Here is a 57,530-nt window from a genome sequence, read left to right on the forward strand (position 1 = left end):
GATCGAACCCCGTTTCGTGTACCGGTAGAGATCAGATGTTGACGCCGTAGTCGCGGGCGATGCCGGCGAGTCCGGATGCGTATCCCTGTCCGACTGCACGGAACTTCCACTCACCGTTGTGACGGTAGAGCTCGCCGAAAAGCATTGCGGTCTCAGTGGAAGCGTCCTCCGAGAGGTCGTAGCGTGCCAGCTCGGAGCCATTCGACAGATCTACGACGCGGATGTAGGCGTTGGTGACCTGTCCGAAGGACTGGAGTCGGGCATCGGCGTCGTGAATCGAGACCGGGAAGAAGATGTTGGTGACGTTGGGCGGTACGGCAGGAAGATCGACGTTGATGACCTCGTCGTCGCCGTCACCTTCACCGGTGAGGTTGTCGCCAGTGTGCTCGATGGATCCGTCGGGCGAGCGAAGGTTGTTGTAGAAGACGAAGTGCAGGTCGGAAAGGACCTTGCGTTCCGGGCCGGTGACCAACGCGCTGGCGTCGAGGTCGAAGTCGGCGCCGCTGGTACTGCGTGCATCCCAGCCGAGACCGACTGCGACCTTGGTCAGGTTGGGTGCGGCCTTCGACAGAGATACGTTGCCGCCCTTGGCAAGTGTGACGCCCATTCAGGTTCCTCTCGTTCGAACGAAGTGGATTTCTTCGTTCGGGAGTTCTGTGTTGTCCGTTCTCGACTCACATTACCGTGAGCCGATAGGTGCGGTTCGACCGAATAGGCACCTCACTCGAACAGCGCGCGAAGATCCTCGGCGTCCAGTCCGGTGTCCAGTGCGCCTTCGGCGTCCATGACATTCGAGAACAATGCCGACTTCTTGGCTTTGAGTGCCATGACCTTCTCTTCGATGGTGTCTTTGGCAATGAGGCGGTAGACCATGACGTTTCGTGTCTGCCCGATGCGGTGAGTACGGTCGACCGCTTGTGCCTCGGCGGCCGGGTTCCACCAGGGGTCGAGAATGAAGCAGTAGTCGGCCTCGGTGAGGTTGAGGCCGAAGCCACCAGCTTTGAGGCTGATCAGAAAGACTGGGGCCGAGCCAGACTTGAACTCCTCCAACACTTCACCGCGATTACGCGTCGAACCGTCGAGATAGCTGTACGGGATGTTTTCCGCGTCGAGTCGGGTGCGCACCGAGCTGAGGAACCCGGTGAACTGACTGAAGATCAACGCACGGTGTCCGCCGGCGATGACGTCGTCCAGTTGCTCGACGAGAGCGTCGACTTTGGCCGACGGTATCAATCCGCTGTCCTTGTCGACGAGTGAGACATCGAGACTGAGTTGGCGCAGTATCGTCAGCGATTGCAGGATCGTGAATCGGTTCTTGTCGACGTCGTCGAGCAGACCGAGGATCTTTTGCCGTTCGCGCTGTAGATGAGTGTCGTAGATCGCGCGATGGCTCGGGTGCAACTCGATCTCGAGTACCTGCTCCTGCTTGGGCGGCAAGTCTGCGGCCACCTGTTCCTTGGTCCGCCGCACCATCAACGGTTTGACGCGACGTCGCAGCTGCGCCAATCGTTCTGCATCACAGTCTTTTTCGATGGGAGTGCGGTAGAAATCGGTGAAGGTGGTGGAGCTGGGAAACAGTCCCGGTGCAGTGATCGCGAGCAGCGACCACAACTCCAAAAGATTGTTTTCCATGGGTGTTCCGGTGATCGCGAGTTTGAACGGTGCGTTCACCGCCCTCGCACATTGGTGGACCTTGGACTTGTGGTTCTTGGCGAACTGGGCTTCGTCGAGTACCAGTCCGGACCAGAGGGTGGCGGAATATGCATCGGTGTCGAGGCGAAAGAGGGCGTACGACGTCACGACGATGTCCGCCCCGTCGACTAATGCTGCCAGATCGGTTTTTCTGCGTCGCAGCGTGTCCGTGATGACAGCGGTGCGGAGGGATGGTGCGAACTTCGCCACCTCGGATTTCCAGTTCGATACGACGCTGGTGGGTGCGACGATCAGAAAGGGAGGCGCGGCCGGATTCGATTGCCGTGCAGCGCAGATCATTGCGAGAGTTTGCAGTGTCTTGCCCAGGCCCATGTCGTCGGCGAGTATGCCGCCCAGACTGTGCTGGCGGAGGAAATTCAGCCAACGGAATCCGTCCACCTGATAGGGACGCAGCGTTGCCGTCAACGTGTCCGGGACTTCGACGGGATCGACGCCCGAACTGCCGAGCAATCCGGCGATCTGCTTCTTCCATGCGGCTGCTTGATGTTCGACTCTTCCGAGCGCCGCCAATTCTTCCCACAGCCCGGCTTGAAATTTGCTGATCGCGAGTTTGCCGGTAGGTCGATCGAGTAGCGACCGCGCTTCGGTGATGAGACGGTGTAGGCCGAGTAGTTCGGGTGCGTCGAGCCGGAAGAAGGCGCCGTCCGGTAGCAGTATGTGAGTCTCACCCTTACTCAGAGCGGAAAATAGTGTTGTGAACGGAACGCTTTGTCCCGCAACATCGACGGTGACATCGAGGTCGAACCAGTCGGATCCGCTGTCACCGTCCGGGGCCGATGTGCTGAGGCTGATCACTACAGCGTCGTCTGCGGGCCGGTAGTCGGCAGGGGTTCCTGCAACCGTGAGGTCGATGGCGTCGTGTGATCCGAGTTGGGGGAGGAGGTCGAGTGTGAACTGCATGGAATCGAGGCCGGTCAGCGTACCCGCGAGAGTGGCCTTTGCCGCGGCCGCGCCGAGGCTGTTGGTGATGGCATCTTCGGCAGCGTGGTTGCGGACCTCGGACTCGTCGGTGGTTGCATCGGCGGTAGAAATGATCAGGTCGTCGGCATCGACGGTGTATTTCCATGCCGATTCGATGTCGATGCGGTGGTCGTCTTCGTAAGTGGCCATCAGTTGTAGCCGTGGACCGGACACAGTCGGTGGGCTGTAGGCGCCGTCGGAAGATATGACGGGAGCGAGGCTTCCGAGTTTGAACACGAACCGCGAAGTGAACGCATCCCGTTGCTCGGTGGGTATGTCGACTGACTTTCCGGAGTCGATCATCTGCCTCAATTGGTGGGTGACCGGTGTGTGCAGTGGTGCGAGCGTGATCGCGTTGGCGGCGTCGAGCGTGAAGACACCATGTGCCGGCGTACCGACAAGTCCCCAGTCGGAATGGGTGATGGTGTGCCCATCGGTCTGAATTCGGGGCGTGAGACGGAGATAGTCGTCTTCCGCTCCGTGGACGTCGAGGCAGATGTTGGCGTCGTCGAGTAGGGAGATGTTGCCGAGGCCGGCCTTCGAGTGAACGAGTGAAACGCCGACGCTGATCGCCTCATCAAGAAGCGACCAGAGTTGCGGGCTCGGAAACCCGGCAAGATCGATTTCCGCTGCATTCTGATTTCGGTAATGGTTGCCCGCGCTGTGGAGGAGATGAATGTCGCGTAAAACCCGGATGTGGTCGGCGGGGAACTGAAAGGTGCTTCCGAGTTTGTTCCAGGCAAGTCCGCCGGAGATCCACCCTCTCGCTCCTGGCTGTACGGGTTTGACGAGGAGCCGTGTCGATGTGCCCTTGGTTCGGGTGGTAAATTGAATGCCGAGTCCACGAGTAGTGCGGTCGTGGGGGTCTGGCTGGAGCAACTCCTCGAGCGCGCCGTCCCACCCGAGTTGTCGTGGCGTCGTGTTCGCCTCGGCGACCGCTGCGAGTATCAACGCGGCCACGTGTTTACAGTTCATCCGCACCGGACACGTGCAGAGGCCACGCGCGAATGTGGCAGCACCGGTCGCGCTGTGAATTATGGAGATTGTGCAGGCGTACGGCTCCCTCGCGGTCCCCGCCACAGCGCCGGTCAAGGTATCCGGGGTGTCGTTCCAGTTGATGGATACGACCGCATTCTGCCGAAGGTAGGTAAGTCCGCGGTCGTAGGTTGTCGTGCCGACGACAGCGCGAATTCGGTCGAGGTCGAGGGCCTTGACTGAGTCCGGTTGCACGGGGCCAGCCTAGTGGCGGCGTCCGACAGATCTTGTCGTGGTCGTTTGTCCAAGAAAGTCCGAACTGCACGGTATGTTCACGGAAACATCTTTGACTGGTTTGGGAGTTTCATGAGGACTGAGCGGCGAGTGTGGATCCGATCTGCGCGCACAGGTGCGGTGTGTTTGGCCGTCTGTGCACTTTCTTTGCAGTTGGGCGGACTGTCGACGGCAGCGCCGAATTCCGGAAGCTCGGGTAGTTCGGGAAGCTCGGGAAGTCTGGGCAGTGTCGAGGGAAGCGTGAGCTCGGGGTCGACGATCCCGGGACCACTTCAGGAGGATCCGGGCCCCAAACCGGACCTGCGCGACGACATCGTCGTCCCGGCTATCGTCGGGGAGAAGGTGACCGCACCGCAGGCGGTCAGACTGACGGTGGCGTCGCCTGCACTTCGACGCGAGGTCGGCGTCGAGATTTTGCTACCCGCCGACAATTCGGTTCCGCGCCCAGCGCTGTACATGCTCGAGGGTGTCGACGCCGGTGAGAAGAGCAGCGGATGGATGACGATCGGCGGCGCTCCGGCGTTCTTCGCCGACAAGAACGTCAACGTCGTGATGCTCAATGGCGGAATCGCGAGCCTGTACTCGGACTGGGAGAATCCGGATCCGCGGCTGGGACTGCACAAGTGGGAAACCTTCATCACCGAAGAGCTGCCACCGCTGATCGACGCGCGACTCGAGACCAACGGCATCAACGCGATCGCCGGCAATTCCATGGGCGCGATGGGCGCAATGATGCTCGCCCAACGCTTTCCGGACATGTATCGGGGCGTCGCGGTTTTCAGCGGCTGCTATTCCACGATGGATCCGCTCGGCCGAACTGCCGTCCAGGCCACGATATCTTCCCGAAGTGGAGATCCGGCCAACATCTGGGGTGTGCCAGGAGGCCCGGAGTGGGAGGCGCACGATTCTTTGATCAACGCAGAGAAGTTGCGCGGCAAGGAAATCTACGTGTCGACGGCGAACGGTCTTCCCGGATCCGACGAGACGCTGCAGACTCCTGAACTGCTCGAGCGATTGGTGATCGGCGGCGGCATCGAGGTTGCCGCCCACGCCTGCACCAAGATGTTCGACGCGCGGTTGCAGGAGTTGAAGATTCCGGCACAGGTGGATTACGAGCCGAACGGTACGCATGCGTGGGCGTATTGGCGTGAACGGCTACCGAAGGCGTGGCCGACTCTGTCCCGGGCATTGGGCGTCTGACGGTTCGACAACAGTGCTCGGGTTGTGGATGCACCACAACCCGAGCGTTGGATCACTCGCAGGCGATGCCGTCGTTGTCCCGGTCGAGATGCGGGGCGTACCCGTTCTGGCCCCGGTACAACGGAGCTGCGCCGGCGTTACGAACGGCCGTGCAGTTCTGGTAGTACCGCGCCGGTGCGGGAGTGTTCTGCGGCGCCGGCTGGTTCTGGGGCGCTTGCGGAGCGGGTGGCGCCGGCGGTGCGAAGACCGGGGGAAGGAACGGCTGGACTGCGTCTGCAGAGCCAGTCGGAATCATGCGTGCGATCTCGATGGGTAGGAAATCGAAAACCGTGGATGCCTGAGCGGCGGGCGCGGCAACCAGAGTGATTGCGGCGCAACCTGCGACGCTGAATGCCAGACGGCGGAGCTTCATGTGACCTCGTGTTCAACTGGGCAGCCCTTCCACTTCGGAGGGCTGTGCCGGCTGAGCATACTGGTCATAACGACCAAATGGTTTATTTCGGCAAGGGGGAAAACTGGGGTGAAAAGTAGCGTCCCCGCACCGTATTGCTCAGGTGCGGGGACGCTGCTGTTTTCAGCGAGGGGTTACGCGTCGACTAGTTCCTCGGCGAAGGGATCGCCGTTGCGGGGAGCGTCGAAACGCTCCTTGTCGAGGATGCCCTCACGCTTTGCAACGATGACCGGAACCAGAGCCTGGCCGGTGACGTTGACTGCGGTACGACCCATGTCGACGATCGGTTCGACGGCGAGGAGCAGGCCAACGCCAGCCAGGGGAAGACCCAGGGTGGAGAGCGTGAGTGTGAGCATGACTGTCGCACCGGTTGTTCCGGCCGTTGCTGCCGAGCCGATGACCGAAACGACGACGATCAGCAGGTAGTCGGTGAACGTCAGCGGAACGTCGTAGAAGCCGGCGACGAAGATTGCCGCGATTGCGGGATAGATTGCAGCGCAACCGTCCATCTTCGTGGTGGCACCGAGCGGAACGGCGAACGAGGCGTACTCACGCGGAACACCGAGGTTGCGTTCTGTGACGCGTTCGGTCAGCGGCAGGGTGCCGATCGACGAGCGCGAGACGAAACCGAGCTGAGTCGCAGGCCAGACGCCGGAGAAGAAGCTTCGGACCGAGAGGCCGTGCGCGGCAATCAGGATGGGGTAGACCACGAAGAACACGATCGCCAGACCGATGTAGATGGCAGCGGTGAAGACGCCCAGCGAGCCGATCGCATCCCAGCCGTAGGTGGCGACAGCGTTGGCAATCAGCGCGGCGGTGCCGATCGGGGCGAGGCGGATGATCCACCACAGGACCTTCTGAACGATCGCGAGAAGCGATGCGTTGAACTCGAGGAACGGCGCAGCCTTCGGTCCGATCTTGAGCGCAGCAATGCCGATTGCGCCGGCGATGACGAGCAGCTGCAGGACGTTGAAGCTCAACGACGTGGTCGCTACACCTTCGGTAACGGAAGTCTTTGCGCCCAGCCCCAGGAAGTTGTTCGGAACCAGTCCGGTGATGAACGCCCACCACGAGCCGGAGCTCTTGGGTTCTTTCGCTGCTTCAGCTGCGACGTCGGTCCGTGAACCGGGATCGGTGATCAGGCCGACGATGATGCCGATGATCACAGCGATGAACGCGGTGATGGCGAACCAGAGCAAGGTCTGCACGGCCAGGCGAGCTGCATTGGCGACCTGTCGCAGGTTGGCGATGGAGCTGACGATGGCCGTGAACACCAGCGGGATCACCGCAACGGTGAGCAGCTTGACGTAACTCGAACCGATGGTCTGCACGGTGCCGACCAACCAGTTGACGTTGCCGTCGGCCGCATCAGGCATTGCCCGGGCGACGAGACCGATGATGACACCGAGTACGAGGCCGGCGACGATCTGCGGTCCGAATGCCGTCGCCCAGGACGGAAAACGGGACGTGGACTTTTCCGGCACGCCGGTGGAGGTGGAGCTGGGCATGACTATGCCTTTCGAAAATCAAGGGAGCGAAACGCAGCGCGGCACCAGAGGCCGGGCAGATTCGAAGAAATGTTTCCTGGTACGCGTCAGGTCAGAGCGAGCGCGTACACATTGCGCTCGCCTGCAGGCGAAGGTCGACGTAACGCCGACTGGTCAGGAACAACACTGTCCACACACTACTCGCAGCTTCAACTACTCGATCCCGAGGGTCGCCGCGGGAGTTCGCTTCGTGTTCGTCGGGTGTGCCCCGATCAGTCACTGTTGGTCGGTTGACTAGTGTCGACGATCAGTAGGTGCCGCACCGGCGCCTACGCGTCGGCAAGCGGAAGCGAGAGACCGATGAGCGTTCGGAATGCCGAGTACCCGCGTCCGAAGCATTTTCTGGTGCACCTCAGTGACACACATCTGGTGGCGCAGGGACAGCTGTACGACGCCGTGGATGCGTCGACGAGGTTGCGAGAAGTGCTCCGCGGGATAGTGGCCTCGGGCGCACGCCCAGACGCACTCCTCTTCACCGGCGACCTGACCGACGAGGGGCACCCCGACGCGTACGCGCAATTGAAAGCCATCGTGGAACCCGTGGCGGCCGAGATCGATGCACAGGTCATCTGGGCGATGGGCAACCACGACGACCGCCCCACCTTCAGATCGTTGCTGTTGGGCGAGGACGCAGCAGATCATCCCGTCGACAACGTCTACGATCTCGACGGACTGCGGGTGATCACCTTGGACTCGTCCGTTCCGGGTCATCACTACGGTGAGATCACGGATCGTCAATTGGACTGGCTACGAGCAGAGTTGGCGGTCCCCGCGCCCGACGGAACGATACTGGCGCTGCATCACCCCCCGGTTCCGTGTATTCAGGATCTTGCAGTCTTGGTGGAGTTGCGCGATCAGCCCCGGCTGGCAGACGTCCTGCGAGGCAGTGATGTTCGGGCGATTCTTGCCGGGCACCTTCACTATTCGACGACGGCGACGTTCGCCGGGATTCCCGTGTCCGTGGCGTCGTCGACGTGTTACACGCAGGACCTGAACGTGGAAGTCGGTGGGCAGCGTGGTCGAGACGGGGCTCAGGGGTGCAACCTGGTGCACGTGTACGACGAGACGATTGTTCATTCGGTCGTTCCTCTGGGCGCTCACGTGACGGTCGGTGAGCCCGTCGACGCGGCCGAGGGGGTCCGGAGGCTCGGCGCCGCCGGCATTCGAATCCTCGAGAGCGAAAAGGCGGGGCGCTCGATCGTCTGAGGTGGCAGGCGGTTTCCGGCGGGCCGGCACGGTTCGGGTTGATTGTCGGGCGGTCGCGTACTCACTACCGTCGAGGTAGGTGCAGAGCTCCAGCAACAAGGACCGGCTAGCTGGACGGCAACCCTTCATGCCGATGGGGTGCCCCGGAATCACACCTGGCGACACGCGCGGTGCGTGTCGCAAGCGGCAGTCGCCACGAGAACCGTCAGTCGGGTGCTGACGGTTTCTGCGGTCGGCACTGTGCGCTCCCGAGTAGTTCTCGAACAGGAGTATGCGCCGATGACCTCCACCCCTTCTTCTCATCTTGCTCCGCTTCATCTCGCCGTAGCGCTGGACGGTGCCGGTTGGCACCCTGCAGCCTGGCGAGAGCCACACTCGCGCCCGAGTGAGCTGTTCAGCGCGTCGTACTGGACTGACGTGGTGACGACCGCCGAGCGTGGTCTGCTCGATTTCGTCACCATCGAGGACAGTCTCTCGGTTCCGGCGGACCCACTCGCGCCCGTCGACGACGCCGTTGATCGGGTACGCGCGCGGCTCGACGCACATCTCGTGGCTGCCCGACTGGCACCCGTCACGAGCAACATCGGTTTGATCCCGACCATCACCACCATTCACACCGAGCCGTTCCACGTGTCCAAAGCCGTTGCCACCCTGGACTACACCTCGCGTGGTCGCGCCGGATGGCAGGTGAAGGTGTCGGCCTCGGAATCCGAGGCGGCACAGTTCGGGCGACGCGATATCCCAGCGCTCACCGATGCCGAGCGTCAGTCGATCGTTTCAGGTGTCCTCCCTGACTTCGTACGTGACCTGTTCGACGAAGCTGCGGAGGCCGCTGACGTCATCCGGCGACTCTGGGACAGCTGGGAGGACGACGCCGAGATCCGTGATGTGGAGCAGCGCCGGTTCATCGACCGAGACAAGTTGCACTACATCGACTTCGAGGGAAAGTATTTGTCGGTCCGTGGACCCTCGGTGACTCCGCGCCCGCCGCAGGGGCATCCCGTCGTCACCGCACTGGCGCATCAGCGCGTGGCGTACGAACTGGCAGCGCGCACGGCTGACCTGGTGTTCGTGACGCCATTCGACGACGAGCAGGTCACGGCAATCCTGGGTGAGGTGCGAGCAGCCGAAGAGCACGTGCAGCGCACCGGCGAACCGCTTCGGGTCTTCTCCGACATCGTCGTCTTCTTCGATACGCCGGAAGAAACCGGAAAGCAACGGCTCGCTCGCCTCGACGCGCAGGTTGGTACCGAATACCGTTCGGACGCGCTGACCTTCACCGGCACCGCGGCCGAGTTGGCAGATCTTCTGCTCCGGTGGCAACAGTTGGGAATCGACGGATTCCGGTTGCGACCGGGCGTCGTCGTAGACGACCTCGACGCGATCGCCGGCGAGCTGGTTCCGGAATTGCAGCGGCGCAGCGTATTCCGCACCGAATACCCACAGACGAATCTTCGCGGACTGCTTGGTCTGTCCATCGACGTTCCCAACCGCTACGCCGCCGGCACTCCGGCCGCCTGACAGACGAGGAATACACTTTCATGAGTTCTCAGCAGCGTAAGCAGGTCATCCTGGGTGCCTACCTCGGCGGCGTCAACCATCACACTGCGTGGTGGGATCCGCAGGCGGGCAGTCAGATCGAGTTCGAATCCTTCGAGCACACCGCTCGAACCGCCGAGCGTGGGAAGTTCGACTTCTTCTTCCTCGCCGAAGGTCTTGCTCTTCGTGAACGTGCGGGACAGATATTCGATCAGGACATCATCGGTAGGCCGGACACCTTCACCGTGCTTGCATCGTTGGCGGCAGTAACCGAACACCTCGGTTTGGCCGGCACCATCAACGCCACGTTCAACGAGCCGTACGAACTGGCCCGCCAATTTGCGACGCTCGATCAGTTGTCCGGAGGTCGTGCCGCCTGGAACGTCGTCACCTCGTTCGACGCATTCACCGGCCAGAACTTTCGTCGCGGCGGATACCTGGATCGTGCGCAACGATACGAGCGTGCGGAGGAGACGGTAGCGCTGGTGCGTGAGCTGTGGGATTCGTGGCGCAACGACGACATCGTTGCTGACAAGGCATCAGGACGCTTTCTCTCGCGACCAGATGCCGGTGAATTCGCTTTTCGCGGATCACATTTCGACGTTAACGGCCGATTCACGGTGCCGCGCAGTCCGCAAGGTCGCCCGGTTATTCTGCAGGCCGGTGTCTCGCCACAAGGGCGCGATTTCGCGGCCGGTAATGCCGACGCGATCTTCTCACCGTACGGACAGTTGCCCGAGGCGGCCGACTTCTATCGTGACATCAAGGCGCGTGCCGTCGCGGCCGGACGCGATCCGGGTGACATCAAGATTTTGCCGTCGGCGAGTTTCGTTCTCGGCACGTCCGAGGCGGACGCGATCGAGAAGTACCGCGATGTTCGCGACCAGCAGGTCACCGGTCAGACGGCCCTGGTGTTGCTCGAGCAGATCTGGAATCTCGATCTGTCGAAGTACGACCCCGAAGGGCCCCTACCCGATATCGCACCGGACCCCGAAGCTCCGCCGATCATCCAGGGGCGCGCCTTCATTCACCAGGATCGTTTCGCGACCGTGGCAAAACTGCGCGCGGTCGCGGAGAGCAAGAAGTTGAATCTGCGCGAGGTGGTGATCGACCAGTTCGAGCGTGGACCGATCGTGGGTACGCCGCAGCAGGTTGCCGAGAAAATCGATTCGTTTGTCGGCAACGACGGTTCGGACGGATTCATCCTCGGCTCGCACCTCGTACCGACGGGACTCGACGAGTTCGTCGACGACGTGGTGCCGCTGCTGCAGGATCGAGGTGTTCTCCGTAGTGACTACGAAGGAACGACCTTGCGTGACAATCTCGGATTGCCCATTCCAGTGCAGCGAGAGCATGTGTCAGCACGCTGATCGACCGAAGTGGCGAGGGCCCAGCCGAAATCGGCTGGGCCCTCGTTCGTCTAGGATTCCCAGGGAGCGGGGATGGGGTAGTAACTCTCCAGAAATTCCGTGATCTTGCGTGTACGAAGTTCCAGATCGATCTCCGGAGCGCTGCCGTCGTTGAGGCAGAAGAAGTCCATGGAGCGCTTGGCAAGCAGTGAGTCCATGTCACGCAAACCGGCTTTGACCGTCGTATCGACGTACTTCACGGCCGCGGACTTCTGCACCACCGATCGTCCACTCATCAGCGTGTAGTAGTGGTACAGCGAATTGGTAACCGAGATATTGGAACTCGCGCGGAAGGTGCTTGCTGCAGTTGCGGCGAAGTCTTCGGCGAACTCACGTTCCATCTCTGCCATCACGCTCTTACGCAGCGGTGTCGCAGCGTGCTCGAGGTGCCTGGTGGTCATCAGCCCGAAGCGGTCCTGAAGCAACCGGCGGTTGACGCGTGCCGCATTCTCGAACCCGCTGCGGTCGTTGTCGTTGTGTCCCAATCCGATTCTGGTGTCGGCTTCGATGAACATGCTGATGCCACCGGGGGAGAAGAACATGTCCGGACCGACCGGACGGCCGAAGAACATGTCGTCGTTCGAGTAGAGGAAGTGTTCTGCCAGACCCGGTATATGGTGCAGCTGGCATTCGACAGCTTGAGAATTATGTGTGGGCAACACACTTGGATCGGCGAAGAACTTCTCGCTGGGCATGAATGTTACTCGCGGATCGTCGGCAAGCCAGTCCGGACGATCGGAATCGGTCGCGACGAAGATACGCCGGATCCACGGCGCGTACATGTGGATGGACCGCAGCGCGTATTTGAGTTCGTCGATCTGACGGAAACGCGCTTCTGATTCGTCCCCCTCGCCGACGATGTAGTTCTGCATGCGCTTGGCGCGCTGAGCCTGAAACTCCTTGGAAGAGCCGTCGACCCAGGAAAAGACAAGATCGATATCGAAGCTGATATCGGAGGCATGATCGGCGAACATGTTCTCGATGGTCGGCCAGATTCGGCCGAACCGCTCGACCGTTCCTCGGACAGCTTCTTCGGGGAGGACGGTTCGTCGAGTCAGTGAGTTCTCGACGGGCAGAACGATTTCTTCGTCGGAAATCGACCACAATTCGATTTGAACTCCGATGTTGGCGCCGTAGTTCATGCCGCTTGCGACGTGAACTCTCGGCCGGAACAAACGGAAGATCCGTGACTTATTGGTCTTGGACAGGGCGCCGTCCGCAACAAGAAGCGCTGGGCTTTTCTTCGCGTCGACGGTTTTGGAATAGAAGGGTGCGTTGGTGCATCCCTCGACTAGTGCCTGCCGCAGGTTCTTGCGCTCGGTCCAGCTGATCGCGATGACAGGGCGCTCGTCGTTTCCGCGTACGAGTAGGTACTCGATTCCTGCGGCGTCGAGAATGTCGCGGATGAACAGCAGATCTTCGACCATCGCTTCGAGCGGCGTGGTGGTCGTGATCGCGAGGGCAAATCGATTCTTGAATCGGACGGTCTCGGGTAGTTCACCCATCCGTGCACGTGACGCGGCCGACGCCGGTTCCACGGGATTGGGGCTGTCCTGCTCCGGGGGTACGAAGTAGATGTCGTGCGGAGCGGGAGATTCTGTAATGGGATGCCTTCCGATTCTGATCCAGCTGTGTATCTGTCGCCGCTGGCGCTGCGAGAGCGCCGGCGGCGGCGTGCTCAGTCTATGCCGTCGGCGCCGAAAGTCGGACATGAGTGACGGGGATGGGTAGGGCGGGGCGAGTCGGGTACCCCGAGGACCGAAGCGAGAGTGAAGGAGGAAGACCGATGCGTGTAAGAGCGATGGTCGGAACAGGCGCGATGGCTGTTGCGTTGGCCACCGGCTCAGTTGGCACAGCTTCTGCGGAAGGCGCCGAGGCGGTGGCTTCGGAGGGTTCACCGGAGGTGCTGACCTGCGAGGTGGTCTTCGATGCACTGGAAGACATGAGCCCGGAATGGACGGAAGAGGGGATCGATCAGGTCGAAGACTGGTGTGAGGCGATCACCGGCGAAGAAGACTGAGCGTCAGCCGCGCGAGATCACTCGTCGCGACAGTCGCCACCGCCCATCTTCGAGTTCGAACTCGTCGGCGTAGCTCCCGACGCCACTGAGCTTGGGAGTTGTGGTCGTGTCGACGTAGAACGTCCACACCGCATCCGCGCGGGCGGTGGTTTCCGACGTCACGTCCACAGCGACCGCCGTGGTGACGTGACGTGTGCATGTGCCCGGACCTTGAATGCCGTCTGCCCTGCGCTCGACTACTCCAGCCGCAATTTCTTCACGGCCACGTCGTACCTGTGCGGGGATACCGCGATCGGGATTGGCCGGCATGTTCCATTCGGCATTTCGGGTGAACTGTTCGACGTAGTCCTCGACCGAGCCGGTGTCGGCCAGATGGGCGATCCGTGCGAGCGTTGAACGAATCTGTTCGGCCGGGCACTCGGGTGGCATACGGTCCTCCAAGGTTGGGTGCGATAGTCCGCACGCTATCGCCCGCTGCCACACCGATTGAGGCGCTGTCCCGTTCAGCGGTTACAGCCGACGGATATTCAGATCACCGTGAGTCCAAATATTTCCCCGATATCCGGGGAAATGGTTGAGTATCCCCTGAAGGCAAAAGCCTTAATTCCGACCGGGAGGTTTCACACCGTGTCCGTCGCTCCTCGATGTCGGCTCTGATTTCTTCAGCGCCACAACGACTGTCGTAGCCCGTCACTCTTTGCAGCCCGCGAGTGGGTGTGTCGGGACGGCACTTTTCCATTTTCGCAAGCACGTGCCTTGGAGAGCGCACGGCTGCGCACCTACTACGAAGGACAACACCTCCGTGAACTCGTCTCTTTCGACGGTCGGTCTCGACCGCCGTGCCTTCTTCCGTGGCAGCGCGATCGCCGCGTTGGCCATTTTCGGTACCGGCTCACTGGCCGCGTGCTCCTCGGCAGTCGGCGAAAAACGCTCCAGTGCAAACGAGTCGGTAGAGCCGGTTCGGGGCGGGACGCTCTCACTGGCGATTCCAGACGACGTCAGCCCTGCAGCGCTTCTGACCAACACCACCATTGCCGGCATCACGATTTCGGGACTCGTGTACGAGACCCTGACCCGCTACCCGCTCGATTCTGTAGTACCCCAGCCAGTTCTGGCCAAGGACTGGAAGCTGTCCGACGACGGGTTGACGCTCACCCTCGACCTGCGCGATGACGTCATATTCCACTCCGGCCGCCGCTTCACCTCCGCTGATGCGGAGTTCTCGCTGCGCACCTATGCGGACCCGAAGTTCTCTGCCCAGCTCAGAAGTACTGCGGCCGCTATCGCCGGCTTCGATTCCTCGGACCCCCATACGCTGGTCCTCACCCTCGCGCACCGAATCGGGAACATCTTCGATCTCCTCGATTTGGCGCCGATCTTCGACTCCGAATCGTTTGACAAGGCGGTGACCGGCGAATCCTTCGTTGGTACGGGCCCTTTCGTATTCACCTCGCGCACCCCCAACAGTTCGATCTCCTTCGATCGGAACCCGAACTACTGGGTCGCGGAGCGGCCGTACCTCGACCATGTGGAAGCGCGGATCGTTCCGGACAACCAAGCGCGCCTGACGTCGCTGAAGTCCGGACAGGTCTCTCTTGTTGCTCCGTCGGCGTTGCCGTTCCGCGACTCACAGGCGTTGGCCAAGACCAGCGGGTTCGCGACAACCGCGATCGAGGGCGCGGAATTGCAGATCTACCTGGGCGCAAACGTCACGGCCGACGGACTGACCGATGTCCGGGCACGAAAGGCGCTGGCCTACGCGATCGATCGTGAACGCATCATGAGTGAGGTGTACCGCGATGCGGGGTATCCGGTGAATTTGCCGTGGCCGAAGTCGTCACCCGCCTACGACGCTGCCAGGAACTCGACCTACACGCGCGATGTCGACAAGGCGCGCGCTCTGGTCGGCGAACTGGGCGCACTGCCGACCATTCCGTTGACCTACACCGGAGCGAGCCAGGATTTCGAAGCCGCCGCACAGATCGTGCAGGCTAATCTCGCCGAGGCTGGTATTCGCGTCGAATTGGATCCGGTCGAGACAACCATCTTCTTCAAGCAGTTGATCGGCGCCGAGTTCAAGGGCCTTTGGCTGACCAATCACACTTTTGCGCAGTATGTTCCGTCTACCCTGACGGTCAGCGCCTACCCGTTCAACGCTGCACACAATGCCTCGAAGTTCAGTTCGCCGGCGTATTCCGCCGCAGCGGAGGGTGCGTGGCAGGTTCCGGACGGTTCGAGCGATGCGGCAAAGAAGTTGTATGCCGATTTGGGCACGCAACTGTTGAACGAGCTGTTCTTGATCGAGATCGGTGTTGTGGTTCCGCAGGTATCGGCAGCCGAGAGCGTTCGTGATCTGGCCTGGACAAAGGGTCGTCAGCCGCAGTTCGCCAACACATTTCTGGCGTAGGGGATTCGATGATTCGTTATATTGCGGGGCGACTGCCGTCGGCAGTGGTGGTTCTCTTCCTCGCGTCGCTGTTGATCTTCTCGGTGATGCGCCTGGTGCCAGGGGACCCCGCGTCGGCTCTCGCAGGTCCGGACGCAACTCCGGAAGCGATTGCAGCCATACGCCATTCGCTTGGTCTCGACGGACCTATTCCCGCGCAGTATCTGACGTGGATCGGCGATGTACTGACATTGGATCTCGGACGATCATTTGTTCTCGGCGGTCAGATTTCCGATCTGGTGCTGGCGGGTTTGGGAAACACCGCAGTTCTGACGGGAAGTGCGTTGCTGCTGGCCGTCGTGCTGAGTTTGGTGCTCAGTGTTGCGGTGGTGGTGTGGCCGAAGAAATGGTTGACCTCGGTGGTGAACCTTCTCAACACTCTCTCGGTTGCCCTGCCCAACTTCGTGACCGGTGTCCTCCTGGTTCTCGTCTTCGCCGTGTTGATTCCGGTTCTGCCGTCCGGTGGTGTTCCACCGGGTGGATATTTCGCTCGCCCCGACATCACGTTCCAGTACCTACTGTTGCCGTCGCTATGCCTGGCACTGCCTGTTGCGGCCGCTCTCACCAGGTTCCTGTCCGAAGCGCTGCGTACCGAGATGGCGCAGCAGTACGTGATCACTGCTCGCGCAGCCGGCGTGCCACGGTGGAATTTGGTTACACGCAGCGCATTACGCAATGCGCTGCCGACCATGCTTACAGTGCTCGGAATTCAGGCCGGGTACCTTCTCGGCGGAGCCGTATTGGTCGAGGCGATCTTCGCTTGGCCTGGCATCGGCCAGTTGATCGAGCAGGGAATCGGTCGACGGGACTACCCAGTGGTGCAGGTACTTCTACTGCTGTCGGTCACGATTTTCGTGCTGATCCAACTGCTGACCGACATCATGCACGCATACCTCGATCCACGCATCCGAATCGGAGGACAGCAATGACGGCTGTCGATCAGACTGTCGACGAAGGGATCCGGCGATCTCGTCCGGTGCTCGCGGCCCTGACCCACGGTCAAGGGTTGGTGGGTGCGTTGATCCTGCTGGTCATCGCGGTAGCGGGCATTGCTGCTCCACTGCTGACCCAGTACGGACCCAATGAGCAGATCGAGGGTGCAAACCTCTTGGGGGCCAGTGCACAACACTGGTTCGGAACCGATCAGGTGAACCGCGACGTCTTCACCCGTTCGCTCTACGGAATCAGGATCAACCTTGTGATCGTGCTCGTCGCGGTGCCGGTGGGCGCGATCGTCGGTTCGCTCGCCGGACTGGCGTCGAGCGTCAATCCGGTGGCAGATGTCATCGCACAGAGGATCTTCGACGTGATTCTTGCCTTCCCGCTGTTGATTTTGGCGATCACGTTGGTCGCGATCACGGGACCAGGAGTAACGCCGGTGATCGCAGTGATCGTGGCAGCGGAAATACCGTTGTTCGGGCGTCTGGTGCGCACGACGGTGTTGAAGGTACGCGAACTCCCGTTCGTGGAGTCGGCCGAGGTAATCGGCGCCGGGCGGTGGTGGGTACTGCGTAAGCATGTGCTGCCCAACGCCGTAGAACCACTAGGGGTCCAAATTGCACTCTCCATGTCGGTGGCGGTGTTCGCCGAAAGTGCGATGAGCTTTCTCGGAATCGGCGTGCGTCCGCCGGATCCGTCTCTCGGCTCGATCATTGCCGGCGCCGTTCCGAACCTCGATGCCAATCCGGCCTACGCGATCGGACCGCTGGTGATCGTCTCGGCGCTGGTCTTGAGTTTCCTGCTGATCGCCCAGGGACTGGGCAAGGCCCGTCGAATCTGAAATCACCACCGCCACCACCACTTCAAGGACGCAGTCATGAACGCAACACCCGCACAGGCAGTTCTCGCCATCGAGGATCTGGTGATCGAGTTCGACGCCGATGGTTCCCGCGGTTCGTCGACAACTGTCGTCGACCACGTCAACCTCGAATTGGGTCTCGGTGAGATATTGGCGTTGGTCGGCGAGTCCGGATCCGGAAAGTCGTTGACCGCACGTGCCGTTCTCGGGTTGTTACCGGAAGGTGCGCAGGCACGCGGGTCGGTCGAACTCGGTGGCCGGCAGGTACTCGGTGCCGACGAGGCGACGCTGAATCAACTGCGGGGGACTCGGGCTGCGATGGTTTTCCAGGAGCCTCAGACTGCACTCAATCCGGTGCAGAAGGTGGGTTGGCAGATCGCGCAGGCGCTGCGGGCACACGGCAAGATCTCGCGTGCCGACGCCAGAGCCCGCGCAATCGATCTACTACGGATGGTGGAGATTCCGGAACCGGAGCGTCGAGTCGACTGGTATCCGCATCAACTCTCGGGAGGGCAGAAGCAGCGGGTTGTCATCGCGCTGGCGTTGTCGGGCTCACCTGATCTACTCATCGCCGACGAACCGACTACTGCGCTCGACGTCACCGTGCAGGCCGAAATTCTGCAACTCCTGCGGAATCTGCGTGATCGTTCGGGAACCGCAATTCTGCTCATCACACACAACATGGGCGTCGTGGCGGACATCGCAGACCGCGTGCTCGTGATGCGATCGGGCAAGGTCGTCGAGCAGCAGTCCGTTTTCGATCTCTTTGCGACGCCGCGTGCGCCGTACACGCAGGCTCTGCTTGCGGCCGTGCCACGTCTACCGGAGGACGACCAGACGAAGCCGGTGGTGGCTTTGGTCGACCGGGCGGGCGGCGAACAAGTCCCGCCGATCCTGTGTTTCGACGCGGCCTCCGTCGTGTACCCGGCGAGGCTGGGCAACAAAGAGTTTCGTGCGGTCGATCAGGTGAGCCTGACGGTTCACGCGGGTGAGGTTGTCGGATTGGTCGGTGAATCGGGCTCGGGTAAGACAACTCTCGGCAGGGCCGCGCTCGGTGTCATCAGGGCCAGTAGCGGCATCGTCACTTTCGACGGAACCGATCTCGGAACCATCTCCGCCGCGAACCTTCGCGGCCTGCGCAAGGGCATGGCCCTGATTCATCAGGACCCTGCAGCATCTCTCGATCCGCGTCGAACGGTCGGACAAAGCATCGGCGAGCCACTCGAAGTCCATCGCTTTGCCACCGGAGCACTACTGCGAAACCGGGTGGGGGAGTTGCTCGAATCAGTTCGCCTACCGAAGTCTTTTGCACACCGGGCACCGGGAGAACTTTCCGGTGGTCAGCGCCAGCGCGTTGCGCTGGCACGAGCACTTGCCCTCGGACCGAGACTGCTGGTGGCCGACGAGCCGACCAGCGCTCTGGACGTCTCGGTTCAAGCCGATGTTCTCTCACTCTTTGCCGATCTCAGGGAGGAATACAAGTTCGCATGCCTGTTCATCAGTCACGATCTTGCCGTCGTCAATCAGGTGGCCGACCGGGTAGCGGTACTGCGCAGCGGGGAGTTGGTCGAAGAGGGCCCCGCTGCAAAGGTATTCAGCGCACCACAGCAGGAGTACACGCAGCAGTTGGTTACCGCGGTGCCTGTTCCGGATCCGAATCGTCAGCGCGCCGGGCGGGAACGGGAATCAGTGCTTCCCGACCTGACTGTTGCCGTTTGACCCGCCTCGACTTCAGCACCCTTGCCACTACACAACCTTTTGCAGACCCATAGGAGCTTGACATGTCCATCACCGAACTCGAACGCGACACCCAGACCCCGTCGCAGATCTACGCTGCCGGCGGAATCACCGTCCACAAAGTAGGCGAGCTGATCGGCGCCCGCATCGACGGCGTCCACCTCTCCGGGGACTTGTCCGAAGAGACCGCCTACGCGATCAACTACGCGCTGGCAGCGCACAAGGTTGTGTTCTTCCGTGGGCAGCATCATCTCGACGACACGTCGCAGTACGAATTCGCCGGAACCCTCGGCACCCAGACCACCCCGCATCCGACGGTGAAGTCCAGGGGCGACAAGCTGTTGGTGCTCGACCGTGCCGCTAACAGCTGGCATACGGACGTGACGTTCGTCGACCGCATCCCCAAAGCGTCGATTCTGCGAGCTACGACCATTCCCGAGTACGGCGGAGCGACCACGTGGGCGTCCACTACCGCTGCATACGACCAACTGCCGCCCTCGCTCAAGGTCCTGGTCGAGAATTTGCGGGCCGTTCACACCAATGCCTACGACTATGCCGAGTCTGTAAATCAGACGAACCCGGTAGACGCGCAGCGCCAGGCCTACTACGCCGAATTCACTCGTGAGATCTACGAGACGGAACATCCGGTGGTGCGGATCCATCCGGCGACGGGGGAGAAGACCCTCCTGCTCGGTCACTTCTTCAAGGAGTTCGTCGGACTGAAGCCGTCGGAGTCGGTCGCTCTCTACCAGATTCTCCAGGCACGAATCATCAAGTTGGAAAACACTGTTCGATGGAACTGGACGGCCGGCGACCTGGCGATCTGGGACAACCAGGCGACTCAGCACTACGGGATCGCCGACTACGGGTCTCAGGCACGCAGTGTGCACCGAGTGACATTGGCCGGTGACGTCCCCGTCGACGTCCACGGCGAGCAGAGTCGAATCCTCCAGGGCGACGCCACGGAGTATTCGATCATCGCGGATATCGATCGGCTTCCCGGCTTCGCCGCCAACTGATCAATCTGGGCGTTTCCAGGTCCGGTGGCCGTTCACATCCGTTGCCGTCCCGGCTTCGAGATGTGTTCGGCCGCTACGGGAAGTACGGCGGGAACATCTGTCCCCATGAGTGTTTGCACTCTCGGCACGTCCATTCCGGGGTGTCCGGTCCTACGACGCAGCCAGTTCCGGCGAACCACGGCAGGTGATCGAATGGATAGACCGGCATTCCCGGGGAACACCGAGCGGTTCTGTGTGCACCGCAGTGTGGGCACGGTGGATTCTTCGACAGCATGTAGTCGATGAAGTTGGCGTGCCCGGACGCGGCCATCCTTCCGGCGCACTTGCGGCACAGCACGGCTGGGTAGTCGTCCCCAGGTTCGGCCTGCCTGAAGATCCGTGATGCGGAATGAAAGTGAAGGCGATCGCCGCTGTTGAACTTTCGCAACGGCATCGGTGAGTCGCAACCTGTGCAGTTTCCCCGCTCGCGCATCAACGTTCGGGCGTGGGCAGCCGTGGACGTCGGATCCAGGGTGTCGATGTCGCCGAAGTAGGGCACTTCGTAGGACTGGACGGCCGCGAGAATCCGGTCCGCCAGTGCATCGTCGACAGACCCTGAATCCGTGGGAAATGTGATGGACCAGCGTTGTTCGACCTCGGGGACGACGGGTAAAGAGCGGAGCGCGCTCACTTCTTCATCGACTTCGATCCGCGACGTACCGTCGAACGGTGCAGCCACGGTCTCGATGCAGAGCACCGTGCGAGGAGTGGTGTCGAGAACAGTGATCAGCAGGTCACCGATGGCCATCTTTCCGCGCATGATCCAGGGATCGAGGCGTGCTGTGGGTTCGAGAAACGCGACCACGGCATCGATCCAGGGCGTGCCGAGTGCGATGAATACGTGCTGACCGGGGCTCCGCGTGATCATCGAACGATTGTTGCAAGCGCCTCCGACAATGTCAGGCTTTGACCACCTTGCGCCCGAGAAGTGAAGCAACCAGTCCGTTGACGAAGGTCGCCTGCCGGCCGAGCGGATCGGAATCCGCTGCCGCGACGCTGCCGATCGAGATCGATCTCGTCAGGCCGGTCTCGCTGATGAATTCGGCGGCGAGGTGGGCTTCTCGGAACGTGAGGCCGCCCAGATGCGTCGTGTCGTCGACGCCGAGAACACGTCCGTCGACGATGTCCATGTCGAAGTGGACATGGACGCCGTTCACACCCTGGCCCGCCGCGGCGAGAACGCGAGGCATCAAGGCCGCCATGCCATGGCGATCGATCTCGTCGATCGTCACCAGCAATACCCCGTACTCGTCGAGTGCGCGCTTGTGATCGATCGTGGCGTTCTTGACGCCCACCAGGACGGTGTTCTCCAAACTGGGGCCGTGCAGATCCGCCGCCGACGACAGCAATTGTTCGATATCGCCGTGGGAGGCGAAAATGATTGCACCCAAATCGGTTCCAGGTTCGGTGGCGATCGGAATTCTGGTGTTCTGCCAGGCTTCGGCAGTGAGCCACAGCGGCAGCGTCGTGACATCCGCCGCGGCGTTCTCTCCTTGAATGCAGTTGAAACCGATTCCGGACATGTCTTCGCGGAGACCGTGATCGAGGAGATGGCTTGCCAGGCCGGTAGTTTCGAGGTCGATCAATTCGACTGTCGCATTGGCATCGATCGGTTCGGTGCCCAGAACGTATCGCTTTTCGACGTAGGGCGATGTCATCGCCATCAAGAGCGCGCCGTAGTCGATCGTGAAGTCGACCGTCCCACCCAGTCGATATTCGTCACCTGTTTCTCCGGCGTCGACGAGGAGGTGATCGCTGCTGGCGCTGATCACTTTCAGGCGCGGATCTATCGGGGTCAAGCCTTCTGGTGAGATGTCTTCGCGGCCGATGGACAGGATCAGGCGTCGGCTCGGCTTGTCCTCGTTGTCGAAGACGGGGCGTCGGCCGAATGCGTCTTCCCCTGAGACGCCGTATGGCCGCGACGGCTTGACCTTGGCCTCGATGATGTCCGCGGTGAGAGTGAAGGCGTCGTTGTTCAGCAGTTCGTACAGTCCTGGCGGAGTCGGTGATTCGGCCAGAACGATGCTGGCACCCAAACGCAGATGGTTGATCCCTTCGGGCATCGTTCCGGTCTCGAGGAGTGGCAGCGAGAACGTATTGCCGCCGGAAACGATCGGCAGTTCGATCGAGAACCGCTTCGTGATTTCGTCGGCTATGTAGACCAGATTCGACAGGTTGTCGACGGTCGGCTGGATGCCGCCGACGCACGCGAGATTCGCGCCGATTCCGATCAGTTTGATGCCCTCGATGGGAAGGATTTCGGCGACTACATCCAACGCCTCCGCCGGCAGAATTCCTTCGCGGAGATCGCCGAGGTCGATCATCAGCACGATGTCGTGGACGACTCCTCTCGTTTGTGCTGCTCTGCCCAGAGCAGCAATCGTCGTCAACTCGGAGTTGAGGCTGATGTCCGCGTAGCGGATCGTGTCGTCGATCTCGTTCAACGACGGTGCGCGGATCAGCATCAGGGGAACGGTGATGCCGTCGCGGCGAATGCGGGCCAGGTTGTCCAGGCGGGAGTCGGCGATCTGCGTGACGCCGCCGCGCACCATGGCTCGCGCCACCTTGGGGGAGCCACATGTAGATTTGCTGACGCCCGCCACCGCAATACCCTTGGCATTGGACGCTTCGACGAGGACGCGCGCATTCTGTTCGATACGACGCAGGTCGACGGTGATGGTCGGTCCGGTCATGATCTCCCCGTTTTCTCCGAAGGCGGTTCACGATCCGGGCATTCCAGACCGGACGGTTGGCGTGAGCTGGGCAACTTTGCTCCAACTGTTGTGTCGCAGGACACTTACGTGCAGTATGAGGATACAACAGTTTCCTACCAGGCACTCTAGAGGAGCGTCGATGGCTACTCTCGTCAAACACGTACTTCGGCGCAAGCCGGCTTTGCAGATAGACCAGGAGACCGGCGCAGATACCAACGGCGGCGAGCTGACCCGCAGTATCGGTTTGGCGCAGTTGTCCATGTTCGGCATCGGCGCCACGATCGGCACCGGTATCTTCTTCGTCCTCTCGCAGGCAGTCCCGGTTGCGGGTCCGGCAGTCATCATCTCCTTCGTTGTTGCCGGTGTCGTCGCGGGACTCACAGCGATTTGTTACGCGGAGTTGGCCGGAGCTGTCCCGGCGTCGGGCTCGTCGTATTCCTACGCTTACGCGACGCTCGGAGAGCTTCCGGCCATGGCCGTCGGCGCGTGTCTGCTTCTCGAGTACGGAGTCTCGGCCGCGGCGGTGTCCGTCGGATGGTCGCAATATTTGAACCAGCTACTGGGCAACCTCTTCGGGTTTCAGATCCCCGACGCGTTGTCACAAGCGCCGGAGCAGGGCGGCATCATCAATCTGCCCGCAGTGATCCTGGTGTGCCTGTGCGGTGTTCTGCTCATTCGCGGCGCCAGTGAATCGGCCAAGGCCAACGCCATCATGGTCTCGATCAAACTTGCAATTCTGTTGCTCTTCATCGTGGTCGGCATCGCCGGATGGAACAGCAATCACTTCGCCGACTTCGCACCGTTCGGATTCAGTGGCGTCATGTCCGCCGCCGGAATCATCTTCTTCTCGTACATCGGCCTCGACGCCGTGTCCACCGCCGGCGAAGAAGTGAAGAACCCCCGTCGCAATCTCCCTCTCGCGATCCTCATTGCGCTCGTGTCCGTCACCGCGATCTACATCGCCGTTGTCGCCGTCGCGATCGGTGCACAGGATTCCGCATCGTTCGAAGGTCAGGAAGCCGGACTGTCCGCCATCCTCGAACAGGTGACCGGATCTACTTGGCCGGGAACGCTTCTGGCCGCCGGTGCGGTGATCTCGATCTGCAGCGTCACGCTCGTGGTCATCTACGGTCAGACCCGTATTTTGTTCGCGATGTCACGCGACGGCATGATTCCGTCGATCTTCCACAAGGTGAATCCGCGGACTCTGACGCCGGTGCCCAACACCATCATCGTCTGTGTCGTCATCAGCATTCTGGCCGGTTTCATTCCGATCAACTTCCTCGCCGAAATGACCAGCATCGGAACCCTGGTGGCCTTCCTCGTGGTCTCGGTCGGGGTCATCATCCTGCGGCGCAGTGACCCAGACCTGCCGCGCAGTTTCAAAGTTCCCGGCTATCCGGTGACGCCGATCCTTTCGATCCTGGGTTGCCTGTGGATCATCAAGGATCTCCGAACCGTCACGATCTACGTGTTCCTCGTCTGGGTGACCGTCGCGATCATCTGGTATTTCGCCTACGGTATGAAGCACTCGCGCCTCGGTGCGAAGAACCGCGCCGAACTGGGATCGGAGTCCGAGTCATGACGCTGCTCGCGGGATACGCACCCGACGGTGACAGCTCCGGAACCGTCCATCTGGCAACGCTGTTGGCGCGCTCGTCTGGTGAACCGTTGGTGATCTGCGCGGTGATTCCCTCGCCGCCACCGCCCGGAATGGCGCGGGTCGACGCCGAATACCACCAGCAGTTGCGAGCCGAAGCCGAAGCGGCGCTGGCGAAAGCGCGGGCTGACATGCCCTCGGACGTCGACGTGACCTATGTCGTGCATGAGGCTCAGTCGACGTCGAGTGGCCTACTTGATCTCGTTCACGAGCACGAAGCCAAGATGATCGTCCTGGATTCGTCGACGGCCGGGGTGTTCGGTCACGTGGCTCTCGGCAGTGTCACCTCCCGCTTGCTGCACAGCTCCGACGTTCCGGTCGCGCTGGCGCCGAGGGGATTTCGAACCAAGCCCGGTGAGGTGGTTCGCCGCGTCACCGCCGCCTACTCGGGCACACCCGATCAGGACGATCTGGTGCTCGCCGCCGCGACTGTGGCTGCGCGTGTCGATGCCGGACTCAGATTGGCGGCGTTTGCAGTTCGTGCGAACGCGCAGTACACGACCACACTCGGGACCGAGGGGGATTCACCGGTCATCTCAGAGTGGGCCGAGGTAGTCGAGCGCGAGACCAACGCTGCCTTCGAGCGTGTGCGTGCACTGCCCGAAATTCCTGACGTCATGGAATCGGTTATCAGCCATGGTCGTAACTGGGCCGAGGCGCTCGAGGGCGTCGAGTGGGATCGAGGTGACGTTCTGACTGTCGGCTCGAGCAAGGCAGGTCCGCTGGCGCGGGTGTTCCTCGGCAGTCGCGCAGCGAAGATCGTGCGGTACTCACCGGTCCCGGTGGTAGTGGTGCCGCGATCGGCGTCGACCCGAATAGTCGATCAGGCCGAAGCGGAATAGAGATCAGGGCCGACGAGCGGAGTGCTTGTCGGCCCTGATCTTTCAGATCGAGCGGGCGAAGAGCGCGGGCTCGGAGCCGGGGACCTGAGAGACCTGCTCTCGGGCAACCAGATGGCGAAGGTGAGCTGCACCCTCGGACAGCGCCATCGTCTTGCCCATCGGGGAGATCTCGGCCCACGGCTTGTACCACTTCATCTTTGCCGCGACGTCCCAGACCGTGAGCTTGTCGTCGGCGAACTCCTGCAGCAGGTGATCGAGTCGTTCCTGGTGATGCTCGATCAGCTCGCCGGCGCGGCCACCGACGTCGTCGATCGGAATGCCGTGAGCACCGAGACCGCGGGTGATGTTCATGTTCTGCACCCGTGCGAGCGAGTCGAGGAAATCGGCGAGGGCGTCACGCTCGTCGAGTGGGTACACGAAATTGCCGACGTGCGGTGTCGTCTTCTGCAGGACGTGGTCGCCGGTGAACATGACGTCGGCGTCGTCGAGGTAGAAGCAGACGTGACCAGGCGTGTGGCCGGGGGTGTAGACAACGCGGAGGCCGCGGCCGGTGAGCGCGATGATCTCGTCGTCGGCGAGAAGGCGGTCGGGAGCGGACTCGGGGCCCACCGGAGACTCACCCGCGGCAGCCAGTCGGAAGGCATCACGGTCAGCTGCGGGCGCTCCGGCACGTTCCATGTTGTCGAGCTGGTACGCCATCCACTCCTCATTACGCGCAGTGGCCATCTGATCGAACAGGTAGTGGTCGTCCTCGTGCATGGCGATCCAGGCGCCGGATGCCTCGCGGACCCGTCCGCACAGTCCGGTGTGGTCCGGATGGAAGTGCGTGACCACGACGCCCTCGATGTCGGTCACCGAATGCCCGATCTCGGCGAGCCCCGCGTTGAGGCCCTGCCAGCCGTTGTCGTCGCCCCATCCGGCGTCGACCAAGATCAGTCCGCCGGGGGATTCCATGGCGTAGACGAGCGTGTGCCCGAGCGGGTTGTCCGTGATCGGGACAGGAATCTGGAATATGCCATCACCGATGGCCGCCGCACCGTTCATAACAAGTACCTCTTAACGATAAGGGAACGCACTCTTAGTACTTCATGTTTACCGTGCGCTCGTTTGGTTGGTGACACAGGTCCTGCCTGGCGGGAGTTCGGCATGTTTTCGGTCGACTTCGGATCGGTGAGAGTTTTATCGACCGAGTGGTCTCTTTGAGTCGAAAGATGTTGCTGATTAGAAGATTTCGCACGTTGGTTGCATTGGGGGCGTCCTCGGTTGGCCGATCCGTCGACGAGTCGCGCACTAGCCTCCGAGGGACAGGCGCGCTGTGAGGTTATCGAGAAAGACGGGTCATGCGTTTTCAGGTTCTGGACATCATTTTCAACCCACCCCATCCAGTGACCGGCGAGGAAGTTGCCCCGTCCGATCGGCTCAACCGCGTCGTCGAACTTGCGGTTCTTGCCGAAGAGCTGGGCATCGATTCGTTCTCGGTGGGCGAGCGTCACGCCGGGCCGGTTCTTTCGTCGGCGCCAACCGTCGTTTTGGGTGCGATTGCGCAGGCCACGGACAGAATCCTGCTCTCGACGGGTGTCACCGTCCTGTCGCTACTCGATCCGATCCGAGTCGCCGAAGATTTCGGAACCATCGATCAGCTCAGCCGGGGACGACTCGAGATCGTGATCGGCAAGGGCAACGAGGTCCTTCAATACCCGCTGCTCGGTCTGGACATCACCAAGCAGTACGAGTACCTCACCGAGAACTACGAACTCTTCAAACTGCTGATCAGCGAGGAAAACGTCAAGTGGGTGGGTACTCACCGACCATCGCTCGAGGACGCGACGACGCTACCGCGTCCCTACGACGGCCCGTTCCGTATCTGGCATGGATCGGCTACCTCCTTCGAAGCCGTCGAACTCGCGGCGAAGTGGGGCGACCCCATCGTCACCGCCAACGCCTTCCAGCCTCGTGAGAACTACAAAGTGCTGATCGACCACTACCGCGAGCAATACCTGGCGTACGGACACGACCCATCCAAGGCGTACGTCGGATCGGGTTCGGGCGGATTGTTCCTCGCTGACACGACCGAACAAGCGATCGAAGAGTTCCGTCCGATCTACGAAGGCGCCGTTGCGCAGGCCGACAAACGCAAGCACGATCCCAAAGCGGTCGGAAAGTCGACGAGTTTCCGGACGATCGAGGAAGCCGTCGACCGCGGGCCGGCGTTGGTCGGGTCCTCGGAGCGAGTCGCCGAGAAGATCCTCGACTACCACCAGAGCTACGGCCACGATTTCCAATCGGTGTCGGTCAATCACGTGCTCGACTTCGAGCAGCAGAAGGACACTTTGCGCCGATTTGCGGAAGAGGTCATCCCGCTGGTGAAGGCCGAACTGTCGACGACGCTGTGGACCTCGGCCGACAAAGATCGGGCGAAGGGTTTCACCGCCGTCGATTGAGCGGAGAAGCCTGACTGTCGGGTAAGCAGGTCCGGCGCTGCGACGGCTCACAAGCTGCAGTAACTTGTTACCGACATCGCGGTCGGTTTTGACCGCAATGAAGGTATCCGTGAGTGGGAGTAGTGCGTTGACGTTGGGTGTGAACTCGCTTCCCGCGAACGAGCTGAGTCAGACGCTGTGGGTCGATCTGTTTCCCTGGTTGGACGACTACGTGTCCGATCGTGCTGCGCTGCTCGAGCCGCTGGCGCCGTCGCCCGATTGGTGGTTCAGCGAAGCGCCGTCGTTCACTGTTCTCGAGGTCGATCTCGAGAAGGTTCTCTCCGAGCTGGCATCCCTCTACATCGCTCACCACGCGGCAGCGGTATTACACGAGAGCTTTCCGCTCCTTGGTGAAGATCTCCCGCTGGAGGTGTTGAGTCTCGATACTCGCGCAGTGACGGCGTTGTCACGGCTCACCACCGACAAAGCAATCGGCGGTCTACTGACGCACACGACCGCTGAGATCTTCGGCGTGCGCGGAACTAGCGAACAGACGGTGCACGACATAGTGCTCAACCTGTTGGTCTGTGCGGTCATGACGACTCCGCTCGCCCGCGTCGAGACCGCTGAGGAAGTAGTCGCCCCACCCGCGATCACGGCGCTGCTCGACGATCTCGCTCAGCTCGCAATGTGGCGACGGGTCCGAGGCCAGGACAGCAGACCACTCGTCACCGTCGAGATCGACGATGAATCTCCGGCCTCGATTCAGGAAGTTGCCGCCCGGATCTCGGCTCTGACGCCGAACGACTTGCCCGACACGGACCGTACCGACGCGATGGACGAGATCGACAATCTCTTCTCGCAGCTGGATGAGCGGGAGTCGTTGGTGTTGCGTGAGCGGATCGTGGCGCGAGTTCCGCAGCGTAGGGGAGCGATCGGAGCCAAGCTCGGTGTGGGCTCGGGGCGAGTCGGGCAGATCGAGGCCGACGTGAAAGCCAAACTCAACGCGGCGTGCGGATTCGGGACGGCGGTGGGAAACCTGCTTGCCAGCCTGCGAGTCGAGATTCAGCCGGTCGCTTCGCTTGATCGGCTTCTCGAAGTGCATCCGAGCATTGCAGCGGAGGTGCCTGGTTACGGAGTTCCGCTGTGGTTGGTTCTGGACCGTCTCGACGACTACTTCGAGGTGACTGACGGTTGGGCGGCTGCTCCGGGCGTCGCGGCGGCCAAGAAACGCACTCAGACCTTGCTGGAAGACTTTGAGTCCCCCAACGGTGTGGTTGCACTCGACGACGTCGCCGAAGTGGTGTCGATGTCACGCGGCGAACTGGAGAAGTGGCTTGCGTGGTGCGGGGTCGTCGTAGTGGCGGATTCTGCGCTGACGCGTGCGCGTCGGATCTCCGATCTGGCAGTCGGCGCGCTCGAAGCCGTCGGATCGCCGAAGTCCGTCGTCGAGCTTGTGGAGTTGCTGAAGTCCGATCGCAGTGACCGGTCGATCGAGCGCGCGCTCGAGGCCGACGATCGCGTGGCGCTCGACGGCGCAGTGTGGCGGCTGCGCGCCTGGGGAAGCGCGGATTCCGTTGGGGAGGAATCGGTTTCTTCGGGAGAGGCTGAAGAAGCCAGTGAGTTCAACATTGGTGGTGACGGGATAGTCCGGCGCAAGCGGACACGCAACACTGCGAAGACGCCAGAGTTGACTCGCCGCCTGTACCGGTCAGGTAGTACGTGGCGGTATCGACTGACCGTGACCTCTGATCATCTGCGGGGCTCCGGGTTTGCTGTACCCGCCGGTGTCGCGGTTGCTGCCGGCTGTGCGCGCGGCGCGAACATCGAGTTGGAGAGTCACCTCGGCGTTCAAGCAGTTCGATGGACCGGAGCGCAGCCGACGTTCGGCACTATCCGCCGATTCCTGCGTGAACTCTCCGCTGTGGAGGGCGAAGACGTGTTGCTCGAGCTGTGGCAAGACGGAACCTTCCGCGTGGTCCGACCGGCGATTGTCCACTCTGACATCGACCCACTACGTCAGGCACTCGCAGAGGTTGGCAATCGCGAGCCTTTGCGAACTGCCGAGAGACATGTGGTGCGGATTCTCGCCGAAGCCGTGTGTCTGGACGGCGAAGACCGTCCACGAAAGATACTGCGCGCGTATGAAGATCGTGGTGAGGACGTGATTCTGGACTTCTTGGAGGCGGCATGGAGGCGCGGCGAAGCATCCGAAATCGACGAGGCAGAGGGTAAGGATGCAACCCATGACTGACGTCGCGGATACCCGCATAGTGGGCACCAAGATCCTTGCGGCGGACGAGTCCCTCGCCGGCGCCATCGGCTTGCACCACACCATCGCGACAGCGCTCGCCGATCTGATCGACAACAGCCTCGACGCCGCGGCTTCGCACGTGCTGATCAGGTTCGTTCAGGACGGCACACGAATCGTGTCGATGATGGTGATCGACAACGGCTCCGGCATGGACAGTGACACCATCGATGCTGCGATGACCTACGGCCGTCGACGCGACTATGCCGCCGAGGACCTGGGTCATTTCGGTGTGGGGATGAAGGCGGCGTCGTTGAGTCAGGCTCGGTTGCTACGAGTGTGGTCTCGAAAGTCGGGGCACCCGACGCAGGGCCGCGAGATCGACTCCGCCTCAGTGCAGGGGCGTCAGTCAGTTTCGGTGATCGAGGACCGGCAAGCCGCCGAATTCTTCGATGCAGTCACGCCTCGCTTTCCCTTCGACACCGGCACCGTTGTCGAATGGCGCGGCATCACAACATTTCTCATGTCCGCGCACGCGGACGAGCAGACCAGTTGGCTCGAGCAGACCATCAACGACGTGCGCAGTCATCTCGGCGTCGTATTTCACCGTCTCATCGAATCTGGGCGGATTGCTCTGACTGTCGATGTCTTCGACGTCGAAGCGGGACGCGCTGGTGCGCTGCGCACAGTCAGTGCCATCGACCCGTTCCGGTATCCGCGCACCGGTGACCCCACCTACCCTCGGAAACTTACCGTATCGATCGCCGGTGCCACAGTAACCGCCGAAGCTCACGTGTGGCCCGCTCGGAGTAATGCACCGGAATTTCGTATCCACGGCGCCCCCGGCCGGGACCAGCAGGGGCTCTACTTCTATCGGCACGATCGACTCCTGCAGATCGGCGGCTGGAACGCGATAGTGCGGGGCCGACCGGACTACGGATTGGCGCGAATTGCCGTCGATCTGAACGATTCTCTGCTGCAGCACATCACAATCAATCCCGAGAAATCGGGGGTGACGCTCGACGCCACTGCGTCGGCTGCAGTCGACGGTGCCGTCTTCGCCGAGGGCGACGGTGGATTCCGTTCGTATCTGACTGATGCCGAGCGCGTCGTGCGAGCCGCCCGTAGTTCTGCTCCAAGGCCGATCAGCGTCATCGAACCGGCATCCGGCTTTCCGGAAGATGTGCTCGACTCCTTCAGCGACGCCTTCGAATTCAGCGTCGGTGATGATCCGGTTGCCGTGGGTTGGCGGGCCTTGGCGCGCGATCAGTTCTTCGAAGTCGACCTCAAAACTCGAACTTTGTGGATCAATGCGCGTTTTCGGCGTGATCTGCTCGGACGTCGCAGTCTCGACCCGGCTGATGCTCCGGTGCTCAAGACTCTCGTCTTCCTGTTGGTGAGTGAGATGTTCGAAGGAACGAGAATCGGCGCGCGTCAGAGGGAAAAGATGCAGGCGTGGCAGGAAGTGTTGATTTCCGCAGTGGCAGCGCACCGGGAGCAGGTAGTGCAGTGAGTGATGAAGTATTCCGTGCGGTTGCACGTGAACTCGGTGACGGGTTTCCGCCCGAGAACGTGCTGTACCCGGTCAACGCGCGCCTGCGAGCGAGCTATCCGGACGGCCTGACCATCGCGGACATCATCGATGTGTTCCTCGACGACAGTGCTGTCGGTGTACGAACGGCGCTCACCTCGCGTCTGCGGCAGTGGGATGCGGAAAGTGTTGAGACGTGGGTGGGCTCGACTGTTCCGCAGAGCCCGGAACGGCGAGCTCGGATCTACGACTTGTTGGGATTGCCGGTCGACGCCCACGCCGAGATGGATGCGCACTTCCCTCGCGAAGGTGGGCCGGTTGTCATTGCTGCTCAGCAGCCGTGGGACCCCTGGTACACCTCCGAGCGCCGGCGCGAGCACGACTTCTATTGGCGCGCTTACAAGCGAGTTCTAGCCGACAAGAACTGGGACGAGACGACAATCGGAAAGCTGGACATTGCAACCACTGAGGTTGTGCACCGGCTTGCGGATCCGACGCGGCCCGAGCCGTATCAGTCCAAAGGTTTGGTGGTCGGCTACGTCCAGAGCGGGAAGACGGCGAATTTCAGTGGCGTAGTGGCCAAGGCGATCGACGCTGGGTACCGCTTGGTCATCGTTCTGACCGGCACTATCGAGATTCTCCGGAGCCAGACTCAGCGACGCCTCGACATGGAATTGGTCGGTCGTCAAAACATCAGTGCCGGTGTGGACGACGACTACGCCAACGACGAGGACTGGCGAAACCGGAACTTTCTCGAACACGAAATCGATCCGAACAAGACGAATGAAATCCCGGCTATCCGTCGACTCACCACCTCGACCTTTGACTACAAGAGCCTGCTCGCGGGCTTGAGCGCACTGCACTTCGAAACCGTGGATCAGTCCCTTCCTCTGAATGATCCGAAGAATCTGTACCCCAGCAATATTCGCATCGCGGTCGTGAAGAAGAACGTCTCCAGCCTCAAGAAGCTGGTGGCCGATCTGAAGAAAGTGCCGACCGAACTCGATCAGATTCCTGCCCTGATCATTGACGACGAAGCCGATCAGGCATCGGTGAACACAATTGATCCGAAGAAGATGAAAACCGAGCAGATCGAGCGGACGGCGATCAACGGACAGATCGCTGAGATCCTCGGTCTACTCAAGCGTGCCCAGTACATCGGTTACACCGCAACACCTTTTGCCAATGTGTTTGTCGATCCGGAAGACAGCGTCAACGTCTTTCCTTCGGACTTCATCGTCAGTCTCGAGCGACCCGGCCCGTACATGGGTGGTGCGGACTTCCACGATCTCGACGATCTCGAAGACGACGACAAGACTCCGGCCAATTCGAACCAGAAAGCGTACGTACGGGATCTCCGGGCCGAGTGCGACGAGGATCGTTCTGCCGAGCAACTGCGGGCCCTCGACTCGTTCGTCCTGACCGGGGCGATCAAGCTTTTCCGGGAATCGAAGGGCGCCAGACCGTATCGGCACCACACGATGTTGGTGCACGAATCGGTGAAGCAGACCGAGCACGACGCGGTGGCCAACGATTTCAAGGCCTTGTGGAAGTCGGCGGGGTACAGCCAGGCAAAGAGTCTCTCGAGGCTGGAAAAGCTCTGGGCTGAGGACTTCGCAGTGGTGAGTGCTGCGCGTGGTAGCGAGTTGGCAAATCCCAGCTCGTTTGGCGTCTTGGAGGAGTTCATCGGCGCCGCCTACGACAGGATCTCGGAGGGAACCAGCCCCGTCATCGTGGTCAACGGGGCAGCCGAGAAGGACTACAACCAGGATTCCCTCGACTTCCAGGAACGGGGAGTATGGAAGATCCTTGTCGGCGGAACAAAGCTGAGTCGCGGCTTCACAGTCGAGGGCCTGACCATCACCTATTACACGCGTCGAACGGGCCAAGCTGACACGTTGATGCAGATGGGACGCTGGTTCGGATTCCGCCCCGGGTACCGAGACCTGGTGCGCCTGTTCATCGGCCGCACGGTTGGCGGACCCGCCGGCGCGGACTACGACATGTACAAGGCGTTCGAGGCGATCGTTCGGGACGAGCAGGAGTTCCGGAACGAGCTCACCAGGTTCAGCGGCGTGAACGAGAAGGGCGAACCGTGGGTCACTCCACGCGATGTGCCGCCGATGGTGTTTCAGCAGCTGCCGTGGCTCAGGCCAACGGCTCGAAACAAGATGTTCAACGCCGATCTGGTTTATCGAGGCATGGGCGGTGAAAGTTTCAGCTTCACGATGCAGCCCCCGCGAGGCGACGGTTCGATCAACGCTCGGCACTTCGACGCGGTTGCACCATTATTGAAGTCGTTGGGCGAAATAGGGTCCTTCAATTTCGTTGACAAGGATGATGTTTCGCGATCGTTCACTGCGCGATACGGCATCGTCCCGGCCCATGTGGTGCTGGCCGCCGTGGACCGATTCGAGTGGGCGAACGGGTGGGATTTCGGTCCCCACCGCGAAGCGCTCTCGACTGCAATCGAATCCGGATTGCTCGAAGACTTTGCAGTTCTGCTTCCGTACCCCAAGTCCCGGGAGCCGATCGAGATCAAGGGTTGGCACGAGAAACTTCCGATCGTCAATCGTAAGCGTCAGGAGCGCGAGTACCGAACAGGTTTCACCGGTACAGCCGTTCGTGAGCGCGATGCGATCGAGCACATTGCGGGCAGCCCGAAGAAGAACGGCGGACCGCTTGCGGGTGCACTTCATCGGAAGACTCGCGGTGCATTGATTCTGGTGTTTGCGAACGATCCGGCTTCTCGTCAGTTGAAACGGGCACAGGCTGGTCCGGTGGACTCGCGCGATTTTGCGACGTTGTTCTCGTACGCGCTTCCGCACGCGGCAGAGCCGTTGGGGCGAATCGGTTTTCGGGTGAGGCAGTCAGGGACAGGGGCGATCGTCGATGCGAACTAGGTGTGTTGTGGTGGAGACAGGAATGGGTTCTGATGGCTAAGACGATTGCGACGATCAACCTCAAGGGCGGCGTCGGTAAGACGACGATCACCGCGGGGTTGGCCGAGTTCATGTCGCTCGAATTCGGTCAGCGCGTGCTGCTGATCGACCTCGATGCGCAGATCAATCTGACGACGATGATGATCAGTGAGGATCACTGGCTCGAACTCAACAAGCAAGGGCTGACCAGCGCAACCATTTTCCGCGACGCCGTCGATGGCACGTCGAACTTCGATCTCGAAGCCTCGATTCAGCGCGGAGTCTCGCCGGTCAAGCGAGTGACGGGTGTGGATCTGCTTCCCTCATCTCTCGATTTGATCGAGCTGCAGGAGGAGATCAGTGCCCTTCGGGTTGCTGATCGGAACTCCACCAAGCCGGTCGAATTGTTGAGGGATGCCGTCGCACCGGTGATGCCGTACTACGACTACGTCCTGATCGATTGCCCGCCGAATCTCGGGCCGATCACACTCAACGGATTGGCCATGGCTGACGGCTATGTGATCCCCACGATCCCGGATGTGCTCTCCACGTACGGCATTCCGCAGATCCAGACGCACATCGCGAAGTTCGGCAAAGAACTCGGCCGTGAACTCTTCGAACTCGGGTTGGTGATCACCAAATACAAGTCCAACTCGGCGGTGCACCGCACGACTGTGCGAAATCTTCGACGCGATCCCAACGTCCCTCACGTATTGCCGGAATATCTCGCGGAGTCGAATCAGATTGCCGCGTCGGCGGAGTTTCACCCGTACAGCACTTTGAAGGTGAAGTACGGCAATGCAGGTCAGTTCGATCAGATGCGTGCAATTACGCAGAACATTCTCACGGAAGCGCAGGCGAAGCTATGAGTGCGGGTATCGATGAGGCGCGTCGTCGGGTGCAGGTTCAGGAGACCGGTGCTGCGCTCTTGAAGTTGGGTGCAACTAATGCCTCGGCCTCGGTGTTGCTGGCCAAGCTGGTTCAGGTCGTCGCGGAGGAAGCTGCCCGTACCCCGCGCTTCGCGAAGGCAATCGAGAGCGTTTTCGCAGTTCCGTCGGATGGAGCGGTCGCGGTAGTAGCCGCGCCTGCGCCGGCACCTCGTCGTCGTGCTGCTGCACCGAAGGTGAAACGGGAGCCGGGGGCTTTCGACCCATTCGAGGTCTTCAAGGCGGATGGGGAAGCGGTTCTGTTGGAGCGTCTTTCGGCCCTCGATGCTGACGGTATCAAGGACATCATCGCGGAACAGGAAATGGATACGCACAAGGAGACGGGTCGCAAGCGCAAGGTGGATGTGCTTGCGATCTGGACTGTCGAGCGGGTGAAGACTCTTACCTCGAAGGGGAGTGCGTTCCGGTAGGGGCCTTCGGCCCTTGTGCGCCTTTTTGGTAGTGGGCGCCACCAGAAAGGCGCATAAGTTCGTCGGCCTCGTTCATCGGTGGATGGCGATTCTGCACGGGTGGCTTCGACTGATTTCGCGTGGTGCCGGCTACTGTGTGAACTTGCGGGTTGGACACCTACCAGGAAGGCGCAAAAGTGGCACCTTCAGCGATTTCTGAGTTTATTGATCCATCGCCCGCCGCGCTGGCAGCGCAATGGAAATCGGTGCTCGTTCGCCAGGAGGTTCCGAAGGGAACCCGGCAGGTGCCGTTTGTTCCGAGCGAGGTGGTGTTGTCCCTCTGTGCATCTTTGTTGATCGACCATCGCCGGTTCGGCAGCTCTTCCGCACACCGTGCGGGAACGCCGGTCGAGCAATTTTCGAGTTTGTTTAAGCGTCGGCCCACCAGTTTTATCGCAAAGATGGCGAACCTGGACGGAACGCGTAGTCATGGCGGGCGTCATGAGGTCGAGATCGCTTCGTTGATGCTCTCGGACAGTGAGTTGATGCAGGACGTCTATCTGCGAATCCTGCGGTCGGCGCGTTCCCACGGAATTGACGAACGTGCGTTGCCAGACTTCCTTGGATTGGAAAGCGGCGAAACGCTGTGGCTAGCGGGACAGGAGGAGTTAGTCCAAAGTGAGATCGAGAGATCCTTGGAGCAGTCGCTCGAAAAGTGGTCTCGCGAACGCGACGATATCCCCATCGCTACCACTCAGCGGTTGCTGACCTCCAGAGTTCGGATCGGCCAGCATCGGTTCGCTGCTGGGGTACTCAGCAATCACGAGCACCGCTGCGTGTTCTGCGGCCTCAGCGCGAACATCGCTGGCCGACGCCGGCCGCGCCTACTGACTGCAAGTCATATCAAGCCCTGGCGGGACAGCACTGACAAAGAGCGACTCGATCATCGCAACGGTTTCACCGCTTGCCCGACGCATGACATTGCCTTCGATACAGGGCTCATCACCGTCGATGAGGACTTGAACCTCCACTATGCGCCCGGCGTCGAGAGCGATATGGAGATCGAAGGTCCCCTTCGCGCGGCACTCGGAAAGCCGCCGTTGAGAGACCGATTGATCTTGCCAGACAAGGCGGAGCGTCCAGATGTTGTCTATCTGGACTGGCACCGCACACAGATCTACGTCGCATCGTGACGACTCCATGGAGTGCTTGGCGGAGCTGATCGGAGAGCCAGCCTATTTGACTGGGGTAATGCCGAGATCTCCGTCGACGGCGTCTGCTTCATCGCCGCACGCGCAGTCACAGTCTCCGCCGCAACCGCCGGGATTGCAGTCTCCGGTGTAGCTGTCGTCATCGGCGTCGCAGTCGAGGGCTCCGCCGAAGGATTCAGCAAAATCGTCGTCGAGTTCGTGAGTGAAATCGTGAACCTCGTCGATCAGGTTCAGCAGATGCTGCGGAGCGAAGGGATCGGCGTCGAGCATCGTGGAGACCAGTAGGTGGTCACCGCTGAAGGCGAAGCGCAGGCGCGGCCATTCCTGCGCGAGTTCGATCAGTCGAGTCGCAGCGTGCGAGGGATTGCCGAGGCCCGTCAGGACCGAGGACCAGACGTTGATCTGAGGGCCGTCATCCGCAACTGTCACGTAGACGACAAACCCGTGAACCGGCACGACAATGTCGCCGTCGTCATCGGTGGCAGGCTCACTGCCCAGCAGTTCGGCGAGGGTCTGGACGCACAGGCGAACCAACTCGTCGCGCTCGTCCGTCACCAAGGCAATTGCGCCGTTGATGTGGAGGGGCTGGTCGGCGGTCGTGTCGTGGTCGCTCATGGATCCTCATGTTCTGTGCCAGTCCGAGCAGGCGCTGGGCACTGTTTTCGTGCGGTAGCTGTCAGGTCTACGGTAATCGGCGCACACTATTGTCCGCGCAGGTGGATGATTAAAGATGCCTGGGTACGTCCGCGTTGATCTGGACTTGACAGCCGGCCAGCGACGAGATGCGAGCCCCGACAGATCGGGCAACCTTGTGGCAGTGAGTATCTCGGCTGTCGGTAGGTAGATCTAGCCTCCATACATGACGGGTCAGCGAGTTCGGCGAGCTTCACATCTGCGTTTGGTACCTGCATATCGAGCGGCGCAAAGCCAGATGAAGGTCCTTACGCCGAGGCAGATGCGGAATCAGCGTCGACGGCCGGAGGTGGCGAACTTTGTCATGCGGATCGAACTCGATTGCATCACGCCGCCTATTTGGAGACGGTTTTCGGTTCCGTCGAATATCGAACTGGACCAACTTCATTCGATTGTGCAGGCGGTGATGGGGTGGGGCGATCAACACGCTCATCAGTGGGTGAGTGTCCATCATTCAACGGACAATGGCCCAGATCGGTATATCGCGCCAGAGGTGATCGAGCGCGACGGATACCAGGAGGACGAGTTTGGTGAGGACGAAGTTCGGATCGACGAGGCAGTTACCGCGGTAGGGGAGTACGTCCGTTATGAGTACAACGCCCGCGCAAGGTGGAGTCACACGTTGGTTCTCGAGCAGATTGTCGAAGACCAGCCGATTTCTGAGCCATCCTGTCTCGACGGCGAGAGAGCGTGCCCGCCAGAGGATTCTGGCGGTCCGGTCGGGTATCTCGAGTTCCTGAACGCGCAGGTGAGTACCGGGCTATTCGATCCCGAACGATTTGTTCTCACAGAGTTCAATGCGGCCGTCACCACTGCAGTGGCACTGCATAAGTCACCACCTGTGGGAAGCTCGCTGTTCGAGAAGTTCTTGCGCCGCCTGTCGGTTCATTCCGCACCGAAACTGTTCGCCGCAGTTGCCAAATCGGAGCTTCGTGGCGGATATGACAACTACTTCGAGGTGATGCGTGAGGGAGCAACCCGCCAACTGCTGTGGCTGCTGAACTCCGCGCGAGGTGGTGGGATTGCGTTGACGGCGTCCGGGTCACTTCCTTCGGACCATGTTGCGGCCGCCCGAGACGAACTCGATTGGGACAGTGACGGGATCGATGTCACGGCAGGGAGTGGCTCGCAATTAGCAGTACTCGTTCAAGTCGCAAAGACACTGAGATTTGTCCGGAAACTCCGAGGCACATTGATTCTGACTCGACTCGGCGCGTCAGTGCTTGCATATGAAGGCGAGCTGTGGCGTCACATCGTGACGGCCATGCCGTTGGGAAAGGGTGAGTTGGCGCAGGAAGCCGGCCGAATTCTGTTCCTTACGTTGGCTGCCGGCTTGTCGGAGTCCGAACGTAGTGAAGTGATGATCGAAGGCCTCACGGCATTGGGTTGGTCGACAACAGACGGAACACGACTCGGGGACGACGATTGGACGTGGATGGTGCGAGACACTCTCGTGTACCTGCGAATGATCGGGGCGATTGTCTCCAATCCGCTGGACCAGCATGTTTCCGCCGATCCCGAGTGGGGTCGACGGTTTGCCAGGATGGTCCTGTCGAAGTAGCTGAGCGCTCGAATCCAGCATCGATTTCAATCGATGCGGAGTTGTTATATGCGCTGGAAGCGCCCGATTTTTCTGCGGCGGAATCATGAATATTTTCGGGTGGGAAAATATCGGAGTTTTTGTTCGAAATTGCCATCATGCTATGGTCGATTCTCAGTTGTTGAATTGCGTGGTAGAGCCAAAAGCTTGCGCAGAAGATTTATTTTGTGGAGGTTGGGTTTCCGAAAAGACGAAGTGCGTGTTTCTAGTCAATTGAATATGTGACCGGTGTTGGTATGGCGGTCGCTCCTAGGGCGTGCAGAAACGAAGCGCAAAGATCCTGAACAGGGGTTTTGTGCTTTGCTCTGCCGATTATGTGCGAAGGATGTGGCATGTGACGGGGTCCGACATGGTCCAGTTCAGTACCTTGGTAATTGTTTCACTGCTTGTTGCTTTTTATGGTGGAACATTTCTGATTTCTCTTCGTATTGGTAAGAAGCAGGAAAATGCCGACGGTTTTATGACCGCCGGAAACAAGTTAGGATTTGGCGTTTCGGCCGCGAGTATGACGGCCACATGGATTTGGGCGTCGTCGATGTATGCATCCGCCACTTCTGGCTACACCTACGGAATCTCCGGCCCCATTCACTACGGTTTATGGGGCGCGTTGATGATTCTCTTCATTTATCCGTTTGGCCAGCGAATTCGCAAAGTAGCGCCGAAAGCCCACACGCTGGCCGAGGTCATGTACGCGCGGCACGGACGCTCGAGTCAGCTGATGCTCGCGGGTTCCAATATCGTCGGTAGTCTCATCAGTTTGATGTCGAACTTCCTCGCTGGTGGTCTGCTGATCGCGTTGCTTTCGCCGTTCAACTTCATTCAGGGTGTGTTCATCGTCGCGTTGGGCGTTTTGCTGTACACGCTGTGGTCGGGCTTCCGTGCTTCGGTGTTGACCGACTTCGTTCAGCTGATCGGAATGCTCGGTGCGGTAGCGGTTTTGGTGCCGTTCATCTTCTTTGCGGCGGGGTTCCCGGCAGCCTTCGAATCCGGGGCAAGCAACCTTACTGCTGAGCAGGGCAACTTCTTCTCGAGCGTTGCCTTCTTCGAACAGGGGGCGCCGTACATCGCGGCAGTTCTTGCCTATGCAATCGGCAACCAGACCATTGCCCAACGTCTGTTCGCGGTCCGCGAAGACCTGATCAAGCCCACCTTCATCACCGCAACCGTGGGATATGGCGCCACGGTCATCGGCGTCGGAATGCTGGGTGTGCTCGCTCTATACCTCGGAATCGAGCCGATGGATGGTGACGTCAACAACCTGATTCCGCAGATGGCGGCGTCGTACCTGCCCGGAATTTTGCTGGCTGTTTTCTTTGTCATGATCATCGGCGCGCTGTCATCGACGGCGGACTCGGACCTTGCTGCGCTCTCGTCCATCGTGATGACCGACGTTTACGGCCAAGCCGTCGCACGCAAGGCTAATGCGAACCCTCGACGGATGCTGCTCATCGGCCGAGTAACGATGGTTGTTGCCACGGCGGCGGCTATCTCCTTGGCAAGTCTGCAACTGAGCATTCTGGATCTGTTGGTGTTCGTCGGCGCGCTGTGGGGCGCGCTGGTGTTCCCGGTTATCGCGAGCTTCTATTGGGGAAAGGTCACCAACAAAGCCTTCACTGTGTCGGTGCTGGTGGCGCTTGCCGCCTTCTTGCCCGTCCGATTCAGTTGGGTGCCGATGGATGGGATGTTCGGGATTCTCTCCGACATCGTTGCCGTTGTCGGCATCGGAGTGGTGCTGGGGCTCATGGCATTTGGATTCTTCGGTCTGAAGGTTGCGCAGATCGTCGGTGGCCTGGCGATCGTGCTGTCCGCGCCGTTCGCGATCGGCTTCCTGCACGACTACCCAACGCTCAGCGGCTCTTTGGTGGCCTATGCCGTCAGTACCGTCGTGTGCTTTGCGATGTCCGTCAATCAGCGTGAGACGTTCGATTTCGAACTCATCAAGCAGCGGACCGGAGACTTCGACGAGGAGGAGCTTCCTGCCGTGGGAGCGTCCGGAAAGTAACCGTCGAGACAAGTGGAAGGGATACGGATGAGTACAGCTCTACTGACCATTTACGTTCTGATCTGGCCGGCGTTGGTGCTGGTTGTCTTGGGAGTCATCAGCAAGGGATTCTTCAAAGATTGGGCAACTGCTCGCCGCAACGGTGAGGATCTGGTCTAACTTTTCACGCCGCCACCGACGGACTTCTTGTCGGTGGCGGCGGTCATATTGCAATCGGGACTGGGGGCAGCGTTATAGTTGCCCAGTGCAACACGACGGAGCAATGGCGCTCACCGGTCCACCAGCCGTTCATGACGAGCTGGTGCACCTGACGCGCCAGTTGATGACGGGGGATCGGCATTCCGACGACCACCCGTCAATCGCGCAGCATTCATTCCTCTCCTTCATCGGCCGCAACGACGGCTGCAAGGCCACGGAGATCTCCGAAGTCTTCGGCGTCAACCGCTCGACCATCTCGCGCCAAGTGCGCGGGTGCATCGAGGCAGGCTGGGTATATGCCGATCCGGGATCCGTTCGCCAGGGCAATCCGCTGCACCTGACGGAGGCTGGCCGCAAATACCTCGACGCCGCCGACGCGCGTCGGCTCGACCAAGTCGCCGGCAGGCTGCACGATTGGACCGAGTCCGAGGTCGCAGACTTCGCCCGCGCACTTCACCGCTTCAGAATCAGCATCGAATCGCAGACCAACGGAGATGACACCCTGTGAGTGAGTACAGCGCCAAAGCCCAGTTCACCATCTCCGACAACGAGTCCGTGGTGCACACCGTCTTCACTCACGCCGAGCGCACGCCCGAACTGACGGTGTTCTCCCGCCCCAAGGGAGAGGGTTGGGTAGACGTCACAGCCAAAGAGTTCGCCGAGCAGGTCACCGGCGTCGCAAACGGTCTCATCGCCGCTGGCGTGCAGGCAGGCGACCGCGTCGCACTGCTCTCTGCGACCCGATACGAGTGGACGCTCTTCGACTTCGCCATCTGGGCTGCCGGCGCGGCTACCGTCCCGATCTACGACTCGTCGTCTCAGGGCCAGGTCAGCTGGATCCTCGAAGACTCCGAGGCCGTCATCGCGATTGTCGAAACCGGCGCGCACGAGCAGCTGTTCCAGGACGCGCCAAGCTCTCTCAAAGCCGTTATGCAGATCGACGCCGGCGCTGTGGAGAAGCTGACCGCACAGGGTGCCGACGTTGACGACACCGAGCTGAAGAAACGACTCGCGGGCATCAAGGCCGACGATCTGGCGTCGCTCGTCTACACCTCTGGCACGACAGGCCGTCCCAAGGGATGCATCCTCACACATCGCAACTTCCTGTCCGAGGTGCGCGGGATTCTGACGGCATCGATCGGCAAGGTGGCGGTTCCGGGAAACCGAGTCCTGACCTTCCTACCGCTCGCTCACGTGCTGGCTCGCGCGGTGTCCCTTGCGACGTTCGAAGCTGGTGCTTCGCAGGCGCACTGGTCCGACTTTGCCACCATTACAACTCAATTCGAGCGGTACAAGCCCAACACCATCCTCGGTGTTCCGCGTGTCTTCGAAAAAGTTCGTGACGGCGCAGCACGCAAGGCGGAGTCCGGTGGAAAGATTCCCGGCGCGATCTTCGCCTTCGCAGAAGCCACTGCCAAGGAGTACAGCCAAGCCCTCGACAAGGGCGGTCCTTCGCTGATCCTGAAGGCGAAGCATGCAGTGGCAGACAAGCTCGTGTACTCGAAGCTTCGTGAGGCTCTCGGCGGCGAATGCTGGTTCGCGATCTCCGGCGGCGGCGCGCTCACTCCTGAACTGGGGCACTTCTTCCGTGGGCTCGGAGTTCCGATCTACGAGGGCTATGGCCTCACCGAAACCACTGCGGCGCACTGCGTCAACGTCCCAGGTGCTCAGAAGATCGGAACCGTCGGACAGCCGATGGGCGGCAACGGGGTACGCATCGCCGAGGACGGCGAGATCGAACTCAACGGCGGGGTTGTCTTCAAGGGCTACTGGAAGAACGACAAGGCCACCGAAGAGACGTTCGTCAACGGCTGGATGCGCACCGGGGATCTCGGTGAACTCGACAGCGACGGTTACCTTTCCATCACCGGTCGCAAGAAGGATCTTCTGGTGACGGCGGGTGGCAAGAACGTCTCGCCCGGTCCGATGGAAGACCGTATCCGTTCACATTCCATCGTCTCGCAGGCAGTCGTCGTCGGCGATGGGAAGACCTACATCACGGCGCTGCTGACCGTCGACCCCGAGGTGTTCGAGAAGTGGAAGTCGGAGAACGGCAAGCCTTCTGGCGCTACCGTCGCCGAACTGCGTGACGACAAGGACCTTCGAGCGGAGCTGCAGAAGGCCGTCGACGACGCCAATGCAGCTGTCTCGCATGCGGAGTCGATCAAGAAGTTCGTCATTCTCGATCGCGATCTGACCGAGGAAGACGGTGAGATGACAGCGACGCTCAAGATCAAGCGCAATGTCGTCGTCGATCGGTTCTCGAAGGAGATCGAGGGAATGTACGCGAAGAGCTAGGCGCGTTTGGGGAACTGCTCGCGGTAAGCCATCACGTCATCGAGGCGGAACCTGCGGTGGGTGCCGCGTAGTTCGATCGGGAGTTTCCCGGCGTCGGCGAGTTTGCGTACATACGTGTCCGAAACGCCGAGGATCTCTGCTGCCTGCGAGGTGGTGAGGAGCTCTGCGACGGGCCCGAGAGCGACGCTGTCCCCGGCCGCGAGGTAGGTCAGGAGCTGCACGACGGCGTCGCCGACCGACGGCGGAATCTCGATGCTCACGCCGTCGAATACCAGCGTGGTCGTGTCTGTCGAGGTTGCGGCCCTCTCGGCCAGGGCCGTTTTGATTCGCTCGGCAGCATCGCCGTCGACTGCGGAAACGATGTGGTCGATGCTCACGCGATGTATCTCCGATCGAAGGCAGTATTTCGCAAGCATAGACAGCGACAGTGTCCGTCGGCACGCTGGCTAGCGCCGTGTGCGTTGCATTACATGTTTGCCGCGGGTGGAAAACGATTTACCCACGTAGATCGGAATTCGAAGGTTTTGGCGCCCAAAGATATTCGACTCGACGCATATGTAACTCACCAAATTTGGTGTACCCGCAAGTAACATCCTGAGCGTGGCTAGACGATCGGTAACGGTGAGATTCGACGTAGAGGAACTGAGGGCCCTAGAGACCCTCCAAGAGCTCACGGGCGCGGACATTTCGAGCGTCATACGTGAAGCTGTGATCGAGCATGCGCGTCGATGTGTTGCGCAGGGAAAGCCCCGCGACATCGCCGAGCGACGCAAATCGCTGACCTTGCAGGAAGCCTTCGCCAAGTACTCCGCGTTGTGCACAGATGAGGCGCGGGAAGCGTCGTAGCGCATCTGTCGATGCGATGGTGACCGGTTGAGTTCACAGTGATTCTGACTGTGGCGCTGGGTAGTTCGTTCGAGGAATATTGCGGCAACAGAAGTGTTGCGTAGACCTCTGACAGGAGCTGGCCAGTGACGGACGTCCTCGAACTCTCCACCGATGTATTGGTGATCGGTGGTGGCCCCGCCGGCGCATGGGCAGCGTTGCGCGCGGCCAAGGCCGGTGCAGACGTCGTCCTGGTCGACAAGGGCTACTGCGGAACGAGCGGCGCAACGGCCCCCTCCGGAACGGGTGTTTGGTACGTCGAACCGGATACGACTGCACGTGAGCGGGCAAAGGCCGGACGCGAGGCGCTAGGCGGATATCTGGCCGATCACCATTGGATGGACCGCGTCCTCGAGCAGACCTACTCCAACATGGATCTCCTCGCGGTGGAGGGCAGATATCCGTTCCCCGTCGACCCCAGCACGGGCAAGCAGATCCGCACCGGCTTGCAGGGTCCTGAGTACATGCGACGGATGCGCACCTGGATTCGTCGAGCCGGTGTGCGGATCCTTGATCATTCGCCGGCGCTGGAGCTATTGGTGGACGGCGAAGGACGAGTTCGCGGAGCTGCTGGCTACCAACGCCACGAGCACCAGGACTACCGAGTCTCGGCAGGCGCGGTAGTGGTCGCCAGCGGAGGTTGTGCGTTTCTCTCCGGTGCGTTGGGTACCAACGTCGATACCGGTGACGGTGCATTGATGGCAGCGGAAGTCGGAGCCGAGTTCTCTGGGATGGAGTTCTCGAACGCGTACGGAATCGCAGCGGCCGGATCGACGATCACCAAGACGGCCTACTACGCGTACGCGACGTTCTTCCATGCAGACGGAAGAGTGCTCGAAGGGGCCGGTTCGGCGAAGGGCCGGTCGGTCATCGCCAGCACGTTGCGGAACGAGCCCGTGTTCGCGCAGATCGATCGGGCCGACGCCGAGGTGCAGCGTCGAATGAGGCTGGGACAGCCCAACTTCTTCCTGCAATTCGATCGCCGCGGAATCGATCCCTTCACCGACAAATTCGAGGTCGGCATGCTCGCTGAAGGCACTGTTCGCGGAACTGGGGGAATCAACGTCGTCGACGACGATTGCGCGTCATCCGTTCCAGGACTGTTTGCCGCCGGGGACGCTGCGACTCGAGAGCGAATCTGCGGAGGGTTTACCGGCGGGGGAAGTCACAACGCCGCGTGGGCGATGTCTTCTGGTTCATGGGCGGGAACCGGTGCTGCGCGTTATGCGCTGTCGGTCGGACGTGGGGCTACCAGTGGTCTTCGCGGAGCCGGAACCGTCGGATTGCGTAATCCGGTACGAACCGGGTTTACGGCCGACGAGGTTGTGAAAGCTGCTCAGGCGCAGTTGATTCCCTTCGACAAGAACTACCTCCGCAGCGGTGATCGAGTATCCGCAGCGCTCGGTGAGCTCGAATCGCTTTGGGGTGCAGTGAGTGCGGATCTGGGCGCAGATCCAGCAGGTCGGATGGCGGCGCGGCAGGCTGCTGCGATCACGGCCGTCGGTCGCTGGATGTACCACTCGACGTTGGCGCGGACCGAGACTCGGGGAATGAGCAAGCGGGACGATTATCCCGAACTCGATGTGACGCAGCACCATCACGTTCTCAGCGGCGGTTTGGATTCGGTGTGGACCCGAACTTCCGAATCTGTCGGGTCTGCACTGGTGGCGTCATGATCGAGCTGGTGTCAGCGCCGACATGCATCGGCTGCGACAAGTGCGTAGACGTTTGTCCTACCGATGTTTTCGACCGGACACCCTCGGGCGTCCCGGTGATTGCGCGCCAATCGGATTGCCAGACCTGCTTCATGTGTGAGGCATATTGCCCGACGGATGCGTTGTATGTGCATCCGCAATCCATACCATTGGAAACGGCCGATGTGATCGAGGACGATCACATCGGCCGCTACCGAGAGAAGATCGGATGGGGCAAGGGGCGGGCACCTGGGTCGCTGACTGCGGTGGGCCCGGAGGTGCCCCGTCCGGTCACGACCTGACGAGAATCTTGACTGCAGTGTCGTTGTGCTCGATCAGAGTGGTGAACCCTTCGGAGATCAACTCTTCGAGCTGAATACGACCGGTGATGAATGGCGCCAGATCGACGACACCGTCCTGGACCATCTTGATGACGGCTTCATGGTCACGTACGTACGCGATGGTTCCGCGTAGATCGATTTCCTTGAGGACCAGCTTCTGCATGTCGATGGTCGCGGGCTTGCCCCAAATCGACACGTTGACAACAACTCCAGCAGGCCTGACGGTGTCGAGCATGGTGTCGAGGACGGCGTTGACGCCTGCGCACTCGAATCCGATGTCTGCGCCGATGCCTCCGCTGAGTTCGAGGACGCGCGCCTTGACGTCTTCGGTGGTGGGATCGATGACGTAGTCGGCCACGCCACTGGAGAGGGCTTTGGCCTTGCGGGCTTCGCTGAGTTCGGTGACGATCGTCGTGACACCCAGACCCTTGAGAACTGCCGCAACGAGGAGTCCGATCGGTCCGGCTCCGCCCACAATGGCGACGTTGCCGCTTTCGGCTCCACTGCGCACGACTGCGTGATGGGCGACGCTCAACGGTTCGATGAGAGCTGCCTCGTCGAGCGGGATGTTGCCGATCTTGTGGATCCAGCGACGGTCGACGACGACCTTCTCGCTGAGCCCGCCACCTCCGCCGGCCAAGCCGATGAACCCCATCTTCGTACAAAGGTGGTAGTTGCCCGCCTTGCACGGGGCGCACTCGTTGCAGACGAAGTACGGCTCGACGACAACGTTTTCGCCGACCTCGACGTCCGTGACACCTTCGCCGACCTCTTCGACGGTGCCGGAGAATTCGTGGCCCATCGTGACCGGCGCATTCTCGTGTGAGAGTGGATGCGGGTGGCCGGGTGCGGAGATGAAGATCGGTCCCTCGAGGTACTCGTGGAGATCGGTGCCGCAGATTCCGCACCACGCGACCTTCAGCTTGACTGTTCCTGGCCGCAATTCGGGCTCAGGGATCTCTTCGATCCGGATGTCTTTCTGCCCGTGGAACCGTGCTGCCTTCATTGATCCGCACCTCACTTCGTTGTGAATCCCCTGGTAGATCGACGCTAGGCCGATTATTGGCGTGGGTGAAGGGTTGCAACGGAATGCAATGGGGCGGAACCGATCGGTGCTGGGGAGCGTCCAATACTGTGAGCGGGCCGCGAACGAGGGGGAGTGCTGTGGGCGTGAGGGGTGCAGTGGTCCTGGTCGCGGCCGCGCTGTTGGTTGGGGGTTGTTCCTCGACTATCGAGGGGCATGCAGTTCGCCCAGATGGAGCAGATGGGCTCTTCGACCCATGTTCGGCAATTCCGGACGAAGTGATCTCAGGTCTTGGCGCAGATGTCGCGACCGAAAGGGCTGGCGTGGCAGGTGTTCGTCAGGCGGAGTTCGAGATTTGTACGTGGGACGCCGGTTGGTACTACCTGGGAGTTTGGTCGACATTTCGCACTCTGGATGATGTTCGTAGCAATCCCGATGACACGGATTTCCGTGAGGCCCCGGAGGTGGGAAAGGGCGCAATCACATTCCGTGAAGTATCAGACACTCGCAACGAGCGTTGTTTTGTCGCAATTCCAATTGCTCAGGGTGCAGTTTTCGTACGAGTCGAAGCGATGGCGAGTGAAGGCGTACACGAGGCGATGTGCGCGTTGGCTGTGCGGCAAGCGAGGGCGTTGAAGCGATTCATTCCTGCTTGAGTGATCAGTGACGAGCGGCCTCCCTTCGTTCTCCAGGGAATGATTCCAAGCGAAAAAGGTTGATATGGTTAATGATTCAGAACATTCCGTGTTCAAATTGGATCCTGCGGTCGCGGGTCCGCTCATCGCGGCCTGCGACGAATTGATCGATGTGCTCAACGTGACGATTGGAGACGCGCATCAACTGGGGTCGATGCACGGATTCGGCAGCTTGGGATCAGGTCAGGCCCTTCAGGCGAAGTTCGAGCAGAAAGCAGTCGGTGGCCCCGATGCACTAGTCGAAGTTTTGCGGAGCCACATCGTAGTGGTGGAGACACTGCAGGCACAGTTCCAAGCCTGCATCGACAACGCGCTCGACCAAGAATCGTTGAACGCATCTACCTTGACGTCGATCGACCTGCCAAATTGAGTGAGCGAAGTGTCGGTGGAGTATCTGGACCGCGAACGAGGGGAGTCCTGTGAGAGTGAGGGGCGCAGTGGTCCTGGTCGCGGCCGCGCTGTTGGTTGGGGGTTGTTCCTCGACGGTGGAGGGGCGCGCAGTAGTAGCTGACGAGACCGTTGGACTATTCGACCCTTGTACTGGCATTAGCGACATTGCCTTGCGATACGTCGGCGTCGATCCGGCGACTGAAGAACGCGGGATTCTTGGAGTTCAGATTCCACGATTCGAAATCTGCTCATGGAATGGGACGGGGATTTCGCTGAGCGTCTGGTCAACTGACTATTCTCTCGACGAAGTCGAAACGAACACCAACAATGCCGATGTAAGGACAGTGAGTGTTCATGGCGGCCCTGCTATCAGATTCGGGCAGCGTGACGACACGACCGGGCAGATTTGCTCGGTAGCTTGGACGACCAATCAGGGGGTGCTGATCGTTCGGATCGCCCCAGATTTCGGTGAGACGCCGATCGACCCGTGTGGCCTTGCCTCGATGATTGCCGACAAACTTTTCCCGGAGCTCCCCAGATGAGTCGCTTGCTTGATGAAGGTGGTGCTACGCATGAGTTCATATGAGAACTCCGGGGCCGAGGTTTCGTTCTCGCTAGATCCGGACACGGCGCGATTGCTAGTTACGGCTTGCGGCGAATACCGAATGACGTTGGAGCATTTGTCTGTTGCTGCTGGGAAACTAAGTTGGGTTGGTGGTTTAGGGACGCTCGCATCAGGTCGAGCGCTTCAGACGAAGTTCGAGGAGAAGGCTGTCGGCGGCCACGATGCGCTGGTCGATGTTTTGGCGAGTCATATCGCGGTCGTGGAGGCGATGCAGGCTCAGTTTCAAGCCTGCATCGATAACGCACTTGATCAGGAGTCGTCGAACGTCTCGACTTTAAGGTCGATCGACCAACCGAACTGAGTCAGTGGATGTGTTGCTGCCAATCGGCTGGGACACGACCCTTAGGCCCTGGGGTCGGCTGATCTACGGGATGTGAAGTGGGCGCAGCCAATTCAGGTCCATCGTATGACTCGTTGGTTTCGAAGCTCCAGAACCAATCCTCACCGGGTTCGTAGCTCTGCATGAACGGATGCTTCGTCGAGGCCGCATGCTTGCTCGCGTGCTGTGACGGTGAGGAGTCGCAACACCCCACGTGACCGCATTGCGCGCATCGACGCAGGTGCACCCACCAACCGCCGCTCGCATCGCAGTCGACGCATCCCGCGCCACTGGGCGGCACGCTCGGATCGATCCCCGCTGGAAGTCCGTCGGTCATGGTCCACCCTCTCGCTGACTGAAGTCGGTCATTTCATCGTGCGCTTTGCCTACCGGCCGTGCAAGGTGGCTAGTCGTCGCGCGTATCCCGCGGTGGGCCCGCGATGGGCAGCAAAACTCTGAACCGGGTGTTACCGGGCTCCGACGTGACCCGAAGCTCACCACGATGCTTGCCGACCACAATTCGCCACGAAATATCAAGGCCGAGACCGGTTCCCTCACCAACAGGCTTAGTCGTGAAGAAGGGTTCGAAGATCCTGTCGATGACGTCATCGGGAATCCCGGCGCCGGTGTCGCAGATCTCGATGCACACGCGGTCTCCATCGCGGCTTGTCCGAACGGTGAGTGTTCCCGATCCGTCCATGGCAGACACCGCATTGTCGATCAGGTTGGTCCACACCTGATTGAGTTCGGCGGCGTAGGCGTCGATCGGTGGCAGCGCGAGGTCGTATTCCTTGACGACTTCGATTCCGCTTCCGATCTTTTGCCCCAACATGATCAACGTGCTGTCGAGCAATTCGTGGACATCGATGGTCTGGAAGGGCGCGCGGTCCATCTGAGAATACTGTTTGGCTGCACCGACGAGAGTCGAAATCCTCGTTGTGGAGTCGGCGATCTCGTTCATCAGGAGTTCGGATTCGATGGTGTAATTCAACCAGCGAATTGCGCCTTCTAGCACCGACTCGTCTACGGCTGCAGCAACATTCTCGAGCCAAGCGGTGTCGAGACCAGCCTGCACGAAGGTCGGAGCCAGATCCCAACCCTCTCGAATCGAATGATCCTCGAACCATTCACCCAACGAATCCTCTCGATCCGAGGCTTCGAGGGGAGTGAGCGTCGGCGCCTTGGCGACAACCTCTGCAACTTCCTCTTGAAGCCGCATGAGAGTGACGAGGGCATCGCGGTCGTAGGTGCCCGACGCGACCATTCCCAGTTTGTGACGCATGCCTGCGACACGCTCGCGCAAAGAGGCTGTCGCTCGAACCGCCGCGGCTGCAGGGTTATTGAGCTCGTGAGTCAACCCGGCCGAAAGTGATCCGAGTGCAAGGAGTCGCTCTCGCTGATCGATGATCTGCTGAGTGTTCTTCTTGCCGAAGAAAACACCTTCGAGTAGATGAACCGCCATCGGAAACCACTCGCGCATCGCGTTGCCGAACTTGTCGGCGTCCAGGACGAAAAACGTCGAAGGAGTCGTCACTCGCATCGACCCCGCGTAGACCTGCGGTACACGATCGCCGAGATACGCCGTCCAGCCTCCCGAGTAGACGCCGCGCTGGGTGGTCCTGTTGATCTCGATGTCTTCGCCGCCCGACAGCTTGGACAGCACCACCTCGCCCTCGATGAGGACGTAGAAGCAGGTGGCAGGCTCACCTTCGAGATAGACCTGCCCCCGATCGATCTCGGCGATATGGCCTGCCTGGCACAGTGATTCGAGCTGGTCATCGGTGAGCTTGTCGAACAGGAACAGGGTGCGAAGCAGGTCGGGGCTGCACTCAGGAATGGACATCGAATCTCCCTATTGTTGAGCGAGATAGCGGTGGACGAACATCACGGCCATCGCGCCCTCTCCGACGGCCGACGCGACGCGTTTGGCCGATTCGGCGTGTACGTCCCCGGCGACAAATACTCCGGGGACACTGGTTTCGAGATGATGTGGTGCGCGGTCGAGCGGCCACCCGTCCGGTGTGACGCCTTCGGACGGAAGGTCCGGGCCGGCAAGAACGAAGCCATTTCCGTCGCGGACCACCACGTCGCCGAGCCAGTCGGTTAGGGGAGCGGCACCGATGAAGATGAACAACCACTGAGCATCGACGGTGTCATTCTCTCCGGTAGCTCTGTTACGCAGCGTGATTCGTTCGAGGTGATCGTCACCCTCGGCTCCGATCACCTCCGTGCACGTGCGCACGGTGATCTTCGGATTCTTCTCGATCTGCTGAATCAGGTAGTACGACATCGAGGCTTCGAGCGAGTTGCCGCGAATGAGAATGTTGACTGACCTAGCTCCTCGGGAGAGGTAGACCGCAGCTTGGCCGGCCGAATTGGCACCGCCGACTATGTACACATCCTGCTCGCTGCACCGTGCAGCTTCGGTGACGGCTGACCCGTAGTAGACCCCTCGGCCGGTGTATGTATCGAGCCCCGGCGCCGAAAGTTGGCGATAGGAAACACCTGTCGCCAAGATGACCGAATGGGCATCGACCGACGAACCGTCGTCGAAACGCACTGTGCGGGCCGAGCCGTTGATTTCCAGACCGGTGACGTCGCGAGCCGTGATGACCTCGGCGCCGAACTTGGTTGCCTGGCGCCGCGCCCGATCGGCCAACTGTGCGCCGGAGACTCCGTCGGGGAAGCCGAGGTAGTTCTCGATCCGCGAACTCTGGCCGGCCTGGCCGCCAGTCGCTCGCCGTTCGATGAGAACCGTCCGAAGTCCTTCCGAAGCGCCGTACAGGGCGGCTCCCAGACCGGCGGGGCCGCCGCCGATGACAACGAGATCGTAAAAGTCTTCGGAGAGAGTAGTGCTCAACCCGAGTTTGTCGGCGAGTTCGGCGTCAGTGGGCTCGACGAGGACATCCCCATTGGACGCGATTACGACGGGAAGGCGCAGTTCGTCGGTGCCGGCAGCCGAGAGCAGTCGTTGGCCTTCCGGCTCGTCCGACATGTACCAGCGATAGGCAAGTTGGTTGCGTGCCAAGAATTCTCGAACGTCGGATGATCGCTCCGACCAACGATGGCCGATCACCTTTGTTTCTTCGGCGGGGTGATGACTCGAGCTCGCCCAGGCATCGAGCAGCGCATCGATGACGGGGTACAGCTTCTCTTCCGGCGGATCCCACGGCTTGAGGAGGTAGTGGTCGAGGTCGACGACGTTGATGGCGTCGATCGCAGCATCAGTGTCGGCGTACGCGGTGAGGAGAACGCGCCGAGCTACGGGATACAGATCCATTGCCTGTTCGAGGAACTCGATTCCACTCAAACCAGGCATGCGGTAGTCGGCAACGATGACAGCGACTGCATCGCCGCGAAGTTTCATTTCGCGCAAGGTCTCGAGGGCCTGGTCGCCGGACTCCGCGCGAATGATTCGGTACTTCTCGCCGTACCGCTTGCGGAGGTCTCGGACGACGGCACGCGAAACACCCGGATCGTCGTCGACGCTGAGGATCGCTGGTTTGGCCGGGGCTTTCGGTGCGCTCACTCGGTGCCTTCCCGAAGTCGTAGTCAACCTCTCCAGTATGCGACTGCTGAGCTGAGCGTCAATCGCTGGAGATGCGCTCTGAGTGAACTGGCGATCTTGACCTGGGAATTTCAAGATTGCGGGAACCGATGGGGTCTCCGATGCATCCAATAGAGTGGGTCCACATCAACAGGGGGGTGCCATGCGGGGGTCGGTGGGGGTTGGGCGACTGGTCATGGCTGGGATGTTGGTGTGGGCTGCGGCAGGATGCAGCTCAGTCGTGGAGGGGGCGGCTGAGCCTGCATCCGGCCAAGAGGGTTTGTTCGATCCCTGCAAGGACATTCCGGACTCGGTGTTGGAAGAAGTTGGGCTTGATCCGGCTACCGAGGAAGTTGACATCGAAGGGGTCGAACAACCCGGCTGGAAGATCTGTTCGTGGACAGAACCGTGGTACTACCTAATTGTTTACTCGAACCGCTTCACCGTGGACGATGCCAAGAAGAACTCCGACTACACCGGCTTTGAAGAAATTTCTTTGAACGAGCGCCGCGGCGTGCAGTACCACCGAGCTTCAGATGTCGAAATCGACAAGTGTTATATCGCGTTGGAAGCGAAACAGGGTTCTGTCTGGATCGTAGTCGATACGAAAGGTATTGCAGAGCAGGAAGGCTCGACGTGTGGTCTCGCGTCTGAGTACGCGCATTCATTGTTGACCGCCTTGCCTAGATAGCCGCTGGACTTGCACCAACCGTAATGTTGGGCGAGCGTGAGCTCGCCCCGGAGTGGACCGGATGGGAACGATGACTGGACTGAGTTCTGATCATTTAGCCTTGGATTTCGACACGGCTGCAAGGATGGCTTCGGCTTGCAAGGCGCTGCTCGACGAACTGGCGGCAGCGCTTCGAAGCGTAGAAGTTGTGCAGGACGCTAAAGGAATGGGGACGCTCCAATCTGGCATCAACCTCGCCGCGAAATTCTCCAGGAAGGCAGTGGGCGGTGAAGATTCGTTGGAGAAGTCGTTGAACAGCCACATCCAGGTGGTCACCGAGATGCGGGACTTCTTTCAGAAGTGTCTGGACAGCTACAGCGGTGTCGATGCTTCCAACGCAGTCATGCTTGCAGGACAGGACCTCCCGGGCTCGTGAGTTTTCGGATGAAGGCCTGCAGTGTGGCGGCCGTTCTGTTCGTGGGCGCACTGGCAGCCGGGTGTGGCGCGTCGGTACAAGGGGCGCCGCAGCCGGCGTCGGGTCAAGAGGGTTTGTTCGATCCGTGCAAGGACATCCCGGACTCAGTTCTGGAAGAAGTGGGGCTTGATCCGGCTACCGAGGAAGTTGATATCGCCGGCGTCGAGCAGCCGGGTTGGAAAATCTGTTCGTGGACTGAGTCCTGGTATTACTTTTCGATTTTTTCGACCGAAAGTTCCATCGAGACCACCAAACAGAATCCGAACTACGTGGGATTCAAGCCCGTGACGATCGGCAAGCGAGACGGCGTCGAGTTCCATCTTCAGGCGGATGCCGACCTTGTCAGATGTTTCGTCGCCTTGCCTGCTGCGCAGGGGGCGATTTGGCTCAGCGTCGATACCAAACTTGCTGTTAAGCCCGAAGGGTCGACATGCGAGCTCACGCAACAATACGCGAACCTGCTCGATCAACGTCTCCCTAGTTAAACCCGTGTTCTATCGGCCGAATTGAGGATCTAATGTCTGAGACCAATGCCTGGCGAACTCCAAGTGCCCACAGCATTGACCTCGACCCAAATGTTGCAGCACAGCTTGCCGTCGCGTGTGAGGGGTTTCTTGCCGAGTTGCAAGACATGGCAGGCAACTTGAACAGACTTACTGCCTTGGACTGCTTTGGGACACTTCAGTCGGGAAAAGACATGGCTGGCAAGTTTGCCCAAAAGGCCACCGGTGGTGCCGATTCACTCGAAAAGTCTCTTCTCAGTCATGCGCTTGTAATCACCGAGATGCGGGACTTCTTCCAACAATGCGTCGACCGCTACGGGGAAGTCGACGACTCGAATGCCTCCACACTGGCAAGCGTCGACACCCCTCGATAGACACAAAAAATCTCGCTGAGCCGATGGCATTCGACTCAGCGAGACTTGGGAAACGACTAGCTGGTGGGCAGGGCCTTCAACGACTTGACGGTAGCGTCGACCGCGCGCGCAGCCTCGGCGCCCTTCTTCACGAAATGCGTGCTGAAGTAGTCGACGTGCTCGGCGTGCTCGTGGAAGTGATGCGGCGTCAAGACCACCGAGAAAACCGGAACGTCGGTGTCGAGCTGCACGCGCATCAGACCGTCGATGACAGCCGTCGCCACGAAGTCATGCCGATAGATTCCGCCGTCGACGACCAGACCTGCGGCAACGATCGCCTGGTAGCGGCCGGTCTTGGCCAACCGCCGAGCATGCAGCGGGATCTCGAAAGCCCCCGGTACCTCGAAGAAATCAACCGTGTCCTTGGGGTAGCCGAGCTCGACGATCGCGTCGGTGAATCCGTCGCGTGCACGGTCGACGATGTTGCGATGCCACGTCGCCTGAATGAACGCGATGCGCTGTCCCTGGATCTCACTCATAACCATGAAACTAGCGCACCGGGAAGCATCGCCGCGACCACCCGTCCTAGTCCTGCTGACGGGGGAAGGCAGTCGAACGACCCCAGCCGGCGTCATTGGTGAGGTGCTCGAGGAGAGGCTGAATTCGATACGGAAGGGGATTGGTCAGAGCGATGGTCGTGGTGGAATGCGTGACGCCTGGAAGCGACACGATCTGCTCGGCCAACTTCTGCAGCGCCGCGTGCGTCGACGTGGCGACGCGAACGAGCAAATCCTCGCGACCGGTTGTGGCGTGAATTTCGATCACCTCGGGCAACTCGGTCAGACTGCGGGCCACTGCGCTGATCTTGCCCTGCTCGAGCTCCAGACCGACAAATGCCTGAATCGGGATACCGACCTCGGGGAGATTGAGATTCGGCCGAAACCCGGTGAGAAGTCCGTTGGATTCCATGCGCTTCATTCGCGACTGGACGGTGTTGCGGGCGACGCCCAACGAGTTGGCCAACTCGGCCACACTCATCCTCGAGTCCTTGCTGAGCAGTCCGAGCAACTGGACGTCGAGCTTGTCGATGCTGAGCACTTTGTGAACCTCTCCTCAGTGATTTGAGTCACTGGATGATCGAATTGACTAGTTCAAGAGATTTGCATTGACCAAATCGTAACTCAGGCAGAGCATTGGTTCCACGAATTGCTCAGCGGGATTCTCTTTGGGTTATTTGTCCCAATAGTACCCAATGAACACTTCGCCCCAATATTTCGACTGCACCCCGTAATTCTTCGGAAAGGTCTATCCCACAATGACTCTCACCGCCGAGCCCGTGAACTCCGTTGTTTCCCATGACGACACTGCGGGCGTGTTCGATCGCGCCGACTATCTGCGCGATTACCCCCACGAGCAGGTGAGCTTCTTCCAGGATCCCGCGAGCGGCCTCAAGGCCATCGTCGCCATCCACTCCACGACGCTCGGCCCCGCGCTCGGCGGAACGCGCTTCTACCCGTACTCCGACGAATCTGCCGCAGTCACAGACGTTTTGCGCCTCTCGCGCGGCATGACCTACAAGGCTGCGGTTGCCGGCGTCGACCTCGGCGGCGGCAAGGCTGTCATCATCGGCGACCCCGCGACGGCCAAGACCGACGAATTGCTCGGCGCCTACGCAAAATTCGTCCAGACCCTCGGTGGCCGGTACATCACCGCTGGTGACGTCGGAACCAACTCCAACGATCTCGACATCATCGGTCGCAACACCGACTTCGTCGTCGGCCGCAATGCCACCGTCGGCGGTTCCGGCGACAGCGCGCCGATGACGGCCCTCGGCGTATTCCAGTCGATGCGCGCCGCAGCGCAGTCGCATTGGGGCACTCCGTCGCTCGCGGGCAAGACCGTTGGTGTCGAGGGCACGGGCAAGGTGGGCTACGAACTCATCAAACTTCTCCTCGCAGACGGCGCGACCGTTCTCGCGA

At 60.7% G+C, this 57,530-nt stretch carries 53 protein-coding genes and 1 riboswitch (1 of these 54 running past the window's edge); of the genes, 36 read left to right on the forward strand and 17 right to left on the reverse strand.

Going from position 1 to position 57,530, the window contains the following annotated elements; genetic code table 11:
* Positions 1–31: 31 nt before the first annotated feature.
* Positions 32–607, reverse strand: coding sequence for a TerD family protein (locus ACFT1A_RS25275; RefSeq protein WP_003940660.1), 576 nt, complete (start codon positions 605–607; stop codon positions 32–34).
* A 113-nt stretch (positions 608–720) separates the two neighbouring features.
* Positions 721–3,903, reverse strand: coding sequence for an SNF2-related protein (locus ACFT1A_RS25280; RefSeq protein WP_378449225.1), 3,183 nt, complete (start codon positions 3,901–3,903; stop codon positions 721–723).
* Between the two features lie 111 nt (positions 3,904–4,014).
* Between ACFT1A_RS25280 and ACFT1A_RS25285 the strand changes: the two genes are divergently transcribed.
* Positions 4,015–5,142 (forward strand): alpha/beta hydrolase, encoded by a 1,128-nt coding sequence (locus ACFT1A_RS25285; protein ID WP_378449226.1) that lies wholly within the window; start codon positions 4,015–4,017, stop codon positions 5,140–5,142.
* A 52-nt stretch (positions 5,143–5,194) separates the two neighbouring features.
* On the opposite strand, the gene ACFT1A_RS25290 is transcribed toward ACFT1A_RS25285, so the two are convergent.
* Together ACFT1A_RS25290 and ACFT1A_RS25295 are read right to left on the reverse strand one after the other, a co-directional pair.
* Positions 5,195–5,554, reverse strand: a complete 360-nt coding sequence (locus ACFT1A_RS25290; protein ID WP_003940648.1) for an excalibur calcium-binding domain-containing protein — start codon at positions 5,552–5,554, stop codon at positions 5,195–5,197.
* A gap of 173 nt (positions 5,555–5,727) precedes the next feature.
* On the reverse strand, positions 5,728–7,101 hold the full coding sequence (locus ACFT1A_RS25295) for a dicarboxylate/amino acid:cation symporter (RefSeq protein WP_378449227.1): 1,374 nt from the start codon (positions 7,099–7,101) through the stop codon (positions 5,728–5,730).
* A 339-nt stretch (positions 7,102–7,440) separates the two neighbouring features.
* Here ACFT1A_RS25295 and ACFT1A_RS25300 point away from each other — a divergent pair, with 339 nt between their 5' ends.
* From ACFT1A_RS25300 to ACFT1A_RS25310, 3 genes are all read left to right on the forward strand, one after another.
* Positions 7,441–8,346, forward strand: a complete 906-nt coding sequence (locus ACFT1A_RS25300; RefSeq protein ID WP_378449228.1) for a phosphodiesterase — start codon at positions 7,441–7,443, stop codon at positions 8,344–8,346.
* Positions 8,347–8,424: 78 nt separating this feature from the next.
* A riboswitch (SAM riboswitch) is annotated at positions 8,425–8,538 on the forward strand.
* Positions 8,521–9,867, forward strand: a complete 1,347-nt coding sequence (locus ACFT1A_RS25305; RefSeq protein WP_378449229.1) for an LLM class flavin-dependent oxidoreductase — start codon at positions 8,521–8,523, stop codon at positions 9,865–9,867. (Overlaps the previous riboswitch by 18 nt.)
* Positions 9,868–9,887: 20 nt before the next feature.
* On the forward strand, positions 9,888–11,255 hold the full coding sequence (locus ACFT1A_RS25310) for an NtaA/DmoA family FMN-dependent monooxygenase (RefSeq protein ID WP_378449230.1): 1,368 nt from the start codon (positions 9,888–9,890) through the stop codon (positions 11,253–11,255).
* A 50-nt stretch (positions 11,256–11,305) separates the two neighbouring features.
* Here the strand turns inward: ACFT1A_RS25310 and ACFT1A_RS25315 are convergent, their stop codons facing one another.
* A complete protein-coding gene (locus ACFT1A_RS25315; protein ID WP_378449231.1) occupies positions 11,306–12,799 on the reverse strand; it encodes a stealth family protein in 1,494 nt (497 codons plus the stop codon).
* A 281-nt stretch (positions 12,800–13,080) separates the two neighbouring features.
* Here ACFT1A_RS25315 and ACFT1A_RS25320 point away from each other — a divergent pair, with 281 nt between their 5' ends.
* Positions 13,081–13,314: a hypothetical protein gene (locus ACFT1A_RS25320; RefSeq protein WP_378449232.1), complete on the forward strand. Its 234-nt coding sequence runs from the start codon at positions 13,081–13,083 to the stop codon at positions 13,312–13,314.
* 3 nt (positions 13,315–13,317) lie between these two features.
* Here the strand turns inward: ACFT1A_RS25320 and ACFT1A_RS25325 are convergent, their stop codons facing one another.
* Positions 13,318–13,743: a nuclear transport factor 2 family protein gene (locus tag ACFT1A_RS25325; protein WP_378449233.1), complete on the reverse strand. Its 426-nt coding sequence runs from the start codon at positions 13,741–13,743 to the stop codon at positions 13,318–13,320.
* A gap of 373 nt (positions 13,744–14,116) precedes the next feature.
* On the opposite strand from ACFT1A_RS25325, the gene ACFT1A_RS25330 reads away from it, so the two are divergent.
* The 5 genes from ACFT1A_RS25330 to ACFT1A_RS25350 all read left to right on the forward strand — a co-directional run bounded on the left by ACFT1A_RS25330 (position 14,117) and on the right by ACFT1A_RS25350 (position 20,314).
* Positions 14,117–15,721, forward strand: coding sequence for an ABC transporter substrate-binding protein (locus ACFT1A_RS25330; RefSeq protein WP_378449234.1), 1,605 nt, complete (start codon positions 14,117–14,119; stop codon positions 15,719–15,721).
* An 8-nt stretch (positions 15,722–15,729) separates the two neighbouring features.
* Positions 15,730–16,689, forward strand: a complete 960-nt coding sequence (locus ACFT1A_RS25335; protein WP_378449235.1) for an ABC transporter permease — start codon at positions 15,730–15,732, stop codon at positions 16,687–16,689.
* Positions 16,686–17,540 carry an ABC transporter permease gene (locus tag ACFT1A_RS25340; RefSeq protein ID WP_378449236.1) on the forward strand — a complete coding sequence of 285 codons (855 nt, stop codon included), beginning with the start codon at positions 16,686–16,688 and terminating at the stop codon, positions 17,538–17,540. The genes ACFT1A_RS25335 and ACFT1A_RS25340 overlap by 4 nt, the downstream gene beginning before the upstream one ends.
* A gap of 36 nt (positions 17,541–17,576) precedes the next feature.
* Positions 17,577–19,277, forward strand: a complete 1,701-nt coding sequence (locus ACFT1A_RS25345; RefSeq protein ID WP_378449237.1) for a dipeptide ABC transporter ATP-binding protein — start codon at positions 17,577–17,579, stop codon at positions 19,275–19,277.
* A 62-nt stretch (positions 19,278–19,339) separates the two neighbouring features.
* Positions 19,340–20,314: a TauD/TfdA dioxygenase family protein gene (locus ACFT1A_RS25350; protein WP_378449238.1), complete on the forward strand. Its 975-nt coding sequence runs from the start codon at positions 19,340–19,342 to the stop codon at positions 20,312–20,314.
* A gap of 73 nt (positions 20,315–20,387) precedes the next feature.
* Here the strand turns inward: ACFT1A_RS25350 and ACFT1A_RS25355 are convergent, their stop codons facing one another.
* Both ACFT1A_RS25355 and ACFT1A_RS25360 read right to left on the reverse strand, forming a co-directional pair.
* On the reverse strand, positions 20,388–21,221 hold the full coding sequence (locus ACFT1A_RS25355) for a hypothetical protein (RefSeq protein ID WP_378449239.1): 834 nt from the start codon (positions 21,219–21,221) through the stop codon (positions 20,388–20,390).
* Positions 21,222–21,252: 31 nt separating this feature from the next.
* Positions 21,253–23,046 (reverse strand): alanine racemase, encoded by a 1,794-nt coding sequence (locus tag ACFT1A_RS25360; RefSeq protein WP_378449240.1) that lies wholly within the window; start codon positions 23,044–23,046, stop codon positions 21,253–21,255.
* Between the two features lie 160 nt (positions 23,047–23,206).
* Here ACFT1A_RS25360 and ACFT1A_RS25365 point away from each other — a divergent pair, with 160 nt between their 5' ends.
* Together ACFT1A_RS25365 and ACFT1A_RS25370 are read left to right on the forward strand one after the other, a co-directional pair.
* Positions 23,207–24,652: an amino acid permease gene (locus ACFT1A_RS25365; RefSeq protein WP_007729264.1), complete on the forward strand. Its 1,446-nt coding sequence runs from the start codon at positions 23,207–23,209 to the stop codon at positions 24,650–24,652.
* Positions 24,649–25,569 (forward strand): universal stress protein, encoded by a 921-nt coding sequence (locus ACFT1A_RS25370; RefSeq protein ID WP_020908397.1) that lies wholly within the window; start codon positions 24,649–24,651, stop codon positions 25,567–25,569. Before ACFT1A_RS25365 ends, ACFT1A_RS25370 begins: the two co-directional genes overlap by 4 nt.
* Before the next feature lie 42 nt (positions 25,570–25,611).
* Here the strand turns inward: ACFT1A_RS25370 and ACFT1A_RS25375 are convergent, their stop codons facing one another.
* Positions 25,612–26,613 (reverse strand): MBL fold metallo-hydrolase, encoded by a 1,002-nt coding sequence (locus ACFT1A_RS25375; RefSeq protein ID WP_029255764.1) that lies wholly within the window; start codon positions 26,611–26,613, stop codon positions 25,612–25,614.
* Positions 26,614–26,909: 296 nt separating this feature from the next.
* On the opposite strand from ACFT1A_RS25375, the gene ACFT1A_RS25380 reads away from it, so the two are divergent.
* The 7 genes from ACFT1A_RS25380 to ACFT1A_RS25410 all read left to right on the forward strand — a co-directional run bounded on the left by ACFT1A_RS25380 (position 26,910) and on the right by ACFT1A_RS25410 (position 37,221).
* The gene (locus tag ACFT1A_RS25380; RefSeq protein WP_378449241.1) at positions 26,910–28,010 is read left to right on the forward strand and encodes an LLM class flavin-dependent oxidoreductase; all 1,101 of its coding nucleotides are present in this window, start codon (positions 26,910–26,912) and stop codon (positions 28,008–28,010) included.
* A 109-nt stretch (positions 28,011–28,119) separates the two neighbouring features.
* Complete coding sequence (locus ACFT1A_RS25385) at positions 28,120–30,243, forward strand: hypothetical protein (RefSeq protein WP_378449242.1); 2,124 nt, start codon at positions 28,120–28,122, stop codon at positions 30,241–30,243.
* Positions 30,236–31,753, forward strand: coding sequence for an ATP-binding protein (locus tag ACFT1A_RS25390; protein WP_378449243.1), 1,518 nt, complete (start codon positions 30,236–30,238; stop codon positions 31,751–31,753). The genes ACFT1A_RS25385 and ACFT1A_RS25390 overlap by 8 nt, the downstream gene beginning before the upstream one ends.
* Entirely contained in the window at positions 31,750–34,674 is a 2,925-nt protein-coding gene (locus tag ACFT1A_RS25395; RefSeq protein WP_378449244.1) for a Z1 domain-containing protein, read from the forward strand. Before ACFT1A_RS25390 ends, ACFT1A_RS25395 begins: the two co-directional genes overlap by 4 nt.
* Positions 34,675–34,706: 32 nt before the next feature.
* Positions 34,707–35,561: a ParA family protein gene (locus ACFT1A_RS25400; protein ID WP_003940667.1), complete on the forward strand. Its 855-nt coding sequence runs from the start codon at positions 34,707–34,709 to the stop codon at positions 35,559–35,561.
* The gene (locus ACFT1A_RS25405; protein WP_378449245.1) at positions 35,558–36,049 is read left to right on the forward strand and encodes a hypothetical protein; all 492 of its coding nucleotides are present in this window, start codon (positions 35,558–35,560) and stop codon (positions 36,047–36,049) included. The genes ACFT1A_RS25400 and ACFT1A_RS25405 overlap by 4 nt, the downstream gene beginning before the upstream one ends.
* Positions 36,050–36,198: 149 nt before the next feature.
* Positions 36,199–37,221: an HNH endonuclease gene (locus tag ACFT1A_RS25410; protein ID WP_378449246.1), complete on the forward strand. Its 1,023-nt coding sequence runs from the start codon at positions 36,199–36,201 to the stop codon at positions 37,219–37,221.
* A gap of 42 nt (positions 37,222–37,263) precedes the next feature.
* On the opposite strand, the gene ACFT1A_RS25415 is transcribed toward ACFT1A_RS25410, so the two are convergent.
* Positions 37,264–37,854, reverse strand: coding sequence for a hypothetical protein (locus tag ACFT1A_RS25415; RefSeq protein WP_378449247.1), 591 nt, complete (start codon positions 37,852–37,854; stop codon positions 37,264–37,266).
* Positions 37,855–38,236: 382 nt separating this feature from the next.
* On the opposite strand from ACFT1A_RS25415, the gene ACFT1A_RS25420 reads away from it, so the two are divergent.
* The 5 genes from ACFT1A_RS25420 to ACFT1A_RS25440 all read left to right on the forward strand — a co-directional run bounded on the left by ACFT1A_RS25420 (position 38,237) and on the right by ACFT1A_RS25440 (position 44,030).
* Positions 38,237–39,493, forward strand: a complete 1,257-nt coding sequence (locus tag ACFT1A_RS25420; protein WP_378449331.1) for a plasmid pRiA4b ORF-3 family protein — start codon at positions 38,237–38,239, stop codon at positions 39,491–39,493.
* Positions 39,494–39,881: 388 nt separating this feature from the next.
* Positions 39,882–41,534, forward strand: a complete 1,653-nt coding sequence (locus ACFT1A_RS25425; RefSeq protein ID WP_378449332.1) for a sodium:solute symporter family protein — start codon at positions 39,882–39,884, stop codon at positions 41,532–41,534.
* Between the two features lie 27 nt (positions 41,535–41,561).
* Positions 41,562–41,693: a putative transporter small subunit gene (locus tag ACFT1A_RS25430; RefSeq protein WP_003941363.1), complete on the forward strand. Its 132-nt coding sequence runs from the start codon at positions 41,562–41,564 to the stop codon at positions 41,691–41,693.
* 85 nt (positions 41,694–41,778) lie between these two features.
* Positions 41,779–42,240, forward strand: coding sequence for a MarR family winged helix-turn-helix transcriptional regulator (locus ACFT1A_RS25435; RefSeq protein ID WP_003941330.1), 462 nt, complete (start codon positions 41,779–41,781; stop codon positions 42,238–42,240).
* Entirely contained in the window at positions 42,237–44,030 is a 1,794-nt protein-coding gene (locus tag ACFT1A_RS25440; protein ID WP_378449248.1) for an AMP-dependent synthetase/ligase, read from the forward strand. Before ACFT1A_RS25435 ends, ACFT1A_RS25440 begins: the two co-directional genes overlap by 4 nt.
* On the opposite strand, the gene ACFT1A_RS25445 is transcribed toward ACFT1A_RS25440, so the two are convergent.
* Positions 44,027–44,407 carry a helix-turn-helix domain-containing protein gene (locus ACFT1A_RS25445; protein WP_003941392.1) on the reverse strand — a complete coding sequence of 127 codons (381 nt, stop codon included), beginning with the start codon at positions 44,405–44,407 and terminating at the stop codon, positions 44,027–44,029. The two genes, ACFT1A_RS25440 and ACFT1A_RS25445, sit on opposite strands and share 4 nt — an antisense overlap.
* Before the next feature lie 244 nt (positions 44,408–44,651).
* Here ACFT1A_RS25445 and ACFT1A_RS25450 point away from each other — a divergent pair, with 244 nt between their 5' ends.
* The 3 genes from ACFT1A_RS25450 to ACFT1A_RS25460 all read left to right on the forward strand — a co-directional run bounded on the left by ACFT1A_RS25450 (position 44,652) and on the right by ACFT1A_RS25460 (position 46,911).
* A complete protein-coding gene (locus ACFT1A_RS25450) occupies positions 44,652–44,876 on the forward strand; it encodes a hypothetical protein (RefSeq protein WP_162114809.1) in 225 nt (74 codons plus the stop codon).
* A 125-nt stretch (positions 44,877–45,001) separates the two neighbouring features.
* On the forward strand, positions 45,002–46,591 hold the full coding sequence (locus ACFT1A_RS25455; protein ID WP_378449249.1) for an FAD-dependent oxidoreductase: 1,590 nt from the start codon (positions 45,002–45,004) through the stop codon (positions 46,589–46,591).
* Positions 46,588–46,911: a 4Fe-4S dicluster domain-containing protein gene (locus ACFT1A_RS25460; RefSeq protein ID WP_378449250.1), complete on the forward strand. Its 324-nt coding sequence runs from the start codon at positions 46,588–46,590 to the stop codon at positions 46,909–46,911. The genes ACFT1A_RS25455 and ACFT1A_RS25460 overlap by 4 nt, the downstream gene beginning before the upstream one ends.
* On the opposite strand, the gene ACFT1A_RS25465 is transcribed toward ACFT1A_RS25460, so the two are convergent.
* A complete protein-coding gene (locus ACFT1A_RS25465) occupies positions 46,901–47,956 on the reverse strand; it encodes a 2,3-butanediol dehydrogenase (RefSeq protein ID WP_003941279.1) in 1,056 nt (351 codons plus the stop codon). The genes ACFT1A_RS25460 and ACFT1A_RS25465 overlap by 11 nt on opposite strands.
* 83 nt (positions 47,957–48,039) lie before the next feature.
* Between ACFT1A_RS25465 and ACFT1A_RS25470 the strand changes: the two genes are divergently transcribed.
* From ACFT1A_RS25470 to ACFT1A_RS25485, 4 genes are all read left to right on the forward strand, one after another.
* Positions 48,040–48,630: a DUF3558 domain-containing protein gene (locus ACFT1A_RS25470; RefSeq protein WP_378449333.1), complete on the forward strand. Its 591-nt coding sequence runs from the start codon at positions 48,040–48,042 to the stop codon at positions 48,628–48,630.
* An 88-nt stretch (positions 48,631–48,718) separates the two neighbouring features.
* Positions 48,719–49,039 (forward strand): hypothetical protein, encoded by a 321-nt coding sequence (locus ACFT1A_RS25475; protein ID WP_378449251.1) that lies wholly within the window; start codon positions 48,719–48,721, stop codon positions 49,037–49,039.
* Positions 49,040–49,106: 67 nt separating this feature from the next.
* Entirely contained in the window at positions 49,107–49,601 is a 495-nt protein-coding gene (locus tag ACFT1A_RS25480) for a DUF3558 domain-containing protein (protein ID WP_378449252.1), read from the forward strand.
* Positions 49,602–49,631: 30 nt separating this feature from the next.
* Entirely contained in the window at positions 49,632–49,985 is a 354-nt protein-coding gene (locus ACFT1A_RS25485) for a hypothetical protein (protein WP_378449253.1), read from the forward strand.
* A gap of 1 nt (position 49,986) precedes the next feature.
* On the opposite strand, the gene ACFT1A_RS25490 is transcribed toward ACFT1A_RS25485, so the two are convergent.
* The 3 genes from ACFT1A_RS25490 to ACFT1A_RS25500 all read right to left on the reverse strand — a co-directional run bounded on the left by ACFT1A_RS25490 (position 49,987) and on the right by ACFT1A_RS25500 (position 53,532).
* Entirely contained in the window at positions 49,987–50,340 is a 354-nt protein-coding gene (locus tag ACFT1A_RS25490) for a UBP-type zinc finger domain-containing protein (RefSeq protein ID WP_378449254.1), read from the reverse strand.
* A gap of 69 nt (positions 50,341–50,409) precedes the next feature.
* Positions 50,410–51,846 carry an ATP-binding protein gene (locus ACFT1A_RS25495; protein ID WP_378449255.1) on the reverse strand — a complete coding sequence of 479 codons (1,437 nt, stop codon included), beginning with the start codon at positions 51,844–51,846 and terminating at the stop codon, positions 50,410–50,412.
* Positions 51,847–51,855: 9 nt separating this feature from the next.
* Positions 51,856–53,532, reverse strand: a complete 1,677-nt coding sequence (locus ACFT1A_RS25500; protein ID WP_378449256.1) for an FAD-dependent oxidoreductase — start codon at positions 53,530–53,532, stop codon at positions 51,856–51,858.
* A 214-nt stretch (positions 53,533–53,746) separates the two neighbouring features.
* Between ACFT1A_RS25500 and ACFT1A_RS25505 the strand changes: the two genes are divergently transcribed.
* The 4 genes from ACFT1A_RS25505 (at position 53,747) to ACFT1A_RS25520 (ending at position 55,572) form a co-directional block, all read left to right on the forward strand.
* Positions 53,747–54,241, forward strand: a complete 495-nt coding sequence (locus ACFT1A_RS25505) for a DUF3558 domain-containing protein (RefSeq protein ID WP_378449257.1) — start codon at positions 53,747–53,749, stop codon at positions 54,239–54,241.
* Positions 54,242–54,311: 70 nt separating this feature from the next.
* On the forward strand, positions 54,312–54,656 hold the full coding sequence (locus ACFT1A_RS25510) for a hypothetical protein (RefSeq protein WP_378449258.1): 345 nt from the start codon (positions 54,312–54,314) through the stop codon (positions 54,654–54,656).
* Positions 54,653–55,180 carry a DUF3558 domain-containing protein gene (locus ACFT1A_RS25515; protein ID WP_378449259.1) on the forward strand — a complete coding sequence of 176 codons (528 nt, stop codon included), beginning with the start codon at positions 54,653–54,655 and terminating at the stop codon, positions 55,178–55,180. The genes ACFT1A_RS25510 and ACFT1A_RS25515 overlap by 4 nt, the downstream gene beginning before the upstream one ends.
* 32 nt (positions 55,181–55,212) lie before the next feature.
* Complete coding sequence (locus ACFT1A_RS25520) at positions 55,213–55,572, forward strand: hypothetical protein (RefSeq protein WP_378449260.1); 360 nt, start codon at positions 55,213–55,215, stop codon at positions 55,570–55,572.
* Positions 55,573–55,628: 56 nt separating this feature from the next.
* On the opposite strand, the gene ACFT1A_RS25525 is transcribed toward ACFT1A_RS25520, so the two are convergent.
* Positions 55,629–56,090 (reverse strand): 6,7-dimethyl-8-ribityllumazine synthase, encoded by a 462-nt coding sequence (locus ACFT1A_RS25525; RefSeq protein ID WP_003941401.1) that lies wholly within the window; start codon positions 56,088–56,090, stop codon positions 55,629–55,631.
* A gap of 46 nt (positions 56,091–56,136) precedes the next feature.
* On the reverse strand, positions 56,137–56,649 hold the full coding sequence (locus ACFT1A_RS25530; RefSeq protein WP_003941343.1) for an Lrp/AsnC family transcriptional regulator: 513 nt from the start codon (positions 56,647–56,649) through the stop codon (positions 56,137–56,139).
* A gap of 217 nt (positions 56,650–56,866) precedes the next feature.
* Here ACFT1A_RS25530 and ACFT1A_RS25535 point away from each other — a divergent pair, with 217 nt between their 5' ends.
* Positions 56,867–57,530, forward strand: partial view of a Glu/Leu/Phe/Val dehydrogenase gene (locus tag ACFT1A_RS25535; protein WP_378449261.1) — the 5' portion only. The gene runs 452 nt beyond the window's last position; only the first 664 of its 1,116 coding nucleotides appear in the window; its start codon is at positions 56,867–56,869; its stop codon lies off the right edge, out of view.

The organism is Rhodococcus sp. NPDC057135 (genome assembly GCF_042670865.1).
Taxonomy (GTDB): Bacteria; Actinomycetota; Actinomycetes; order Mycobacteriales; family Mycobacteriaceae; genus Rhodococcus_F.

Coding starts and splice junctions, on each gene's coding strand:
- ACFT1A_RS25275 (WP_003940660.1), bottom strand. CDS start 607: ATGGGCGTCACACTTGCCAAGGGCGGCAACGTATCTCTGTCGAAGGCC.
- ACFT1A_RS25285 (WP_378449226.1), top strand. CDS start 4,015: ATGAGGACTGAGCGGCGAGTGTGGATCCGATCTGCGCGCACAGGTGCG.
- ACFT1A_RS25290 (WP_003940648.1), bottom strand. CDS start 5,554: ATGAAGCTCCGCCGTCTGGCATTCAGCGTCGCAGGTTGCGCCGCAATC.
- ACFT1A_RS25295 (WP_378449227.1), bottom strand. CDS start 7,101: ATGCCCAGCTCCACCTCCACCGGCGTGCCGGAAAAGTCCACGTCCCGT.
- ACFT1A_RS25300 (WP_378449228.1), top strand. CDS start 7,441: ATGAGCGTTCGGAATGCCGAGTACCCGCGTCCGAAGCATTTTCTGGTG.
- ACFT1A_RS25310 (WP_378449230.1), top strand. CDS start 9,888: ATGAGTTCTCAGCAGCGTAAGCAGGTCATCCTGGGTGCCTACCTCGGC.
- ACFT1A_RS25315 (WP_378449231.1), bottom strand. CDS start 12,799: ATGGGTGAACTACCCGAGACCGTCCGATTCAAGAATCGATTTGCCCTC.
- ACFT1A_RS25320 (WP_378449232.1), top strand. CDS start 13,081: ATGCGTGTAAGAGCGATGGTCGGAACAGGCGCGATGGCTGTTGCGTTG.
- ACFT1A_RS25325 (WP_378449233.1), bottom strand. CDS start 13,743: ATGCCACCCGAGTGCCCGGCCGAACAGATTCGTTCAACGCTCGCACGG.
- ACFT1A_RS25335 (WP_378449235.1), top strand. CDS start 15,730: ATGATTCGTTATATTGCGGGGCGACTGCCGTCGGCAGTGGTGGTTCTC.
- ACFT1A_RS25340 (WP_378449236.1), top strand. CDS start 16,686: ATGACGGCTGTCGATCAGACTGTCGACGAAGGGATCCGGCGATCTCGT.
- ACFT1A_RS25345 (WP_378449237.1), top strand. CDS start 17,577: ATGAACGCAACACCCGCACAGGCAGTTCTCGCCATCGAGGATCTGGTG.
- ACFT1A_RS25350 (WP_378449238.1), top strand. CDS start 19,340: ATGTCCATCACCGAACTCGAACGCGACACCCAGACCCCGTCGCAGATC.
- ACFT1A_RS25355 (WP_378449239.1), bottom strand. CDS start 21,221: ATGATCACGCGGAGCCCCGGTCAGCACGTATTCATCGCACTCGGCACG.
- ACFT1A_RS25360 (WP_378449240.1), bottom strand. CDS start 23,046: ATGACCGGACCGACCATCACCGTCGACCTGCGTCGTATCGAACAGAAT.
- ACFT1A_RS25365 (WP_007729264.1), top strand. CDS start 23,207: ATGGCTACTCTCGTCAAACACGTACTTCGGCGCAAGCCGGCTTTGCAG.
- ACFT1A_RS25370 (WP_020908397.1), top strand. CDS start 24,649: ATGACGCTGCTCGCGGGATACGCACCCGACGGTGACAGCTCCGGAACC.
- ACFT1A_RS25375 (WP_029255764.1), bottom strand. CDS start 26,613: ATGAACGGTGCGGCGGCCATCGGTGATGGCATATTCCAGATTCCTGTC.
- ACFT1A_RS25380 (WP_378449241.1), top strand. CDS start 26,910: ATGCGTTTTCAGGTTCTGGACATCATTTTCAACCCACCCCATCCAGTG.
- ACFT1A_RS25390 (WP_378449243.1), top strand. CDS start 30,236: ATGACTGACGTCGCGGATACCCGCATAGTGGGCACCAAGATCCTTGCG.
- ACFT1A_RS25400 (WP_003940667.1), top strand. CDS start 34,707: ATGGCTAAGACGATTGCGACGATCAACCTCAAGGGCGGCGTCGGTAAG.
- ACFT1A_RS25405 (WP_378449245.1), top strand. CDS start 35,558: ATGAGTGCGGGTATCGATGAGGCGCGTCGTCGGGTGCAGGTTCAGGAG.
- ACFT1A_RS25415 (WP_378449247.1), bottom strand. CDS start 37,854: ATGAGCGACCACGACACGACCGCCGACCAGCCCCTCCACATCAACGGC.
- ACFT1A_RS25420 (WP_378449331.1), top strand. CDS start 38,237: ATGCGGATCGAACTCGATTGCATCACGCCGCCTATTTGGAGACGGTTT.
- ACFT1A_RS25425 (WP_378449332.1), top strand. CDS start 39,882: ATGGTCCAGTTCAGTACCTTGGTAATTGTTTCACTGCTTGTTGCTTTT.
- ACFT1A_RS25430 (WP_003941363.1), top strand. CDS start 41,562: ATGAGTACAGCTCTACTGACCATTTACGTTCTGATCTGGCCGGCGTTG.
- ACFT1A_RS25460 (WP_378449250.1), top strand. CDS start 46,588: ATGATCGAGCTGGTGTCAGCGCCGACATGCATCGGCTGCGACAAGTGC.
- ACFT1A_RS25465 (WP_003941279.1), bottom strand. CDS start 47,956: ATGAAGGCAGCACGGTTCCACGGGCAGAAAGACATCCGGATCGAAGAG.
- ACFT1A_RS25470 (WP_378449333.1), top strand. CDS start 48,040: ATGCAATGGGGCGGAACCGATCGGTGCTGGGGAGCGTCCAATACTGTG.
- ACFT1A_RS25485 (WP_378449253.1), top strand. CDS start 49,632: ATGAGTTCATATGAGAACTCCGGGGCCGAGGTTTCGTTCTCGCTAGAT.
- ACFT1A_RS25490 (WP_378449254.1), bottom strand. CDS start 50,340: ATGACCGACGGACTTCCAGCGGGGATCGATCCGAGCGTGCCGCCCAGT.
- ACFT1A_RS25495 (WP_378449255.1), bottom strand. CDS start 51,846: ATGTCCATTCCTGAGTGCAGCCCCGACCTGCTTCGCACCCTGTTCCTG.
- ACFT1A_RS25505 (WP_378449257.1), top strand. CDS start 53,747: ATGGCTGGGATGTTGGTGTGGGCTGCGGCAGGATGCAGCTCAGTCGTG.
- ACFT1A_RS25510 (WP_378449258.1), top strand. CDS start 54,312: ATGACTGGACTGAGTTCTGATCATTTAGCCTTGGATTTCGACACGGCT.
- ACFT1A_RS25520 (WP_378449260.1), top strand. CDS start 55,213: ATGTCTGAGACCAATGCCTGGCGAACTCCAAGTGCCCACAGCATTGAC.
- ACFT1A_RS25525 (WP_003941401.1), bottom strand. CDS start 56,090: ATGAGTGAGATCCAGGGACAGCGCATCGCGTTCATTCAGGCGACGTGG.